Origin of the sequence: Maribacter sp. Asnod1-A12 (assembly GCF_045063735.1) — a bacterium.
In the GTDB taxonomy this organism is placed as follows: Bacteria; Bacteroidota; Bacteroidia; order Flavobacteriales; family Flavobacteriaceae; genus Maribacter.
In genome coordinates this window covers 3,714,461-3,772,131 of sequence record NZ_JBEFNZ010000006.1, presented here as the reverse complement: position 1 = coordinate 3,772,131, position 57,671 = coordinate 3,714,461, and the positions used below count along the sequence as shown (strand labels likewise).

Sequence of the window (57,671 nt, the reverse complement as noted above, 5' to 3'; positions counted from 1 at the left end):
AACTAAATATTTTAATTTGCTTGTTACTCTAATATAATATTTAGTATCCATGATTTTCTTGGGAATTCAATATTTCTTTTTGACGATATATAGACCTTGACTTTTACTTTCGTTGGTGTTTGATGGGTAAGAATATCTAATAAAAGATATGTTAGTTTTTGGTTCGAATTCTTCAGGAATGGTATAGTTATTTAAATAGGAATCTGATTGAAGAAAATAAAATGGATATTTAATAGCGTTCTCTTTAAATCGAATATATTCATTTTCTTTTTTTAGTTTGTAATATCCAATTCCTATAAAATGAGAGATTATAGGCGTGTATGTAAATGTTGAGTGTATTTTTGTTTTTTTCAATGAGATTTTTTCAATCTTGTTCTCTACATAGTTGATTTTTTTTTCAGGGTAATCAGCATTATCTAAGTCATAATTTCTACGCTTTTTATCTGCACTTGAGCCCGAATGTGACATCCATTCTGAGTAAGTATTAGACTTTATATCTTTAAGAAAAATCAGTTTATTATATTTTGCCGGATAATTTTCAAACGTTCGTTCACTGGTATTGTCACCCTTTAAAAAACGAAATTCTGATACTTTCAGTGCTACCCAACCGCTGGGGATCTTAAAATAAATGAGTTCATTATTACCATAAATGACAACAGAGGCTTTATCGTATAACTCTTTAAATAGTAATATCCATTTTTTTTCTAATTCTTCTGTTAAAAAAATTATTCTTTCGAAGTAAGGTTCTTTTTCTACTTTATTTTTTGAAAAATCGTAAACTGAACTATCTGTAAACACATAATGTGTTTTATATGGCATTTCAGCAGAAGGGTCTGATAGGTCGAACAAGATATTTCCGTCAGCACTTATTTTCTTTTGATGATAAGAATCGTCAACAATGAAATAATTATTTATTGTATCATAATATATCCATAAATAAGTTTTATCTGAAATTTTGTCAACCACGAAGTTTGTAGAACTAACCTCTTCACTTAAATACCTAAAATTATCTTTGTTCGATACAAGACTAGGTATCAAATTGATAGTGGTACATTGTTGAACAAAGAATAAAAGCCCAACTATTATAAATATCATTTTTTTACGTTTTTTCATTTTCATTTTCTGCTTCGGCTAATTATAATTTTCATTCTATACTATATTTTAAGTCTAATTAGCGTTTATAATATCACTGATCATTTTGTGATACGTTGTTTTAATTTCATCTTCCACATCTTCAAACTCCATTTTCTCTAATTTTTTACACAATCTCAAATAGGCTTGTTTCCACACTGGATCTAAAGAGATTGTAGTAAGCATGGATAATAAATATAAATGCCTTATTTCTGTATAATAGTAACGTTTAACTTCAGTATCTGAACTTTTTAATGATATATATGCTTCCGCAGCTTTAACAGCTTCTATATAGTCTTCTTCTTTTTTGGTGACAGTAGCTAGTTTATCAGAATAATGTGCGTAGTAATATGCAGAAAAAGCACTACGCACCTCAGTACTATTCTTTAATAGGTCTACAGATACCTTTATATATTTTACGCTTTTTTGATAGTTTTCTAAATTGTGAAGAAGTTCTGCAGCTTCGTAATAATAGATACTTAGTATTCTATAATTTTTAGATAGCTCGTTGTGTATACCTTCTTCAGTATTGATTTTTATAACTCGCTTAATTAAATCAATTGCTTTTAAATAAAATGTTTGGTTTTTTTTAGTTTTACCCTCTTGCGCACGGGCTTTTGCTATATTTAATAATACTAAAGCATGCTCTATTGGGTGGTTGTCATAAGTCCATATTTTTAGTGCATTTTCGCATAATTCAAGTGCTATTGTAATTAATTTTGTGGCAGATTCACTATCTGCCAGTTTTGCGAGATGAATAGCGGCGGCGGCACAGTTCTGTTGGTACATAGCATAATCCCAAGCAGACTTTTTTGCATTAAACTCATATTTAAGTTTTGTATATAGTTTTAATGCCTTTTTTGCATGTGCCAAATCATCTATAAGAGTAGACTTTAAAAAGAAGGCATTTGCATACGCATTATTCGTATGCAACCATTTTTTGTAATTTTTAGTTTTGTCAAGAATGGGTATTAATTCTTCGAAAACTACTATACCCTTATCAATGGTTGAAATTAGATAGTTTCGTTTTAATAATTCAGTATAGGTGTTTCCTAAATCATATAAAACATCGGCAAAGAACTCATTATGCTTGTCTTTATCAATTAATGATTTAATTTCTTGAAAAGCTATTATTTGTTTTTCAAAAAGAGATGCATCTGTTTTACCCTCATTGCTTTCTTGTATTAGTTTACTTTGGTAGTACTTTATATAAGCAAACTCATATGGTTGTTTAGAACTATCAATAATACTTAGAAGTAATGTTAGCCTTTCTATAAACTCTTCTTTATTTTCTTCGTAAGTGTGTTTGAACAATTCAAATTCCCAAATAAGCGATTGTCTGTATTGTGGTTTATTATATTGGTCAATGGCATTAAGATAATATGTATTTATTTCGCTAATATATTGTACCACTTCATTTTGGTTTGTTGCGGTATAGGGTAAATAGCAAAGTAATTCTAAAGTAGCTTTATTGGTTATGAAATCAATCTGCTCAATATCTTGTACATATGCTTTTAGAAGCTCATTAACCGTAGCTGAAAAATAATGGGTATTTTCTAATAATTTTGATAAGTTTAAATTGAATAAGAGCTTTCCGTAAGAATTGTCATTATAAGGGATAACATCGAATTCTGAAAAGAGGGAATAGGGTTTAGGTGTTTTTGGGAAATGATAGGTAGTGGGACTCAAAAACTCTATTATCAATACCGAATCGATGCTATTTGCAAGTTCTAAACTATCATACCTTTTCCATTTATAATTTCCTTTTGTTACCTCTTTACTAAGTTTGGCGAATATACCTGGCTCTTTGCCAAGTACAGCTATTGTTGGTTTTTTTTGGAATATTTTAAACAAAAAAAATAATTTAAAATTTAGTTTACGAATTATAGTTAATCAACAATTATTCAAATTTTTTTTAGGTATTGCCCTAAAGTTTGCAATAGATTTTATTGTGCCGGCAATTGTTTCAAATTCTTTTCATTTGAGACTTGCCGATCATTGCGGTTATCAGTCCACCAGCAATTGGTCCATAAGCCAAAATTCCATATCCTTTTAGGTAAATTAACCCCAAAAATGTCGCAATGGTAAATAATAAGCCTGCACCGGCTAAAACTAATCCTCCATAAAACAGATTTTTTCCATTTGCATTTACCTCTTTCATTTGTGCGGCCCTTGTGGATCGTTTATCCACTTGCCCTACAACAATATTTATTTCATCTGTTTTTAACCCTTGTTTTTCAAGAGTATCTCTTAATTCTGAAAATTCTAATTGTCCAGTTGCAATTTTTTCAACAAAAGTTTTGATTGTTTTAGCTCTATTGTATTCGCTCATTTGAATTTTGTAAATGTCAGCTAATATTTCTGATATAAAAAATTTGTATAACCTGTAAGGTTTCAAATTATGTGCTAAATAAAAGTATATGACTTATTATGTTTTATTGTCTAAAATGTAAAATAGCTAAGATTTAGCTACTTTAACAGATAAATACTGACTTTTCGTTTAACAGTAGAGTTGATTATACTATTAAATAGTGTTACAAAAGGTGTTTATAAGTTCATATATTTTAAAATTTAATAGACTTGTTCATTTTAAATGAACTTTATTAAAACTAATCCTGCTTCCCTTTAAAAATAGAACTTTGCCCGAGATAAACTTTATCTCACCAATTTTCTACTTTGTTTTTATAAAACCATTAAAGCTTTTATAAAAACAAAGTTTAATATTATGAAAATTGATGTCTTCAAATTCAAATTCAAAAGTCATTTTTAGTTTTAGTTGTTTATTGGGTAGTAACTAGCGGCTATTTTTATGTATAAAGAGCTTATTTTTTGGAAGTTTTTTTTATTAAGCTAAATATCAGCACTTTAGTGGCTTATTGTGTAAACACAGACCTTTTTATTTAACTCAAAGTCTGAATTATCTCTATTTTTTGTTTTTTCAAACACCTCTATCAAAGTATTTATAGTTTCTTATTTTTTGTCCAAGTAATATCTTGAATGAAGTAATCGTACCATATTTTCACCTTTTACTATTGTGTCGATTTCTAACAGCTATAAAAACTTTAGTACCTTTTTTAACGAGTTCTTTTGTAGTTCCTAAACCACTATTGGCTCCTGTTAATTAAAATAGTTTCCCTTCTTCTGAAGGAAAGTTTTGTGTGTTCCAATTTGTACTCATAATTTATTGTTTTAAATAATACTTCAAATTTATGAGGAACACCTAGTTAATTAATTATACAAATTCTTGATTGTTGTATACATATTTCACGACGGGTCAATTTTACTATTAACGGTCAAACTATGTTTGATGTAGGGCGCTTATATTTCAAATTTATGTGTAAACTGTAAACCTGCGTAATAAAAAAGTAGAAGCCAATAGAAAAGTTGAAAAGGCAAAGAAATAAAAAAGTGTTTCCAAAATATTTCTTGCTTTGACATCAATAAAATACTTCCAAACAGAGTAATTAATTGAAGAACACAAAATATTATGAATAATTCTGTTTCAAATTTCTTTAAAGTAAATGTTGAACAAATAGTTAGAATTATAAAGAGGAATAACATAATTGCTGAAGGCAATAAAATATTGACATCTAACTTAAAAGCATACTTTATAACTAATCCCATTATAATAAGGGGTAAGGTAAAATAAATAGTTTCTAGCAGGGTAGTATACATTTTAATTCTATTTTTTAAGTTTCCTTTTGAAAGTCTTAGAATTTTTGACTGTAAATATAAAAATTTGCTATTTTGAGCTATTTCTGCTAACAGTCAGGCTAAAGCTTATTGTTCAGATTTTTCTTTTTTCTTGTTCAAAGTTAATACTATAATATTTAGTGAATTAGTAAACCTGCTTGCCGGCAGGTAGGTATACACAGACCTTTCGGTTTTGCCTTAAAGTCTGCAACATGTTCAAGCATTGTTTTGTACAGGCTTATTTACCAGTCAAGCAGTAGAGCTTTGTCAGAACCTGGTTCTACTTTTAGCTCTTCTTCGCAATATTTTATGGTCTTATTTATTAATTCTCTAGTCTTCTCGAAATTCTCAATTCGTTTTCCTTTAAATGTCGGTGTTACATTTAGGTTTGATATTATTGAATTAAATGTGTGTTCAAAAAGGTCAGCGGTTTTTTTGTTATTTCGTAACACGTCATAAGAAACTCGAATAGCATCAAAAGGTCCATTCTTGTTATATACTTCTTCTCCGTTTATGACAGGAAATAACCAAATTTTGACGTCACTTCCATTCCCCATGTCGTTTTTGATGCCGAAAAAGTCATCGGTTTGTTCAAATCCCAATTCATTTAGTTTTTCAAACGCTCTACTTTTTGCAATAAAATTAGGGTTATCAAAACCAACGATTAGAAACAAGTCTCCAAAAGTCGGTTTGTCCGAATTAAACTCAAAATCAATGCTTATTCCATTAAAAGCAAGGGTTTCCAAATTTTCAGTTTTCGTCTCCATTTTATCTTTTTCTTGTCCCTCATTTTTGCAACCAAAAAATCCAAAAATCAGTATTGAAATTATTATTTGTTTCATTTTTTAGATTGCACGAAATGTTTAGTATAAAATACGTAGGGTAGGTGATTGGCACTTAGTTTCAGTTTGAAACTAAGTCAAATATAAAAATTTACTTTTATCTTATTTATTGAAAACGCCATATTTTATATTAGACGACCTAGTAAATAAGCTCAAACCTTTCAAATAAACACTTAACCTGCTCTATGTTTTTTATTCATTGTTGTGTGTAGTTTTTATGATGTGCCGTTTTGTAATTGATATAAAATTTTAAAGAAAAAACAACTGACCATTACAAGATTAAAACCGCTAGAATTATTGCTATATTTGGTAGTATTAAATAGAATAAAATTTAATAAAGATATAATAAAATACCCTCCTACGGCATTGAAAGATGTATAGTAGATCTTAACAAGAAAGTCTTAAATTAGATATATTTCTGTTTTAAATTTAGAGACAGAAGATTTAATATTTTAAAAATAAGAAATGAAAAATTTGACTTATGCAGTCCATGCGTATGCTTGGACTACCAAATGGAGCAATGATACACTCGATTTAATTGACAGAGCAAAAGGTTTAGGTTTTGATTCTATAGAAATCCCTTTAATGGATATAGACTTAGTAGATCCCATTAAAATTAAAGAAAGATTACAGCAGCAAAATTTAGAGGTTTGCACTTCTTTAGCCTGTTCAGCGGCTACTGATATTACAAGTTCCGAAGAACATATACGTAAAAAAGGTATTGCATACTTAAAAGAATGTGTGCAAGCTACTGCAGACATGGGCGGTACTGTTATGACCGGGGTTATTTATTCTGAAATAGGTAGAAAAATAAATGGTATACCAGATGAGCGTTATTGGAATTGGTCTGCTGAGTCACTGAAAATAGTATCGAAATTTGCTCAAAATTTGGGAGTTACTTTGGGACTTGAAGCCATTAATCGTTATGAAACATTTTTAATCAATACCTGTGATCAAGCCTTTAAATTAAAGGAACTAATAGATGAGCCGAATGTGAAAGTTCATTTAGATGCCTATCATATGAATATTGAAGAGGAGAACTTTTATGACCCAACCAAAAAAGCGATTCCAGAGTTATGCCATTTTCATTTGAGTGAAAGCCATCGAGGTACACCTGGAACTGGAACTGTGGATTGGGACCAAATCTATAAAGCCTTTGCCGATGGAAATTATAGCGGTTTGGTTGGCTTGGAGTCTTTTTCAGAAGTATCTGATAGTATGATTGCGGCTACATGTATGTGGCGTAAATTAACACCATCAAGTGATGTTTTGTTGCGTGATGGTTTGGCTTATTTAAAAGGATTAGAAAATAAATATTATAACAATTAATTAGCGTTGGGTATGGTGTTGGATAAATTTTCATTGAAAGGACAAGTTGGTGTTGTAACCGGAGCTGGACAAGGCTTGGGAAGGGCTTTCGCCCTAAGTTTTGCAGAAGCTGGTGCAGATGTTGTAGTAGCAGATATCAATGCAGAAAAAGCACTGGAAACCGTTACCATGATTGAAAAATTAAAAAAGCGTTCCTTTTTTGTGAAAACGGATGTTAGTGCCAAAGAAAGCGTAGAAAATTTAGTGAAATCTGTGACCGAAAAATACGGCAGACTCGACTTTTTTATGAATAATGCCGGGATTGGAAATTGGAAAGCAGCTGAAGAAGTCACGGTAGATGAATGGCGCAAGGTATTAGACATTAATTTGAACGGTGTTTTTTATGGCTGCCAAGCTGCAGCGAATTATATGAAAGAAAACGGTGGAGGTCGCATTATTAATATTGCATCAATGTCTGGTTCTATCGTTAATAGGCCACAGCCACAAGCCGCGTATAATACTTCAAAAGCCGGGGTTGTACATTTAACAAAATCATTGGCGGCAGAATGGGCACCCTACAATATCAGAGTAAATTCTATTTCTCCGGGCTATATGTTTACCCCTTTGGTACAAGACCTATTCGACGACGAAAAATACGGTGGTGCTTGGAAAAACGACACGCTTTTAAAAAGACCAGGTCAGCCAGAAGAATTATGTCCTATTGCCATTTTATTAGCATCAGAAGCCTCTAGTTTTATGACAGGTTCAGATGTTATAGTAGATGGAGGTTATTCCGTTTGGTAAATAGTATACAGCTTATCAATAAGCCTAAATCCGAAGTATATTTTTTCATTTCATAGAAAGCTAATAAAATTCAATTTTGAGTCCCAAAACATCTGTTCAATCGGTTTAAAAAGTAGATTTTATCGAATGAATTATGTTTGTGCATTTTATTAAATGTTGTTTTTATTTTTCCTTTATAAAATATTTTAATTCTATTTTCTGGTACAAAATAAGATTGTCTATAAATAAAAGTATTTTCATTAACCCAATAAAATTCTATAAAATTACAAGACTCAGCTTCTGTATTAAATTCAATTAAGTAAGTGAATTTTTCATTGATTTTTTTTAAAAAAAGTAAGAAATAAAAGTTTGACCACCAAAGCTACTCAGCAGAACCTTGGCTGTAATTAAAACGGAAATTTCTTATAATATAGAGGTTGAGAATAATAATTGAAAAAAATAGAATAGGAATCATAACAAAGCTCTAAAATAGTAGTGAGAACCGTATCACAAGATAAAACCCGTAACCTGTTTCGTTCAGGATCAAATATTTAGCAAGAGAACCGTTTTATTATAATCTTACAGATGTCGGTGACGTTTTAAAGTTTGATACGATCACTAGGATTACCAGTAAGTTATTTTAAAACAAAAAAATGGAGGCTTAAGGCAAGAAAAAAATTTAATTAACTTTAGAGAACTTGACTAAGGTTTTTTATAGTAGGTTTTGCTGTGTAGCGTTTTTTTTACGTTTCTGCTATTCCACCAACATTTATCACTGAGTTATTTTCAAGTCTAACTTCAATTCCATGTTCCGTATCTATTTTAAAATGAATTGGAATTTTAATATTATCATTCTCTAATATTCGTATATAATTAATATCCCTGATATATTCAAAAAGTTTCTCTTTAGTTGATATACCTAGGGGTTTCTTTCCTGATTTTTTCTCGTTTTCAAAATAATGTGCGTAATATTTAATATAGTAATCAAAAGTGCTTACTTGTATTTTTTGAACAACGTCTTCTAAATTTTCAATGAATTTCAAGTAGGTTTTTTCATAGGCGTCCAGGTTCTTATTCGAGGGCAACTCAATTTCCTCTCCATCTTCGTCAAATTCCTCTCCCAAAAATATTGTGACATTAGCATTGTCAAAATAAGGTGACGAAAATTGTATTCCTGAAGAAAAACCAGCCCAATCTTGTTCAACTTTACCCCAGTATTTATGTTCATTCATAGGTTTAATTTAAATGCTACACAACGTTCTAGTATAGTTTTGTACACATTGTTACCCACTGGCTTTATTCTAATTTCTCACAATGAAAATCGAATACTTTGAAAAATAAGATAATTAAATGAGGTTTACTTTCTTTAATCTCAATTCTGAAAATATTGTCACAATCCTCAAGGTCAAAATTCCATTTTGAAAACGGAAAAAGTTTGTCGATATATGGTTTTAACTCCTTAATTTCTATTTCAGTATTTACAGAGGTTTTAAATACATAAATCATTCTTTCAAGGTATATTTTTCAATTATAGCCTCTAAGTCAGTCATTACTCCACCATTGTAAACCTCTTTGAAGCCTTTTTCTTTTAAAATGTTTTTCACTTTTGCACTACGTAATCCGTGTGAGCAATATGTAATATAGGTTTTAGTTGAATCTAATTCACTATAGCTTTCTCTAATTGTTCCTAAAGGAATATTTACAGAACCTTCAATATGACCTTTACTATATTCGCTATCTGTTCGCACATCAAGTATTATAGCGCCTTTTGTAACTTTTTTCCCTAAATCATTGTCTATTGTGTGGTATCGATAAATTTTATTAAAAACAACGAATAGAATCATGATTGTAAATATAATTTTGATTATTATGTAAACTGTTTTCATAGTTTGCTTAAAATCTTATAGTCAATATAAAAAGTTCCAAATGGTATGATACAGGCGATTAATACTTTCCATGTTGTTGTTTTGAATTTCCAATTATATTCTGTGCCTACACTTATGGTGTTAAATATGAATAGTAAGAATAATAAACCGTGAATAGGACCTAAAATTGAAGATATCTTAGTTATTCCATAAATGTATTTGAGAGGCATTGACACAAAAACTAGAATTATCAAGGAAAATCCTTCTAAGAATGCTAGTATACGTAATCTGCTTAAACTTGAATTAAAAAATTGTTTCATTTAATATGTTCTTAAAAGTGGTCTATTAGCTAATGGCGAAAACGGCCAAGGAATCGCTATAAAAATTATTATTAATCCAATTGAAAAATAAGTTAACATAGTTCTAAATTTTTCCTTATCTGTTTTCTTTCGTTTAGCTTTTGCTGACCCTATGGTAATTATAATTATTGCTGAAACCATAATGATAAAATGAAACAGTCCAAAAAATGTCAAATTCCAATTATTTATTAAGTTTTTAAAATCGGAAAAGTAATATTTGATAATAGGACTTTTTATGTATACAAGCATACCAATAGTGAGCTGAGTATGCGCTATTGTGGCTGTCCAATGACGTACTTTATTATCAATATCAGTGAAGGTCGATTGAGTGTTAAGCCCTTTGTAAGCTCTAAAGATTGCATAGCACAATGATAGTAATACAAGCCATCTGAGTATTGAATGTAATATGAGAATAGTGGCATACATAACCTTTAATTTTGTCCATGCAAAGGTCTGTATTATTACGAGTTTTGAGTATAAATATTTATTCCGTTATCAGGACTTTTCAATCAATATTCTAAATTCTTTAGGTGAAACACCTTCACGTTTCTTAAAAAAACGTGTAAAATATGATACATCTAAATACCCCATTTCATAGGATATTTCGCTAATTGATAAATTGGACTGATAGAGAAGATATTTAATTTCAATTAGTTTAATCTCGTCAATAATTTCAGTTGCAGATTTTGAAGTAGTCGCTCTTACTGATTTGTTTAAGTGGTTAGGACTTATGTTCATCAACTTGGCAAAGTCAGCTACTTTTAGATTATCTTTTGCCTTTTTATTTGCTAATATTTTAAATTGAGTAGTAATGCGATAAGACGCATTCTGCCTATTTAAATTTTTCAATCTATACAAGATTTTCAATTCTGTTAATAAGGTATAAAGGTAAGCGTGAACAATATCAGTATTAGGTTTTTTATCACTTTTAAATTCAGTAACTAACCTTTGAAAAACATTAAGAATTGCGTTCTTTGAATCTTGATTAATTTGAATAATTGGATAATTACCATTGTTTAAAAAATGAAAATCTGACACCAAAGAACGATTACCAAATTCTCTAATTAGTATCTCAGGGTAAAAATGACAAGTATATCCTTTAACATTTTTAGAAATATCTTCTGTTGAAAATACTGCACCTGCTTGTATTACTAAAATATTGTTGGGTGTAATTGTGTATTCTTTAAATCCTATTTTAGTTCTATATGAGCCTTCTGTAACAAAAATAAGCGTGTGACTTTCTTCCCTTGAAGGAAGTATTGGTTTAAAAACTCTTTCAATTAATTCTTCAATTTTTAGACAAAAAAAATCTTCAATATTGTTTTCGAAAAGCTTATTAAGTTCAGGACTAGCGTTGAAGTATTCTTTTCGGAAACCCTCAGAGTTATATGTTTTTATTTCAGATTTCACACTTTCTATTTAATGAGATGTTTCTTTAGCTTGTGGGTAACGTATCTGTATATGAGCAGTGCGGTATTAAGGAAACATTGAGTTTCCGTCTACGCACGAAGCTAAAGCTTTTCATAGGAGGTTGTGTTGGCAACAGTATTTTTGCACACAGTTTAGAGCATATTTTTCAAATCCTGTTTTCCAACAATCGCCATTATGTCAACAATATCATTATTTATTTTGTAGTAAATACTGTCCGAACCGCAAACGCATCTTCGATACCCTGCTTTTATGTATTCTATAGATTCAAATGAATACGGTCTTTTAGCGATAATGTCAAAATATTCGAAAAAGGTTTCGAAATATTTGTCCGCTTGTTGCATTCCGAATTTTTTAACTCCGTAACGATGAATTCGTATTAAGTCGTTCTTGGCTTCGTTGCTTAATCTATATTTAGTCATTAAGCTCAGACTTAGATTGCGCTAAAATTTGCTCTTTACTATCATTGGTAAATCCACTATTTTCAGACTTTTCTAATTTAGCTCTAATCCAGTCGATTTCGATTTGTTGGTTTCTTGCCTGACGAATTAAGTCATTAACAAGTTCGCTTTTACTTGAATATTCCTGATTATCAACTTGTGTCTTTAACCATTCATCATTTGGTCGCGTAAACGATATACTTTGTCTTGCCATGAGAAATCTATTTTGATGCTAATTTACATCAAATTCGAACCAAATCCAAATTTTTGTAAGATGTTTGCCAACGGTCTCGTATAACCGTCAGTTACGGGTTAATATGCGTTAATTTTTGGTTTAGAACTGGCGTTAGCAATTCCGAGTGGATTCGGACGTAGTCGAATCTGCCGTAATTGCGGTTATACATCTTAAGTTTGATTCTCAGTAAATTGTTTATATAACTAGAAAGAACAAAAGAGAGAATTAAGGTTACTTTATACGGTGAAGCTTCAGACTTCGACAACATTGATAATCCTCTCTCTTTTACTACTCAGATCACGTTCAGTTCTGTGAGACTTTAGATCTCGTTTTCAAGTTGTTGTGAGCAGAAGTAGCCGGTTCTTTCATAAAACATTTCTTATGAATAAATATAAAGAAACTTTTGGAGTTGACATCAGTAAAGATGTCTTTGATGTACATGGTAGTAACATAGGTCACGACCAGTATAAGAACGATGAAATTGGATTTAAGAAATTCCTTAAGGAATTACCCAAAGGTTCATTGGTCGTTATGGAAGCTACCGGTTACTATCATTATAGACTTGCGCAGTTTCTTTACAAAAAGGGAGTAGTAGTTTCAGTAGTAAACCCATTATCTGTAAAACGTTTCATTCAAATGAAACTTGCCAAGGTAAAAACGGACAAGAGCGATGCCAAGGCTATATGTGAGTATGCCCTGATCAACGAGGTTCCTATTTACAATGCCTTGACGGATACCCAGAGTGAATGTCTACAGTTGTTCCGATTATTGGATACCTATTTAAAGCAACGAACGGCAACCAAGAACAAGATACATGGAGAAGCTGTTTTAGGTATACCCTCAAAGTTTGTTTATCGTTCCTTGTTACGTAACAGGAAACAGCTCAATAAAGAGGTAGCTGCAATCGAATCAAAGATTCTATCATTGGTAAAAGAGGACCAACAGGAGCAATTGACCTTGTTGACATCGATACCCGGTATAGGTCAAAAGACCGCATTGTTCCTAATAGTGGTCACCGATGGTTTCAACAAGTTCGAAACGGCATCACAGCTTTGTAGTTATGTAGGTATAACCCCCAACGATACGAGAGTCGGGGAGCAGTGTAAGAGGTCGTGCGCGAATAAGTAAGGTCGGCAATAGAAAGCTTCGTAATCTACTGTTTCTATGTTCTTTCAATGCCTGTAAACACAACAAGGCGTGCAAAGAGGTATATGAGCGAATCGTGAACAAGGGTAAGAGCAAGAAATTGGCACTGATAGCCGTTGCCAACAAACTATTAAAGCAGTCTTTTGCTATCGCAAAATCCGGCAGGCCATATGATGAAACCTACGTTTCTGTATTGCCTAGATAAATAGTAGGTAAATTGAATAAAAAAAGCTCACGAATCTGTTTTTTGAATCTATGAGCCTAGAATAATATTGTCTCAGATTAAAGAAGAAATTGTTTGTTTTTTACCTCAGTTCTTTGTTAGGCAACGTATTTTATTCAGTTCCTCTAAATTTCTCATATCTCGCTTTCATTTCCTGTTCTATTCCAGTGCTATTTCCAAATCCACGTATTTTTTTCAATGTTTCAATCCATTGTGGATGTAAGCCACCATTACAAACAATATTTGGTATTTCATTTTCAAATATCAAAACTCCTCGTTGGTAAATATGTACTATGAAAACCTCAATTGGAAAATTTTCAATTGCATTTTTTCTCCAAACATAATTATAACCCATAATTCGCTCGCTTGGAAATCCATATTCTTCAGTCAGAGTGATAAATTCTTCAAGTATTTCATTCGCTCCTTTGATTAGCTCTTGTAAAGTCAGTTCAGTTTCTCGTGTTCTCCATACGTGATATTTACTATTGAATTCTCTGTCTTTTTCAAGCAAGGATAACAATTTGTCCTTTAAAACAGGGTTTAAACTGTCTTTGTAGTATGTTGAGTGATTTTCAAATTCAGAACTGAATTTTTTATACCACTTCTCTTTTTTGTATTTTTGGAAATATCGCAAAGGTATTCCTCCTTTAGCCAGGTTTTCTGCAATTGTTCCTGCCCAATAATCGTCTTTTGACTTAATTGCTGATATCAGGGCGTAGCTTAAATCGTGTCCGTGTGGAAAGTCCGTTTTTGAAAAAGCAAGTTTAAATTTTTGGTTCGCTTCTTTAAAATCTTGCTTTGAATAATCTTTTTTGGCGGAATCAACAATTCGATAATATTCTGCATATTCACATTCTTGAGCCGACATAAATATTGTCATTAGAAAAAATGTAATTAAAAGTAGAATGTGTTTTTTCATATGTTGCCTAACGGTTTAGCTATGAACAGTACGGGAGCAAACTAGCGTTGGCTTTCCGCCACGCACATAGCGAAATCTTTTGGTTTAGTTTTTTCTTTTTTTTGTGTCAAAGCGAAATCCCAAAGATTTCGCGACATTCTAAAAATACACAAACCTTTCGATTAAGCCCGAAGCCCGTATTATTTATAGGTTGTGTTGGCAATAGTACTTTATTTAAACAAGTTCTTAAATCCACTCCAATAGCTAATCCTTGAATCAACCTTCAATTTTTTATCCCGTTCTTTCTTTTCTGACAAGTCATTTTGTTCCGCCTCTTTTGGATTAATACTTTTTCCATCAATCAAGTTTTCCATAACAAATGAAAAATCCACCACTCCAACTTGCCTTGTATAATTAATTAGTTCAGTAATCTTTCCGCTTTGCTCAATGATTTTATGAAAGGACATGAATTCATTTGAAGAATTGAATTCTAGATAAGGTTCTCCGGCATCATTTTTAAGAAAAACAAAAGTTGAAGAATTTCCACCTCTCATTCCGTCAGTCCAGAATTGGATATGCGTTATTTTTTCAAAATCTATCTTTTTCGGAAGAGATATTTCTCCATCGTTAGCTAGTCTAAAAGCTTTTTTGAAAACGCTTAATTGTTCTTTTGTTAAGTTCATTCAGTATTATTGCCAACGGTTTAGCTATGAACAGTACGGGAGCAAACTAGCGTTTGCTTTCCGCCACGCACATAGCGAAATCTTTTTGTTTTGTTTTTTCTTTTCCTTGTTTAAAGCAAAATCCCAAAGATTTTGCGGACATCATAAAAATACGCAAACCCTGCGATTAAGCCCGAAGCCCGTATTGTTTATAGGTTTTGTTGTGCTTAGTTTTCTGCGATGTTTTCCGTTATAAGGTTTTTTATCTCTTTTAAGTTTGCATAATGGGCATTTGTAAGAATTACATAACCAGAACCATTGGTTAAGTTTAAATAGAAAAAAGAGGAATATCCTACATTGGCACCACCATGACTTATCCCTTTCACTTTTTTATTTTCATCTAACTGAAGACCTACTCCTAATCCAGACCTAATTAACTTACCATTTGATAATTTTGCGGGTGATTTCAATAAAGCGATGGATTCTTTGGTTAAAATTGAAGATTTGTCATCGTTTAAACCTGCTAGTACTTCAAGTAGTAATTGGGAGTAATCAAAAGAATTAGTCCATAATGCTGCGGCAGCTTCTTGGGGATAAACTCTATATCCAAACTTAATAGGTTTCCCGTTTTTATAACCATATGCGATGTCATCTTCTTTATTTGGGTTTAAACCAAAATAGCTATTCTTCATATTTAAAGGTTGCAATAACTCTTTTTGCATAACAGTTCTGAATAACTCTCCCTTAGTGTCTTTTATTACTTTCTGTAAGTAACAATAGCCCCCGCCAGAATAATTAAATTCACTATTTACTTTATTCTTAATTTTGATTTCAGATTCCCACAAAAATGTATGTTTTCCATCAATTACATTTTCAATGGTTGGTATAATTTTTCTATTAGGTTTATAACCAAGAAATCCGTGCGTATTCATACCACCTGTATGACTGAGTAGTTGTGAAATTGTTGGAATCGTATTTGGCTCTGAGTTATAACCATCTAACTTATTAGTTTTTAGGTAGACATTCACGTCATTGTCGAGGTCAAATATTTGATTTTGAGTATTAATAAGAAATAATAATCCAGTTGGAAATTTACTTAGTGATGCTGCTTGGAAAATTGTCTTTTCGTTGACCTTATTAGAGGCATTACTAATTCCGAATCCTTTGCTATAGACAACTTTGCTGTTTTTTAAAATACTCAAGCTTGCACCAGGTATCTTATTCTCTTTCATTAAACTGTCTAATTTTTGCTCTTCTGACCTACTCAATTGACAATAGGCTGAAGTATAAATTGCTAGAAATATGATGAGAATGAATGTTCTGATTTTCATTTTTTTAAATTAAGCACAACAATTGGATAAACGTACCTAGGTACGTTTATTTCTTATTTATCATGAATTTAATTATTTACTTTACAGAAAAGATTAATTACTTCATCAAATTAATTTCAGCAATACTTTTAATTCTATTGCGCTCTAAGAAAGCATCAATGGTTTCAAAGTGTTCTATAACACGTTGCTCTTTAAACTCAAATACTTTTTGAGATAGACCCTGTAAAAAATCCCTATCGTGCGAAACTAATATTAGTGTACCATCATAGGTTGCTAATGCCTCTTTCAAAACATCTTTAGATTTAAGGTCCAAGTGATTTGTAGGTTCATCTAATATTAAAAGGTTGACAGGTTCTAATAATAATTTTACCATAGCCAATCGGGTTTTTTCTCCACCTGAAAGCATGCTTACTTTTTTATCAATATCATCACCAGTAAACATAAAGCGACCTAAAATATTTTTAATCTGATTGCGGATATCACCAAAGGCAACTTCATCTACGGTTTGAAATATAGTAAGTTCGGGGTCAAGTAATGAAGCTTGATTTTGAGCAAAATAACCCACCTTTACATTATGACCTAATTGACAGGTGCCCTCTATGGTAATTTGGCTTAAAATGGCTTTGATCATAGTAGATTTACCTTCTCCATTTCTACCAACAAAAGAAACTTTTTCGCCTCTAGCAATAGACATATTTGCATCTTTAAAAACTATATATTGATCATAAGATTTAGAGACATCTTTTACGGTAACAGGATAATCACCTGATCTTGGAGCGGGAGGAAACCGTAATTTTAACGAAGATGTATCTATCTCATCTATTTCAATAATCTCTAATTTTTCTAACATGCGCTCTCGCGACGTTACTTGATTTGTTTTAGAATAGGTGCCTTTAAATCGCTCTATAAAAGCCATATTATCGGCAATGAATTTTTGTTGTTCTTGGTATGCTTTTATTTGATGAGATCTTCGATCTTCACGCAATTGCAAATAGTGAGAGTAGTTCGCTTTATAATCATAAATGCGACCCATTGTTACTTCAATAGTACGATTGGTTATATTATCAATGAAAGCTCTATCGTGAGAGATAACCATAACAGCTTTGGCTTTATTCAACAAGAAATCTTCAAGCCAAATTACCGATTCGATATCGATATGATTGGTAGGTTCATCTAAAAGAATGAGATCTGGTTTTTGTAGTAAAATTTTAGCTAATTCTATACGCATACGCCAACCACCGCTAAATTCATTGGTTTGCCTTGTAAAATCTTCTTGTTTAAAGCCTAGACCTTTTAATGCTTTTTCTACCTCTGCATCATAACTAACTTCGTCTAGGGCATAATATTTTTCCCCAAGATCAGAAACTTTCTCAATGATACCCATATAGGCATCACTCTCATAGTCTGTTCTGGTCTCTAATTCTTTATTTAGCTTATCCATTTCATCACGCATAGAAAATACGTGCTTAAATGCCTTGGCAGCTTCTTCAAATACGGTACAATTATCTTCTGTAAGTAAATGTTGTGGTAAATAGGCGATAACTGCATCTTTCGGTACTCTAACATGACCACGGGTACCTTTTTGCTCTCCAGCAATAATTTTCATCATGGTAGATTTACCAGCACCGTTTTTACCCATTAGGGCTATCTTATCTGTTGGGTTTATGACAAATGATACGTCACTGAATAGGGTGGTGCCACTGAATTCTACGGCTAGGTTATCTACTGAAATCATGCTTTATATTTAAAAATGCAAAACTAGCAATAAGATATGGTGCTTATTGCTAACTACGTAAAAAAGTTATTGCTTTCTATCAGTATGACTTCGTGTTAAGTGCTTTTTTTATTACTTAGCCAGTTATATACCAAGAGAACAACAGCCAATAAAAGTAATAAGTGAACAAGTGCGCCTAAAACTTTGAATACGACAAAACCTAATACCCAGCTTATGACCAACACTACTATTAAAATGTAGATTATATTTTTCATGCTTCATTATCTGCATTCCAGTTCATAATTTCATCGTGAATCTCTTGTTTAGATTTTTGCCTTCTTTTGGCAATATTACTTATCAATGCTTCTAAACTATCATGTTCATTATTCGTGTCGATATCTTCAGTCTCGGGAAAATTAGCTAAATATTCATCTTGTACTGCCAACCACTGTTTTTCTAAATGCAGATCATATTTAGCCGTAGCAACTCCGCCATTATTCACAGTCGTACTTGTTTTATCACTTAAGCTGTCATTTTCTTGCAAACCACTATTTTGCGGTACTTTGTTTTCAAGACCACCCGTAGTTCTGGTTTTATGTGTGCTTTTATCTTCTGTAATCATTTTTATAGTTTTAATTATTACTTATGATAACAAGGTAATAAGATCAGCATTCTGGCAGTTGCTCTAATATAAGTTTAATTGACCTGATAAAATTACTATAATGGTATTTAGAAGAAGTACAGAGGTATACCACTAAAGCACAGCATTTTTTTTCTTTAGCTTAAGCATTTTTGCAGCAGATGTGTAACCACCTTCTGTGCCGTCTACAAAATGTGAATGGGAGGTTCGCATATCTAACACATAGCATGACATTACCGAAGCATGTGTTACATGTATACCGTATTTAAGTTTATTATCGGCCTCTAGTGTATCTAAAAAATTGATAAATCGATCTATTTTGTTTTGTTCTGCAGTAAAAACAGTATTGATCATACCATCGAGCATAAAGGTATGCGAAAGTTGACCTATTTGTTTAAGATATTCTTTACCGCTAGAGGTCAGATTAAGGTAAAATCTACCAAAATTTGTTTGAATCCAATTTTTAAAAAAATACGCCCAGTTGGTAGAAATGAGACTAACTTTCATTTCTTCCCATGCTTTTTTAGGACTTGGGTCTAATTTTAGCACCGTATTTTTTATTGGTTGTCTATTTTCAAATGTTCCAAATTCCATATCCATTTGAGCGAGTACTTTTTTATAAATCTCTTTTTGTAAATCTTCATTATTAACATCTAACAACAAACACACGACTTTTGTTTGACTTTGGTCAGGGTTTATTTCGTCCCATCGACATTCCATACCTTCAAGGTTCAGCAATTTTTCATCAAATAAAGAATTGGTAGTTTCCTTAAAATTAGATTTAATTATGTCTTCGGCTACTTTTAGACCATTACCAAGTACAATGGGTATGGTTAATTGATTTGTTAATTGGTGCTTGGCAATTTTTAACTGTACATTTTTTTCGATCAGGTCTTTTACAGGTATTTGACCAACACGTAAAATTAAATCAACTCTTCTTTTTATGTGAACGCTATAATTGTCTAATACACTTATAACTTTGTCAAGTATAATCGATGGAACAATAAAGGTAGCCCCATCGCCGCCAAAGAAATATGGAATCTCATTATTTCTTTTTACTTTTTTAGTTGTGTTTAAAACTGAGATAATTGCACCGGTAGCAGTTAGGTTTACTTGATGGTGATTACCATTAGCAACTGCATTTGTTGAATTTAAAATGTCTACTACAACAATATGCCAAGTATTAGGAACTTCGGTAAAACCAGCTTCATGGCTTAATAAATCTATGAGCGATCCTTTAAAAGGAGTTAGATTTTTATAGAACTTTGTTTTTTCCATTAAGTGATTAAACTGTTTCTGTTTTTATAATTCTATTCTTCTGGTGGCGTGCCAGCGCCAACAGTTGCTTCTTTAAACCATACCTCTGTATAACAACCTTTTTTATATTGTTTGTTAATATCGCCATCATACGTTTCAGAGCCGGTATGCCATACCATATTCTCTTCTGGGTCTTTGCCATTTGTTTGGTTATATGCCCCTTGTTTAAAGTTTTGAAGCTCACCTGCATAAGCATTCTCACGTTCTGAACCATCACGGCCAATTGATGCATATAATGTTTTGATCTGTTCTGGAAGTTCTTTTGATTTACCAAAATCTGTCTTTATAAGACTTTTAGTGAATGTTTTGGTTTCATGACCTTCACTTTTAAATGTAAGATACATAATACCCTTGTATACATTTATTTCATAGCTAAATTCTTCCCCTAAGGTAATTCCATCTTTTGGCTCTTCAGGATAGCTGGTTGGTGTATCGCCAATGACAGACATATCATAACCCCACACTGCAGTTGAATAATCCCACCTTTTTGAATTGTCGCCTTCAGTATTAATTTCATAATTCCAATACACAGAACCTTTGGTATGTCCCGGAAATTTTTTGTAAAAGATTTTTAAAGGTTCGTTTTCATGACCTTCGGTTCCGTGAATTTGACCAACTACGACGGCATAAGATGCGGCGACCCTTGCATCGCCAGAAGTTGAGACGTGCATTACTTTCAATGTTCCCGTTAATTTACCGCCTGTATCGGGTAACCATTCTTTTTTTTGCCCTAATTCTGTTCTAGTATTACTCGATGTTCTAGAGGTAACACCAGAATTGGGAGACTTGTAAACTACCCAATCAGTAGTGCCATCATTTTCAACATAAAAGAAATTATCATGTTTTACGTCTACGAGGTCATTATAACTTTTACCATCTCCACATAAAATTTTAAATTCATCCATAAATGGAATAATATCGCTAGGATAGACCACCTTTTCTTCTACAATGGTTGATTCTTTTTTAGGCTTGTCTTTACAACTGTTTAAGCTTATCGCAAAACATAATGTCAATAACGCCGGAGTAATAAATTTTGTAATCTTTGTAATCATGATTGTCTTTTTATTCTTGAAAAATTCGTTTTAAAGATACATAGACCAAATGTTAATTCTTTTAGGTATTCATATTATAATTGAAATATATTGTGAAATAATGAATTTTGGAGAACGGATTAAAAATCTTTTTCTATAAAGTTAGTGGATAACAGATCTATTAAACTTAGATGATTTCTTATTTTAGCATACTCAAACCACGCCCAGATCAACCTATATGACTTCAATATACATGAACCTAAGACGATTAGGTTTTTATGCTTTTTTTATACTGTCACTTTTTGCATGTACCAAAGCAGATACAATACGCCCTAGCATAGAAAATAGCTTAATAACCATTGATAGTTTAATTCAAAAACAACCTGAACAATCTATCTTAAAACTAGATAGTTTATTGCAAAATACTACGCAATTAACAACCTTGGAAAGAGCCATGTTGTTATTCAATAAAGGGGAAGCTTTATACCTTAACGATAAATATCAAGAAGCTTTTAATACTCAAACAAAAAGCCTTGATTTATTTGTTGAACTAAATGACACCTATAATGAAAGCAGAAGTTTAATAACTCTTAGTGGAGCATCGCTGCATATGGGAGACGTTGAAACATCTCAAGTGTATGCTTTAAAAGCATTGAGTTTGGCACAATTGATTGGTGATAAACGAATGGAGGGCAAAGCTTATAATCAACTTTTTAAGCTTCATTTTCAATTAAAGGATTATGAAAAGGCTTTAAATTATGCACAAGCTACCGACAGTCTATTTTCTAAAGAAACAGATACCACTTCTATTATCGCTATTAAGGGCAACAAAGCCAGTGTGTATCTTAAGTTAAAAGATTATAATAAAGCTTTGACCAGTTTTTCTGAAGCCATGACCTTAAGTCAAACTCAGAGAGATCCAAAGACTATGGTCAGTATTTTAAATAATATTGGCTATACCTATATAGAAGCAGGTGAATATGAAAGTGCTGAAAAATTCTTACGAGGTTCTGCTACTTTAAATAAAAACATTGAAGCTATCAATGCAGCACCATATAAAGGTTTGGGGAATTTATTTTTATTGAAAACCGAAAATGATTCGGCAGAAGTAAATTATAAAAAAGCCTTAGAAATATATATCGCTAACCATAATATAAAAGAGGAAATAGAAGTTAGGGATAAACTAATAGCCATATCTATTATGTCTGGTGATTATACTACAGCATTAGATCACCAAATTCTGAGAGATAGTTTACAGTTGACCGTTAGCAATCTAGAAAAAGATAGGCTTTTGAACTTTGCTAATGTAAATTATGAGGTGAAACAGAAAGAGACCGAAATAAGTCATCAAAAAGAAATCAATAATAGAAATCAGCTGCTTTTAGCCAGTGCTATTATGTTATTTGTTTTCATCTTGATCGCTACTGGTTTTTATATGTACAATACAAAATTAAAAGCAGCCAATAAGGCTTCTAAATTAGAGCAGAGTCTTTTGCGTGTGCAAATGAATCCGCATTTTATATTTAACACCTTAGCGGCTATTCAGAATATTACCTTAGAAGGTAACCCTATAAAATCATCTAATTATATTGCTAGGTTCTCTAAGTTGATAAGACAAAATTTTGACTATGTCAGAAAAGAATCTATATCTCTTGATAAAGAAATTTCTATGATAAAAAACTACATAGAAACCCAACAGTTGCGCTTTAATAGTGTGTTTTCTTATACTATAGAAATTGAAGATTCTTTAGATGTAAATTCTATAAATGTACCACCAATGTTACTACAGCCATTTGTTGAAAATGCTATAGAATATGGGTTGAAAGAGAAGAAAGATGGTGGCGAACTTTTATTGAAAATAGAAAAGGACCCTAAGGGCTTATTGTTTGTAATTATTGATAATGGTTTAGGTAGATCAGCAAAAGCAAAGAAAGAAAAGTTAACGGAAGAGCTACATGCTACAACTATATTTTTAGAGCGTTTGAAAATGAGAAAGAAGGGTGAGGAAAAATCTTTTATGATAGAAGATTTATTCGATGAACATAGTAAACCTACAGGTACAAAAGTATTTTTTAAATTGAAACTTTCATGATAAAGGCAGTTATAATAGAGGATGAGTTTAATGCACTTAATACTTTAGATAAGCTCATTACATACACCCAAAAAGATATAGAGGTTATCGCTAAAATAGATAATGTTGACGAAGCTATTTCATTTTTAAAGGTTAATAATCCTGATCTTGTTTTCTTGGATATTGAGCTTATTGGTGGTAACGCTTTTCAAATATTAGAATCTTTAAAAAGTATTGCTTTCAAAATTATTTTTACCACGGCTTATGACGAGTTCGCAATTAAGGCTATAAAATTCGATACTATAGATTATTTATTAAAACCTATAGATTCTGAAGAGTTGTCTTCGTGTATAGATAGATTTAGGGTTGGCTTTAAAAAAGAGCAGGTTTATAAAAATGCGGTAGAGAAAGTTTCTGAACTAGATGAAAAAGAGATTCAAAAAACCTTATTGATTAAAACTGCCGATGCTCAATATTTTCTACAAATAGCAGATATAGTCAGGTGCCAGTCAGATGGTGCCTATACTACTTTTCATACTACGGATAAAAAGATTATGAGTGCACGTAATCTTAAGTATTATGAAAATATCTTAAGCGAGCACACTTTTGTTCGTGTACACCAATCTCATTTGGTAAACATAAAGTATATAAAAACGGTAAACGTAAATAATACTGTTCGCTTAACTAATGATGAAACCATACCTGTTGCCACACGTAAAAAATCGTACTTAAAACAGATTTTAGATACGCTTTAGACGCAAATATAAAACAGAGATATGCACTTATAAAACGGATATATAGTCTGCTAATTCATGTTATAGTTTTGAGGTAAATAAACAAATAACCCTTAAAAATATACATCATGGGATTAAAAGAAAACCGTTTTACAAAGACCTTTCAAGAAGAACAATTTCCACAATTAAAGGCTCAAATTATTGAAGCCGCAGCATTTGATGTTCCTTTAAACATTGAATGGGAGACTCTATTCGAAGATCGCTTTATGCATCTTTACAATGACTCTTATCCAAAAATTTATTTCATTCCTCTAATTGAAGCTTTAAAATCAATTACTGCTGATGATATGGGTAAAGAAGCTTTAGCAGAAAGCTTAAAAGAAATTCGTATTACCAATACCAAAGATCACCATAACCCTAAGAACGGATTCACTTTTTCTGACGGAATATTAACTATTGACCATAGTCCGATTATAAATGCTGATCATGTAGATGAGCGTACTACTGTACTGTCAGAATTATTAGAAAATAATTTATAGAGAACCATTAAATCGAAAGTGTAATTGGTTAAAGATAGAGTTATGTTCAAATTTATTATTTGCGTTGTTGTACTTGTAATTTTATTGTTTGTCTTGAGCTTTAAATTATCTGATGTAAAAGCAAAAAGAGACTTTGTAGATCACTTACATGAGTTTCATAACGACAAGTATGAAATTTTGACTTTTAAAAGAAACTTTAATGCTGCTAACATGAACCCTCATTTATACCGGGTAGAATTAGAGCTTAAAGAAAATATCAATATTGTAATAACTTTTGAATGGGATGCCAAAAATAAGGATGTTCATTTTCCTTATCATACAAATAATGATAGGGGTATTGAATCTTTAACAAGGTATCAGCAGCAAGCAATAATTTTAGAGAAAGAATTACATGAGTTGTTGCAAGATGATGTTCTGAGCATTGATATAGATGTCTTTAACCATACACTAGAGTTAGGCTTAGAAGCTGAACCTACACTAGAGGACTTTGAATATTTTTCAAATAAAATATGCGGTCTTTTAAAACAATACCCAGATACATGGGATCTTGACGGACATATAAATTTTAGTGTAAAAGAAGAGAATAAAGGTTTTTATGAATTAATTATAAAACCTAATACAAATGATGATAACGATCATTCATTTAATTACAAGCACAATGCTATACTCGTCAATAATTATGGTTCTGCAAAAGCAGCCCATATTGTTCAGGTTGTTGAAAAGGAATTTTCCAAACCAGAATCACCAGTATACCTTAATCATATATGGGTTCATCAAAAATGTTTAAACACATTTTATATTGCTTTTGAAAAGCATGAGCCACGAAAAGATCCTTTTGAAAACAACCAATTAACAGAAGGCGTAGGTATGGGGTTGGTAAAAATGACCTATCCAGATTTAGCACTTGATACTTATAAATATTACGATTACAAAACCATCTCTGAAGAGAATACTTATCTCTATTTAATAAAACAACTACCAGAAGAGTATCAATATCTAGAAGTAGAATCATAACCAAATTTTATCATGGAAAAATCATATTACAAAGCGTTTGTAGCTCAAACGCCAGAGGAAATACTTATGTCTGTTTTAAAAAAAGAAGAAGATATTCTTATAGGTATTTCATTAGATAACGGAACTTATTTAGAGGGTATTATTCTGAATATTTCTAAAGACGACAATCATCTAAAATCGGTATGTATACTGTCGCAAGATGAGCAAGTATCCTTTTTTAATGTGCACCGTATTGCGGTTGTAATTATAAAACAGCCAAAGAAAATGATCGTAGAATTATCTAAGGGCGCCATTAGCAGACCTCTTTCTTCTACAGAAGAAAAGCTTACCGTTTTACAACTTAAACGATGGCTGCAGAATGAACAAATTCAATTGGGAAACCACATTCAAGAATTCAATATAGAAGGTATTTCTGTAGATGAGCTAAACAATAGATTAAATGTTCAAGATGTGTTTAAGGCATTAAATAATGCGATAAACCAAATTACCAAAGATGCTTTAGGTAAAGAAGCCTGGCAAGGTGTCCATAGTATAGCCTTAAGGCAAGGTGATACGGTACAACTTCAAATCACTGATAACGTATTAACCATCTCAATAGCTATTAACAAAGCTTTGCCTAATAAGCTATCTGAGGTTATAGAAGAAAAGCTTCTTCAAGTATTATAAACAAACAAATCATTTATCAATAATTAAAATTAAACCATTATGGGACTTAAAGAAAAAAGAATAATTAAGGCATTTGAGAACGATTTATACCCAGCATTAGAAGCTGATATCTATGCAGCTGCAGGACATAATGTAGCCATAGAAATTCAATGGGATACATTACAAGAAGATCGCTTTTCTCACCTGTATAATGATACATTTCCAAAAATATATTTTCTGCCATTAATTGAAGCCTTTAAAGCAATTTGTGTAGATGATATGGGTATTGATTTATTAAAAGCTGGATTAAAAAAAGTAACCATCATCAATGAAAATGATCATCATAATGAAGAGCGCGCTATAACTTTTGAAGATGGTGTGCTAAAAATTGATCATAGTCCGGTAATAAACGCAGATAAAGTAGAAGATAGAACAGCGCGTATTATCTCTTTGTTAGAAGATAAATTGGAAGATTTTGCTGAAAACGGAAATTCAAGTACTAGTACAGCATCTGCCGAGAGTACAGAAAATGAAACCACTGCAAGTACTCAAGATAAAACAATCGACATTAATGAAATGTACAACCGATCTTTTGTAACATCTATAGAGAAACAAGAAATTTTTAACGAAATGGTCGCAGGGTTGGACTGGAGCTGCGATATGGCTGAAGGTAAACTGACTTTCGGAGAAGATAAAGTCTTTGATATTCAAATATTTGGTACGTATTCAGAGAATGAAAAAAGTTGGATGTGGGCATGGGCAAATACCCAAAGCGGAATATCTGAAACATTTTTACAGACCTCGTTAGCAGTAAAAGCATTTGGTAAAGCATTGAATATAAGTGATTTTACTACACCTAAGTTTGCAGTAGAAAGTGATCCCGGTGCCTTTTTTGCAACCATTGCAACCGCATCTATAGGAGAAAGTTGCTACGTACCCCTAGCTTTTAAAGGTGTAATAGTTTATGTAACCATTAAATCTGAAGAAGCAGATAGTAAAGCTAATAATACAGCTGACTCAATTTGTTCTCATATTTCAAAAGTAACATCAGAATATAATTTTCCTCATAAGTTTAGCCTGTACTTTTATCTAACAGCCAAAGGCTATGATGTAGAGTTACCAGGTAATAATCTTGTAGCTAAAAAAGGTGAAGATCAAATTTTAGGAATATTTGATTTAAAAGGAAAATTAATGAAAATTTCTAATACAAATCTATTAACTCAAGCATAAGCAAACTATGTCATATACATCACAAACATTAGCAGATTTAGAAAAGGAACATCAAGCGGCTATCAATACTGCGCAAGAAAGAATGTTGACCGAATTGAACGAAGCTCAAACATCTGGTAATTTAGAAAAAATACAAGAAGCGAGTGTAGTTTTTCAAAATGTAACTACAGAATTGGCAACAGAATATACTGCCAAAATTGAAGAAATCAATGCATTGAACCATAAAGCAATTGTAGCTGAAGAACCAGAAATTTACACTAATAAAAGAGCGGATATAGATTTAAATTTATTGGTTTATGATGGTGATAGAGATTATGTTATCGCTTTTCAACAAGATGAATTAATACAAAAAACTTTAGAAAAAGTAAATACCAATAGCGGTAAGTTTAAATCTAGAAAACACTTATTAAAATCTAGTTTAAGACTAACAAAAACTTTGGCGCCGATGCTTCATGAAATTGGTGAGCATTGCAAGAATATTTTAAAGCTTAAAGCTGACATTGAGTTTTTTGTATATCAAAGCGATATGTTCAATGCATCTTGTTATCCGCCAGATGAGAATAAATTATATATCATTTTATCATCAGGTATTTTAGAGCGTTTTTCTAAAAAGGAGTTGACCTTCGTTGTTGGTCATGAAATAGGGCATGTGCTATTTGAGCATTTTGATTATCCGGTAAGACAAATTCTAGATACTGGTGAAAATGATTTGGCACCAATACATGCAATGAAACTTTATGCATGGAACAGAAATGCAGAAATCAGTGCGGATAGAGCCGGACTCCTATGTTGTCAAGATTTTGAAGCTGTAGGTCGTACCTTCTTTAAACTATCTTCTGGTGTAACTACAGACTCTTTAGACTTTCAATTGAATTCGTATATAGAGCAGTTTGTAGATTTAGAAGAGGTTTTAAATGATGCCAACCACGATCCATCAGATTGGTATAGCAGTCACCCATTTAGCCCATTACGAATTAAAGCATTAGAGCTTTTTAATAAGAGTGAAACATATGCGGCTTTTAATACATCTATAACGGGTGAAATTACAGAAGAAGCTATGGAAGTTGAAATTAAACGAATAATGTCGTTAATGGAGCCAGAAAACTTAGAGGAAGAAGGTGAGCATTCAGAGAAAATTCAGCGATTAATGTTCTTAGGCGGTTATTTAATATCTAATGCAGATGGGGTAGTAGACGATTCAGAAATACAGGCTTTAAGTAGTATTGTAGCTCCTAAAATATTTGCAAATTGTATGATGACCATTAAAGGTTTAACTGAAGATGAAATGATCAGTGAGGTACAACAACTTACTCATGATTTACATATTGTTCTTTCGGTTATGCAAAAACTAAATATTCTTAGAGATTTATCTATTATCTCTTATGCAGATGGGCACATAGATGATAGTGAAGTTAATGTACTGTATAACCTCGCAAGGCTTTTATATATAAATACCGACTTCATTGATCGTGTTATTAGCGATGCACAGGGCATAGACTAAACACAATAGTTTATTGTTATTACATCTTATAAAAATAAAAAAGGCAGCAATATAAATTGCTGCCTTTTTATTGATAATTTACCTTTTAACTAAAAGAGACTCTTTAAAAACCTAGAGCTTCTAGTACTTCAATTTTAGATAATTCTTTACTTAATATGCTATCTACAAAAATGCCAGATTTATACGTACCATTTCTAAAGTAAATGATGCCGTAGCCACTCCATATGCCATCTTTATACTCACCTACATATTTTATAACATTTTTATAATTTTCATTACTAAAAGGCTTGTAATTAGACCACTTAGTAATACCAAAACCATTTTTCTCTTGGTTTTCATATGTGCCTATAAAACTATAATCGAGACTTTGTGACAAGGTCATTCCGTTAGGGTTCGTATTTTTCCAATTACTAAAAATAAAGCTGTTGTCTTTTGGCTTATGTTGAATGCCATAACCGTTATAATCTTTGTTGAAACCTTGTCCAGAATACCAACCACCTTCATCTAACTCCCAATGCACAATACTGTAATCTTTATTGTTTTCTTGGCTATTAGATGGTCCGAATAGCCAATACCATGAGTTTGTAAATTTGTTAACTAATTGCTCATTTCTATAATAAGCTTCTGCTTCTTTTTGCTGCTTTTTAGTTTGCCCAATTAATGATTGTGTTATAGTAAGTAGTACTACAAAACTTAAGAGTTGAATTTTCATTTTTATGATATTGATAGATAGGTGCGGAGTGGTGAGTATTGTGCTTTTACTATAATTTATTATTCAGAACTATTTTTATGACATACGCTCAGCCAACAGTTCTAATAAAAAGGTTTCTCTCTCAATAGACATTCCTTTTTTAGCACTTTCAAGCATTGTTTTTTTGTTGTGAGCAATGGCTTCGTAAATGTTTACCCATTTTGCGGTCATGCCATTTTTAATTTCGTAATGTTCCATTTTAGATGCGCCAAGCTCTGTATTAATTTCGCAGGTATAACAGTAAGAAATCATGTGTTGAATATCAAAATCTGGTTTGTGCCATGGTCTATATTCTTCATATATGCCAAAGGGTTTAATATTTCTAACCTCTAACGCTCCGGTTTCTTCACTCAGTTCACGAATCATACCTTCTATTTTATCTTCGCCGTCATCTAAACCACCACCGGGTAAGCTATAGTCTTCATATCTTTCTGTAAAGAGTAATAAAATAGAATTTCCTTGTATAGCAATACTCCTTGTTGCAAGTCTGGTAAAAATTGATTTGTGCTCTAAAGAAGAAATGTCTGGGTGATAATAGATTTTTAAATTTTGCATTTGGGAAGTATAGACTTTAAGCTTAAATTCTAATATGTTATAAGCTATTCTTAAGCGTCAAAAATACAGAAACCTTTGGTCATAATATATGAACGAACATGTAGATAATTTTTATGGCTACTTAAATTCTTAATCGAGTTAATTCACTACTAAATACCTAGGTATTTTTGTATCACAACCGATATATATGGTCATCAATCTATTACTGATATTAAAGTACTATTAAGACGCTTTAATTGTAATTATAAATTATGTGTGTTGTCTATTATACTTGACAAACATCTACAGTATATAAAAGTAAGAGACTGATTATAATATCATCAATCAGACAAACAAAAACAACTTCATGCGTTCACAATTCATATTCTTGATTTTTCTTTTTGGACATTATTTTATTTACTCTCAAAATGTAAATGAGTTAAAATCCAATTTAGAAAAAGAGGTTTCCCATTCCTTTTACATCACATCCAATGTGGGCAACGTTTCTTTTCAAGAAGCCAAAAAGGTTTTAGAACAAATTAATCTGGATTCTAAAAATGAAACCAATGCTACATTATTGCTTTTAGGTAATGTAATTAACCAAGAAGGTTTTCCTGGAAAAGAAGAAAACCAAGACATGGAAAAGGCATATTTAAAACCCTTAATGACCCTTTGGGACCAATTTGAGGGTAATGTTATTTTAACACCTGGCAGAAATGAATGGCTAACAGGTGCACCACAAAGTATAGATGACCTTGAATCCTTTTTGCAGGATAACAGCAAAGCCAAATTTTGGCCAAATGACGGTTGCCCTATTGAGAAGGAAACTATAAATGATGAAGTTGTATTAGAAATGGTAGATTCTCAGTGGTTTTTAGAAAATTGGGATAATCACCCGTACATCAATCAGAAGTGTGAAATAAAGACTAGAGATCAGTTTTTGGCAGAATTTAAAGATGATTTAAAGGATAGTCAAGGTAAAACAGTAATCGTTGCTATGTACCAACCGGTCATGAGTAATTCTAAAATTTCTGCAATAGACAAGATGGGAGGTTTTACTCCACAATCATATCAAAATAAAGAAAACAGAAATTTACGTGGTAGAATGGAAACTATTGCCAGTCAATTCAATGATGTTATTTTTGTTTCTGGTAAAGACAGAAACTTACAGTATCTAGAAGACGATGGTATCCCTCAAATTATTAGTGGGGCAGTGGGTGAAACTGAAAAAGCTAGAGCCCCTAAAGAAGAACATTTTAAATCTGAAAAAAATGGTTATGCAAAACTGACCGTTTATAAAGATGGCAGTTCTGAGGTAGATTTAATAGAGATTGAAAATGGTGTTTCAGCCTTAGCTTTTAATCAAAATATAAAAAGAGAACGTCTTTCTTTAGATGATATTTCTTATCCTGAAAAACTAAATACAAATACCGCAAAAGCATCTATTTACTCTAAAGAAGAAACTAATAAAAGCGGATTTTATAAATGGTTTTGGGGCAATCATTTTAGAAGTCTTTATAGTAAAGAAATTGAAGCTCCGGTCTTGTATTTAGATGAATTGCCCAATAATGTAAAACCAATTTCTGAGGGTGGAGGAACCCAATCAAGATCGCTTAGACTTATAGATGATAATGAAAATGAATATACCTTACGTGCATTACGTAAGAGTGCATTGCGTTTTTTGCAAACTAATGCCATTAACAATCACTATGTTGAGGATTACCTTGACGGTACCGTTGCCGAGCGATACTTGATGGATTTCTATACCACTGCACACCCGTATGCCCAATTTGCAATGAACGATTTATCCGAAACTTTAAATGTGCTGCATGCGAACCCTAAAATTTACTATGTACCTAAACAAAAAGGATTGGGTATTTATAATGAAGATTACGGCAATGCGCTTTTTATGTTAGAAGAGCACGCAGGTGACGAAAACAAAAACTTTGAAACTTTTGGTAAACCTGACGATATTATAAGCACTACAGATCTACGATTAGAATTGATGGAAACTAAAGATTCTTATGTAGATGAACCTAGTTTTATTAGGGCTCGTTTATTTGATATGCTAGTAGGAAACTGGGATCGTCATCAAGATCAATGGCGTTGGGCTCAATTTAAAACAGAAGACGGTAAAAAGAGATACGAAGCTATTCCAAGAGATTGGGATCAAGCTTTTCCTAAATATGACGGAACCATTATAGGGTTATTAAAGTTTACTTTTCCATTGCTTCGTAAAATGGAAAGTTATGATGCTGATGTAAAGAATGTAAAGTGGTTTAACCTATCTGGTTATCCATTAGATAAGACCTTTATAAAAACTGCTAATTGGAACGATTGGAAAAAGCAAGTAGATTTTATTCAAGAAAACTTATCTGATGAAGCTATAGCATCGGCATTTAATACTTTGCCAGAAGCTGCTCAAGACCAAAGTATAGATGAGATAAAAAAGAATCTACAATCTCGCCGAGATGGTTTACAGACCATAGCAAAGTCTTATTACGATTACCTTAATAATTTTGAGGTGATTTTAGGTACTGAAGATGAAGATGAGGTGGTAATAACCAGAAAATCTAATGGTGAAACCAATATTTCAATTTCTCATGATTCTGTAATTTTCAACAATACCTATAACGCAAAACAAACGGAAGAAATTTGGATATACGGTTTGGATGGTAAAGATACTTTTACTGTTGAAGGTGAAGGAGATGATTTTATAGATATAAAAATTATAGGTGGCAAGAAAAACGATACCTATGATTTTAAAACCACCAGAAAGGTAAAGTTGTATGATTTTAAAAGTAAGAACAATACTATCATCAATCCAAAGTCTAAAAAATGGCTTACGGATTCTTATGACATTAATACATATGACTATCAGAAAAGAAAATATACAGACAACGTAGTTTTTCCTAGTATAGGATTTGATGGAGATACCGGCTTTAGAATAGGCTTAAAAGACCGTTTTACAACCTATGGTCTGGCTAATAATCCATTTAAATCACAGCATACCATTGGTGCTGAATATTTTTTTGCTACTAATGGTTATGCTATAGACTATAATGCAGAGTTTGCACATGTTTTCTATGATTGGAACTTAGGTTTTGATGCAAGGTATGCTAGTCCTAATTTTACAATGAATTATTTTGGAGAAGGTAACGAGTCGCAATACAATTCTGATTTAGACAGAGATTTTAATAGGGTACGTATAAGACAATGGAATGTATCTCCTTATTTAATTCACAAAAATATGGGTAGTAGTTTCTATATAAAATCATCTTTAGAATCTTTTGATGTATCTAATGATGATGAGCGTCTAGTTGGTCAGGTGTTTACAGAAAATAATGACGTATATGATCAACAATTGTATTTGTCTGGTGAAATAGGGTATGGTTATAAAAATCAAAATGATCCTGCATTTCCGAACCGTGCTATGGCGGCAGATATTGCTACTGGTTATAAAACCAATATAAATGGTTATGATAATAGCTTTGCCTATATAAAACCTTCCGTTTCATTAACATACCCATTGCACCCAAGTGGTATAGCCGTCATTGCAACTAAAATAGCGGGAGAAGCAATACTAGGTGATAATTATGAATTTTATCATGGTGCTGTATTAGGTGGTAATACCAGCTTACGAGCTTATAGAAATGAAAGGTTCAACGGTAAATCTTCATTTTACCAAAGCACCGACCTTAGAGTAGGCGTCACAAGGTTTAGAACCAATTTTATACCCATACAGTTGGGTGTAAGTGCCGGATTTGATTATGGGCGTATTTGGTCAGATAATGATAATTCTTCTAAATGGCACAACGATTACGGTGGGTCTGTTTGGATTTCAGGGTTTAGTGCATTAACGGGAAACTTAGGTTTTTACCATGGTGGAGATGGAAATCGCTTTGTGTTTAGTTTAGGTTTTAATTTTTAGATAAAAGAATTTTATTTAAAGAAGAACAACATAAATTTTTTTTAAAATTGAGATTAGCTTATGACAATTTTAAAATCAAAATAATTTTGAGCAAATTGGCAGCAAATTTTTCTGCGTAGTCATCTATATTGGATATACGTTCACAATTTTTAAGGTTTTCATTGTATTTTTTTACCCTTTCAAGTTGATTTTCATCTAAATATTTTAATGTGCTACTATTTGCTGCTAATAAAGTATATGCATCTTTTGCTTTTCCTTTAGAAAAATAGTCTGATTGAAATGTTTGCAAGTGTTTTAAAAGTTCATCTTTTTCTTTGTTGTCCATATTAGTGGCTTATATTTTTTAAATATGGGGGGACATTTCTAATAAAAATTTGTAAAGTGTTTAAACTAAATTCTATTATTCAATAACAATAAATTCTGAGCGCCTGTTAATTTGATGTTTAATATCGTAACATTTTATCTTTGTATTACAGTCATTAAGTAATTGCGATTCTCCAAAACCAATTCCGTTTATCTTGCCATTGGCAACACCATGAGATATTAAATAAGCGATAGTAGCCTTAGCTCTTCTTTGCGATAATTTCATGTTGTAATTGTCACTTGCAGATGCATCTGTATGGGACCTAACCTCTACATTAATGTTTGGATATTTAGACATGAATTCTATAACCTTATTTAAAGTATTTATGGCATCTGGTCTGATGTCAGATTTATCTAAATCAAAATGAATAGGGGCTAGGTTCAAATACGAAATAAGGTCTGTGCCAAAATCAGGATTTTCGATAATTTGATTCAATTGTATTTCTATACCAGTAATTTTTTGAGTATTGGCAATTGAAAATAATTTTTCTCCACTTTCATACTTTTCTTTAGAAGCTTTCAATTTATAATCCGACTTTTTACAAGAACCATTTACGCTAAACTCTCCATCGGCACCAGCTGTTGTTTTCGTAATTATAGTATTGTCATCGCCAAAAAGTAGCACTTGTGAACCTGCTAGTGGCAAGCCGTTTTCCTTGTCTACAACAATTCCTTCAATAACAGAACTGCAATCTAGAACAATGGGTTCGTTCTCATTAAAACTATAAATATCATCACTACCAATACCACCATCTCTACTGGAAGTAAAAAAGCCTTTTTTTGTATTTTCATCTATAATAAATGAAAAGTCATCTTGAAGACTATTTACGGGTTCACCTACATTTACAATATAAATAGCATTTAAGTCATCTACTTTAGTAGCGTAAATATCAAGTCCGCCTAGGCCTGGGTGACCATCAGAAGCAAAGTAAAGTACATTTTTCGAGGTTATAAAAGGAAAAGTTTCTCTACTTTCTGTATTGATTTCATTTCCTAAGTTTTTCGGAATTCCAAAACTACCATCCTCATTTATATCCACTACAAATATATCTGACTGTCCATAAGTACCTGGCATATCACTAGCAAAGTAAAGTTTTTTTTCATCTGCACTTAAAGAAGGGTGAGCAACAGAATAATTGTCGCCGTTAAAAGGTAATTCTACAATATCTTTCCATTCATTATTTTTTAAGGTAGCACGATAAATTTTTAATCTACTTAATCCATTTCTATCTCTGGCAAATTTGCCGTTTTTAGAATTGTTGCGTGTAAAATATACTGTTTCCCCATTTTTACTAAAGGCAGTTGAGCTTTCATGGGTTTTTTTATTTAGTTTTTTAGATAATCTTTCAGCTGTAGAAAAATTACCTTTTTCATTTGCATTAGCACTATATAAATTGGTAAAAGGTTTATTGTTCCATTCGTGAACACTTCTTAAAATTCTACCTGTATCTCTAGCGGTTGAAAAAATTAATTGCTCTCCGAAAAATGATGGGGCAAAATCAGCCGATGCAGAGTTGATCACTAAATTCTTGATAACATATCTTTTTGAATTAGCAGAGATTTTTTCTAAGTATTGTTTGTTTTTAGTAAAATTAAATGCTCTTATGTCATCACTGTTCTTCTCGCTGAATTTGTTCATCCATTTGTCAGAAGATACGTAGTCTCCATTTGATTTTAGAGTTTGGGCGTATTTATAATAATATTCTGAATCTATATCTATATCAGGTAATTCAAAAAGTTTTTTGTACCAATATGCAGATGCGTTATAATCAGCTTTTTGGTAATAGGCATCTCCCAGATTCTTGTAAATCTCTTCTGTTGAATAACCTTCTTTAACTAATTTTTCATAAGATTCAATTGCTTGAGCGAAAGAATAATTATTAAATTTTTTATTCGCTTTTTCTGTTTTATTATCCTGGGCATTTAGAACGCAACCAAATGATAATGAAAGAATGAATAGGTATTTTATAAAGTTTGTTTTGGTGTTCATTTTAGTTGGTTTAAAAGAATCTTGGTGCGAGAACATTTTTATATCGTGTTAAAAATTCGAACCTTAAAAAGATTTCGAACGATCCATCATTGAAAGACGTACTACCTAGCTCGGTAATTTCACGATCATATGCTAGACCTAACATTAATTTTTTATTTAATTGAAATCCGACTAAAGCACTTAACGCTGCATCCCATCTATAGGCTGCACCTAAAGAAACCTTGTCATGCAACAAAAAGGTAGCAGATAAATCTGCCTGTAATGGCGCACCTTCTACGGCTTTGAAAAGTAGGGCAGGTTTTAATTTTAAGTCAGGATTGATTTCAAAAATGTAACCAGTTATAAAATACCAGTTCATTCGTTCTTGCGCTAGAAATGAATTGCTATTTCCCGACGAATCAAAATGTTCTGTCTGTAGAAAGTTAGGTACAGACAGTCCTGCATAGAATTTTTCGTTATGATAATAAATACCTGCCCCAAAATTTGGAGAAAACTTTTGATCAATATTCATTTGACCAATTGCAGCATTAGATGGGTCATAATTTCTAAGTTGATTAAAGTCTATATTTAATAAATGTCCACCAGCTTTTAATCCAAAAGAAAGCTTTCCGTTTTCAGAAGTAGGTATGGTATATGAGAATACAGCATCAAAATAGGTATCTTGATTAGTTCCGTTTCCAATTTCATCATTTACCACTGATAGTCCTAAGCCTACTCGATTAGAAACTGGTGTATGTACATTAAGTGTTTGTGTGGTGGGTGCACCATCTAACCCTACCCATTGAGATCGGTGTAATGCCGCAATGCTCAGTACCCCTCTTGACCCGGCATAAGCAGGGTTGATAGCAACTGTATTGTACATGTACTGCGTGTACTGTGCATCTTGTTGACCACTTACTGTCCATATGGATATGATTAGTAGAAATGTAACTATTAATATATTTTTCATATTTTTTTATTGTTGGTGGTATGGTGTATTTATCTGTTTATGTACAAATAACCGTTCATTGATGTAGCTCTTTGGTCATTTGAATAATCAATGATATAGAAATACACTCCTACTGGTAGCTCATCATTCTTTTTAATGGTAAATCTACCGTTAGAAATCCCTTTAAAGGCATTGGCACTATTGTCATAGCCAGTGGTTTCATAAACTAGTATTCCCCATCGGTTGTAAACACGAACTGTATTGTTAGGGAACGATTCAATATTATTAATGGTAAATACCCCTCCATTTGTATTCGGGTTAATCAAGTCACTTTCTATACTAATATCACATACAGCATCAACTGGTGGCGTTCCTCCATTAGAGCTACAACCATCAAGTGGGTTTGTACCATCGTTAACTTCTTGACCATCATTGATACCGTCTCCATCAGAATCGTCGTTTTCTGGGTCGGTACCAAAAGCACTTTCTTCAGAAACAGACAACCCATCCAGATCACAATCGCTGGTTGATAGAGGTGTACCTCCGATTGAATCACAATCATTTAAAGGATCGGTTCCATCACTAATTTCTTGGCCATCATTTATACCGTCACCATCTGAATCAGGATTATTCGGGTCGGTTCCAAGATTTACTTCTTGACCATCGGTAACACCATCATTATCTGTATCAGAATTATTTGGATCGGTACCTAAAGTATCTTCTTCTAGGGTAGTTAATTCATCATTATCACAATCACTCGTGGCTAGAGGCGTACCTCCAATAGAATCACAGTCGTCTAATGGATTAGTATTATCAGTAGTTACTTCTTGTCCATCATTGATTCCATCTCCGTCGGTATCGGGATTATTAGGGTCGGTTCCTAGAGAAATCTCATCATTATTGTTGAGTCCATCGTCGTCAAGATCATCATCTGTATTAGCAAGACTATAATTTTTAGTTTCCGTAGCTTCACTGTTATTCCCAGCAGTATCGGTTGTCGTTACACTACCATCTACCGTAGTATCTGCATCTGCTGCCAGTTTGCTTCCTGGCACATCAATACTATAATCTCCAGCTGCATCTACAGTTCCTGTATAATCGGTACCGTCTACGGTTAAGGTAACGGTATCTCCGTCATTGAAATCTCCACTTACTGTTCCCGTTACGGCAACATCGGCACCAGCTTCTGCTGCGTTCAATATGTTATCTGCTGTGATGTCATCTATATCCAAGACTGGTATTGGTAATGTGGCATCTACTGAATATAATTGTGTATCCGTTGCTGTTCCTGAATTCCCTGCAGTATCCGTAGTGGTTACACTACCGTCTACAGTGGTATCTGCATCGGCAGCTAATTTACTTCCTGGTACATCGATACTATAATCTCCAGCTGCATCTACAGTTCCTGTATAATCTGTACCATCTACTGTTAAGGTAACGGTATCTCCGTCATTGAAATCTCCACTTACTGTTCCCGTTACAGCAACATCTGCACCAGCTTCTGCTGCGTTTAGGATGTTATCTGCTGTGATATCGTCTATTTCTAGAACTGGCACTGGCAATGTAGCATCGTATTGAATATCACGCGTAGCCTGAGTTGCAGGATTCCCTCCAAAGTCGCTTACATCTGCAGTGATAGTTTCCGTAGGGTCTAAAGCTTGTATATCTACTACAGGCACATCTAGCGTCCAGGTATTTCCTGAAACAGTAGCTGTATAGTTTTCTCCATTTAAGGTAACCGTTACTATTTGTCCATCTTCCACATTAGTCGTTGTACCGGAAATAGTTACCGGACTATCGTCTTCCGTTGCGTTGATGATATCATCCACAGCAACTGTATTGATTACGATTGCAGGAGCAGTAGTATTTACAGAGTACAATTGTGTATCGGTTGCTGTTCCTGAATTCCCTGCAGTATCCGTAGTGGTTACACTTCCGTCAACTGTGGTATCTGCATCGGCAGCCAGTTTGCTTCCTGGAACATCAATACTGTATGCACCCAGTGCATCAACAGTTCCTATATAATTTGTACCATCTACTATTAAGGTCACCGTATCGCCATCATTGAAATCTCCACTTACAGTTCCCGTTACGGCAACATCGGCACCAGCTTCTGCTGCGTTCAATATGTTATCTGCTGTGATGTCGTCTATTTCTAGAACTGGTGCTGGCAATGTAGCATCGTATTGAATATCACGAGTTGCCTGTGTTGCAGGATTACCTCCAAGGTCGCTTACATCTGCAGTAATAGTTTCCGTAGGGTCTAAAGCTTGCGCTTCCAACGCTGTTATATCGAAAGTCCAAACACCAGCAGTTACGACAGGAGAATAGGTAGTTCCGTTTAAGGTTACGGTTGCAATTTGTCCATCTTCTACATTGGTAGTAGTACCAGAAATAGTGACTGGACTATCGTCTTCCGTTGCGTTGATAATATCATCACCAGCAACTGTATTGATTACGATTGCAGGAGCAGTAGTATTTACAGAGTACAATTGTGTATCGGTTGCTGTTCCTGAATTTCCTGCAGTATCCGTAGTGGTTACACTTCCGTCAACTGTGGTATCTGCATCGGCAGCTAATTTACTTCCTGGCACATCAATACTATAATCGCCAGCTGCATCGATAGTACCTGTATAATCTGTTCCGTCTACGGTTAAGGTAACGGTATCTCCGTCATTGAAATCTCCACTTACTGTTCCTGTTACGGCAACATCGGCACCAGCTTCCGCTGCGTTCAATATGTTATCTGCTGTGATATCGTCTATTTCTAGAACAGGAACTGGCAATGTAGCATCGTATTGAATATCACGAGTAGCCTGTGTTGCAGGATTACCTGCATCATTGGACACATCTGCAATAATCGTTTCAGTAGCATCTAAAGCTTGCGCTTCCAACGCTGTTATATCGAAAGTCCAAACACCAGCAGTTACGACAGGAGAATAGGTTGTTCCGTTTAAGACTACGGTTGCAATTTGTCCATCTTCTACATTAGTTGTTGTACCCGAAATAGTTACCGGACTATCGTCTTCCGTTGCGTTGATGATATCATCCACAGCAACTGTATTGATTACGATTGCAGGAGCGGTAGTATTCACAGAGTACACTTGTGTATCCGTAGCACTTGCTGAGTTACCAGCGGTATCGGTTGTGGTTACACTGCCATCTACAGTTGTATCTGCATCGGCAGCTAATTTACTACCTGGTACATCGATACTGTATGCTCCTAAAGCATCAACAGTTCCCGTATAATCGGTACCATCTACGGTCAAGGTAACGGTATCTCCGTCATTGAAATCTCCATTTACCGTTCCCGTTACGGCAACATCGGTACCAGCTTCCGCTGCGTTCAGGATGTTATCCGCTGTGATATCGTCTATTTCTAAGATTGGTACTGGCAATGTAGTATCTACTGAATATAATTGTGTATCCGTAGCACTTGCTGAGTTACCAGCGGTGTCTGTAGTAGTAACACTACCATCAACAGTTGTATCTGTATCGGCAGCCAGTTTGCTACCTGGGACATCGATACTGTATGCTCCTAAAGCATATCTAATGAATACAGTTGTGTATCCGTAGCACTTGCTGAGTTTCCAGCGGTATCGGTTGTGGTTACACTACCATCTACCGTAGTATCTGCATCGGCAGCTAATTTGCTTCCTGGTACATCGATACTGTATGCTCCTAAAGCGTCTACAGTTCCGGTATAATCTGTACCGTCTACTGTTAAAGTAACGGTATCTCCATCATTGAAATCTCCACTTACTGTTCCCGTTACGGCAACATCGGCACCAGCTTCTGCTGCGTTTAGGATATTGTCTGCGGTGATATCGTCTATTTCTAAGATTGGAACTGGCAATGTGGTATCTAATGAATACAGTTGTGTATCCGTAGCACTTGCTGAGTTACCAGCGGTATCGGTAGTGGTTACACTACCATCTACTGTGGTGTCTGCATCGGCAGCTAATTTGCTACCCGGTACATCAATACTGTAGGCACCTAATGCGTCTACAGTACCTGTATAATCGGTACCATCAACCGTTAAGGTAACGGTATCTCCGTCATTGAAATCACCCGAAACTGTTCCCGTTACGGCAACATCGGCACCAGCTTCTGCTGCGTTCAATATATTATCTGCTGTGATATCGTCGATATCCAAAATTGGAACTGGCAATGCAGCATCATATTGAATATCACGAGTTGCCTGAGTTGCAGGATTACCTCCAAGGTCACTTACATCTGCAGTAATAGTTTCCGTAGGGTCTAAAGCTTGCGCTTCCAACGCTGTTATATCGAAAGTCCAAACACCAGCAGTTACGACTGGAGAATAGGTTGTTCCGTTTAAGACTACGATCGCTATTTGTCCATCTTCGACATTAGTTGTTGTACCCGAAATAGTCACCGGACTATCATCTTCTGTAGCATTGATTATATCATCGCCAGCAACTGTATTGATTACGATTGCAGGAGCAGTAGTATTCACAGAGTACACTTGCGTATCCGTAGCACTTGCTGAGTTACCTGCAGTATCCGTAGTGGTTACACTACCATCTACTGTGGTGTCTGCATCGGCAGCTAATTTGCTACCCGGTATATCGATACTGTATGCTCCTAATGCGTCTACAGTTCCTGTATAATCGGTACCATCAACCGTTAAGGTAACGGTATCTCCGTCATTGAAATCTCCACTTACTGTTCCCGTTACGGCAACATCGGCACCGGCTTCCGCTGCGTTCAATATGTTATCTGCTGTGATGTCATCTATTTCTAGAACTGGCACTGGCAATGTAGCATCGTATTGAATATCACGAGTTGCCTGTGTTGCAGGATTACCTGCATCATTGGACACATCTGCAGTAATCGTTTCAGTAGCATCTAAAGCTTGCGCTTCCAACGCTGTTATATCGAAAGTCCAAACACCAGCAGTTACGACTGGAGAATAGGTCGTTCCGTTTAAAACTACGGTTGCAATTTGTCCATCTTCTACATCGGTTGTTGTACCAGAAATAGTCACAGGACTATCATCTTCCGTTGCATTGATGATATCATCCACAGCCACTACATTGATTGCAATAGTTGGAGTCGTTACATCATGCTGGATATCTCTCGTTGCTTGTGTTGCAGGATTGCCTGCATCATTAGACACATCAGCAGTTATCGTTTCAGTAGCATCTAAAGCTTGCGCTTCGGGAGCAGTTATATCGAAAGTCCACGTATTCCCTGTTACCACTGGAGAATATGTCGTTCCGTTTAAGACTACGGTTGCTATTTGTCCATCTTCGACATCGGTTGTTGTACCACTTATTGTCACTGGACTATCATCTTCCGTTGCATTAATAATATCATCGACAGCAACTACATTAATTGTAATTACTGGAGTCGTTACATCATGCTGAATATCACGAGTTGCTTGTACCGCTGGATTCCCTGCAGCATTAGACACATCCGCTGTAATTGTTTCGGTAGCGTCTAAAGCTTGCGCTTCGGTAGCGGTTATATCGAAAGTCCATGCATTACCTGTTACTACAGGAGAATAGGTAGTTCCGTTTAAGACTACGGTTGCTATTTGTCCATCCTCTACATCGGTAGTGGTACCAGAAATAGTCACCGGACTATCGTCTTCCGTTGCATTAATAATATCATCTACCGCCACTACATTAATAGCGATAGTTGGAGTCGTTACATCATGCTGAATATCACGAGTAGCCTGAGTTGCTGGATTCCCTGCAGCATTGGATACATCAGCAGTTATCGTTTCATTCGCATCTAAAGCTTGTGCTTCTAACGCTGTTATATCGAAAGTCCATGCATTCCCTGTTACTACAGGAGAATAGGTAGTTCCGTTTAAGACTACGGTTGCAATTTGTCCATCTTCCACATTGGTAGTAGTACCAGAAATAGTGACTGGACTATCATCTTCCGTTGCATTGATTATATCATCGACAGCAACTACATTAATTGCGATAGTTGGAGTTGGAACTACGGTAACATTTACAGTAGCGGTATCCGTATCATTATTTGCATCTGTTATTGTATAGGTAAAAGAATCTGCTCCGCTATAACTAGCAGCAGGTGTATACAATACCGTATCATCTGTTGGATCTAATGGCGTACTATTATCATCTATTGAAACCGTACCTCCATTTGTAGTTGTTGTACTTGGAAGTGTAATTGCTCCGGAATTAGGACCGTCACCACCAAAGGTATCAGGGCCGTTACCATTATTAGCTAATACGTCAATACTATTATTACTTGTATCCTGAGCGATTGAAACCTCATCATCTTGAGCAGTTGGCAGACTATTCACAGCCACATTAACGGTTACCGTAGCGGTATCGCAATTTGTTAGGTTGTCAATATCCGTATCACAAATTTGGTAGTTAACAGTGTAAGAACCTGTGCCTGTATTATTCGCCACATCTACAGAACCATCTCCATTAACCGTTAAAGGACCATTGGTAACAGGGGTGATGGTTACACTAGCTGGGTTAAGTGCTGCACCGTTAAACTCATCATTATCAAATACGTTCAATACATCTGTAACTCCTGTAAAACCTTCAATGGCTGTAATCCCCGCTACATCATTTATTGCATCTACATTATTTATAACTGTTAAGGTAGCTTCAGCTTCTTCCGAACAGGTATTATTGGTGCTGCTAACTAGTACCTTGTAGATATTACCATCCATAATTAAGGTAACATCTGAAATTGTTAAACTAGCATTTGTAGCTCCAGATATGTTTGAAAAAGTAGATCCTGAATTTGTACTCACTTGCCATTGGTAGGTTAAACCAGCATCTGCATTAACATCATAAGTTGGTGTTCCAGAAGTATATGAAGAGGCATCTAGGGCAGAAGCTACTACTGTAAAAGTAGCATCATCTCCAACTCGTTCCTCTTGGTCTGTAGGAGCAGTATCAATACTTGTTTCTGCAGCGGTTGTAATACCGGTAGTAGTACCTGTATACGCAGTAGTTGCACCAGTAACACGACCATCTGTATCGTACCCAGAACCATCTACTTCTCCATCATTATTAGCATCTAAATGACCTGCTTCTAAAGTATCTGTACAACCATCGTTATCAGAATCTGTATCTAAATGGTTGGCAATACCATCGTCATCAGTATCACATGAGTAATTGTTTGCACTTGCGATTAATGTTGTTGAAACATTCCAATCATCATTATCGGCTGTCATAGAATAACAAATATCTATTGATGTGGCTCCTGACCATGGTACTGTTACCGTAAGTGTGGTAAATGAACCACTCGTAGTTGAGATTGGAAAAGTAGCTAACGATGCCGTAGCTCCATTTAATGTAGTTACAGTTGCATCTGAACTTATATTATCGTTAGGGTTTCTAAAAGTAGCATATTCAGTGCCGTTGATTGTAAAATCTAAGTCGGCATAACGTCCATTTATAATGTTGTCACTATTGCCATTTGTTCGAATGGATAGTTCAAATGTAAGTTTTGTGGCATTTGAAACCGATGAGACATCGTTTACCGTATAACATAATGTCGCATTGTTTGCTCCGTTAGATTGATTCTGAGCACTTGACCCATCGCCAACAGCCGACCAACCTGACCCTTTTGTCCAATTGTTATAATCAGCATCTACAACTGGTAGTGCACATTCATTTGTATCTAAAATACCATCATTATCATCATCTTCATCACAATAATCGCCAACTAAATCTCCATCACTATCCACATAAGATGGGTGGGAAGGATCGCATGGACTACATTCATCTGCCTGTTGGGTATTGTCAAGTGAAGTACCAATACCTTGAGAAGTTCCTGAAGGAATACCATCACCATCTACCGCAGCGGTTAATCTTAAATTTGAATCTATATCTGCATAGGTATAGGTACCATTGCCTTCTAAGGCATCTGGGCAACCATCATTATCTGAATCAGTATCTAAATGATTTGCGATACCATCATTATCTGTATCTGTTGCTGGACACAATCTAAAAATAACTACACTGGCATTATCTGTTGTGAAGAACTCTACAAAAGAGGCATAGCCATCAGATTCCCATATTTCGGTACCGGCATCATTACTTGCAGAAGAGGCATCTCTTTCCACATAATATTCATTGCCTTGATTGATAGAAGTAAAGCCTGTATTAAGAGTTCCTGTAAAACTGAACTTTTCTCCGTTTGAACGTATACCTTCTTTACTACCCACAGAAGTGAGTCCAGAACCATGGTCTATTCTTAATCTTGATGGTATTGTACCTGATATAGCAATCGATGAAGCTGGGTTTGAACCTGAAGTGTTCCAAGAACTACCTGTGGCATTCACGTAGGCATCTGTAAGCGTTAGTATTACAGCCCCAGTGCTTAACCCAAATAGATTACTTACATCATGTACCGCACTAGCAATTACCTCGTTACCTGTATACCCTAAATCACTGGGTCTTACAACGGTATAACCTGTACAGGTATCTTCTTCAGTATCTAAAATACCATCATTATCATCGTCTTCATCACAAAAATCTCCTACTAAATCTCCATCACTATCTACATAAGATGGGTGAGAAGGGTCACATTCACTACATTCATCTGCCTGTTGGGCATTGTCTAGTGAAGTACCAACACCTTGAGAAGTTCCTGAAGGAATACCATCACCATCTACGGCAGCTGTTAATCGTAATTCAGAATCTAAATCTGCATAGGTATAATTGCCATCGCCTTCTAAAGCATCGGGACAACCGTCATTATCACTATCTGAATCAAAACAATCTCCTATACCATCCCCATCTGAATCAATTTGAGGGACGACATATAAATCGTATCGAGAAGTAACTCCTGTAGGTGTGTCATTTGTTGTTGTAAACGTAATACTAGAAGTTGTACTTAGAGAATTCCATGTAAAGAAATTAGGTGAATTAGATGTATCTCCAGTAGATGTGGTTCTTTGAACCCTGTATTCATTTGGAACAGAATTATCTTCTATAAACTGAGCTTCTAAAGGAGCTGTTTGTTCGTAAACTGTTCCATCGGAAATAATACCATCATAAGCCATTTCCGTTGGTATATTCGGACCATGTAACGCTCTAAAATACAAGGCTCTTGTTCCTGAAAAAGTAAAGTTAGGATAAGCACCATTGTTTCCAGGATCTGTAACGTCTGTAGCCCAATAAGTTTGTGCTGAATTTTCTGAAATGTTGCTTACATCTAAAATTATATTACCTACGGGTAACCCGAACTCTGCACTAATATCAATATCAGATTCAGAATAATTTAAGACTCTTCCGGATCCACTAGCTGCTGAAAAAGCAGAACTGTATGTTTTTAAAACATCTGGAGTAATATTTACAAAACCAGACTCATCTATACATTCTACGGTATCTAAAATACCATCATTATCATCATCTTCATCACAATAATCGCCCACTAAATCTCCATCACTATCTGCGTAAGATGGGTGGGAAGGATCGCATGGACTACATTCATCTGCCTGTTGGGTATTGTCTAGTGAAGTACCAGCACCTTGAGAGGTTCCTGAAGGAATACCATTACCATCCACGGTAGCTGTTAGTCGTAATTCTGAATCTAAATCTGAATAGGTATACGTTCCATCGCCTTCTAAAGCATCTGGGCAACCGTCGTTATCAGCGTCTGTATCTAAATGGTCAGCTGTTCCGTCACCATCTGTATCAATAGAAGTAAAAGTAGCACTTGTTTCTTCTAAAATTAAATTATCCATTAAAACAGCTTCAGATACTCCTGAAGTTGGAGTGAAAAATAATCTGTCAATATCACTACTTGGTGTGAATGTGAAAGTTATAGTTGTCCATCCGTTACTATATTCATCAACAGGACCGTAAAGGCCTACATATTCAATACCAGGGTTACCATCATCTAAAGCTCCAACAGTTGTACCATCTTGATAAAGATTATTAGCATCAATGTAATCTAAATCAGAATAATTATAAATTCCATCACTATCGTCATCACCTTCTATTGCTGTATTACCAACATTAATTGTGTAAAACTCTATTGATGCAGAAGTAGCTGAAAAGTTAGAATCAAATGTACTAGCAGCCATGTCAAATGTAAATATATACTCAACACCGGCAAGTAGTGGAGCTGCTAAATTATGTACTACAACTTCTCTTGTGTTTGCAGAAGAAGTATCATATGATTCAGAAGCACCATCGCCTGAATGGAAACCAATATAATAATCACCATCAGAAGCAGAAAAACCACTTATGGTTGTATTGTCATATAAATCAGCGGTACCCCAAACTAAATCCCAATCATCAACAGCCACTCCAACATTTCCTGTTCCTGGCCCTAAAAAAGAGCCACCTCGAGAGTTACCTATCGTAGGATCGTTACTTTCAAAACTAGGGTTTGCTAGATAGTTTGTTACCGTTTCAGAATACCCTTCATCTGTATCTAAAATACCATCATTATCGTCGTCGTCATCACAATTATCAAAATAGCCATCGTTGTCAGTATCTATAGAACCACAAGGGTCAATTATACCATCATCTCTATAATCTACTTGGGGATCACCAGAGTTTTGCGTGTTAGGTAAAAGCGTTGGATCATCGATAGTACCATTAGGGTCTGAATAATCTGCTGTAGCATCGGTATTATCATCTAAACCATCATTATCTGCATCGGCATTTGCTAATGTTAAACCGGCTTCGGTAGTATCGTCAGCACCTTCGTTATCGCTATCTAGATCTAAGTAATCTGGCGTATCTGCGCCATCTGTATTTTCAGGAGTAATACCACCTAAATAAGCAGAGTTTACCCCTTTATTTGTTTCATATGTTGCTACGTCATCTGCAATTGGTGCAGTATAACCAGTTGTTGTCTGTGCTTCTATATTATCTGGCAGTCCGTCACCATCACTATCCAAATCTAAATAATCGGCAATTCCGTCTGGGGTAGCTTCCGAGTCTAAAATGGTATAATTAACCGTGCCAGCATCCTCATTTCCACCGCCTTGTACAGCATCTGGAACACCATCTGTGCCAACATTCCCTGTGACTTCTCCATTGGTATGTGCAGCATTATGACCTGCTTCTACAGCATCATAAATACCATCGTTATCAGAGTCTAAATCAAAATAATTTGGTACACCATCTAAATCGGTATCGCAAGCCAAAGCGTGCTCAAAACCAACATCATCAAATCGTGTAAGACCTGTGCCGTTCTGGTTATTGTAAATATAAAATCTAAAGTAATAGGTTGTTCCTGCTGTCAAATAATCGTTAGAGGCTATACTATAAGGTAGATAACCATTTGCAATCATGTCATCTATATGTAAATCTTGCACTTTAATTGTTGGACTGCTAAAACTGGCATTGGTATCCATTTCAAGAGTCATATCAAAGTCGCCATAATCTTTTTCAGGACCACTGTTGCTAGAATAAAAACCTATAGCAATATTTTGTGTCCATAAATCTACAGCTGGTGTATATGCAACTTGTACATAATGGTTTGCTGATTTAGCAGCTGCAAAGGTACTTTGGTTGGCATTATCAAATACATAGGTATACTGACTACCAGTTTCATTTAATGATCCAAAAGAAATATTTGCCGCCGAAGTGAAATTTGGACTACTAATTAACGTACGACTGTCATAGGTTGCATAATCAGAATCTCCCGGATCCGTAGTTCCTACAGTTGAAGCATTTGGAGTTTCAGAATCGTTGTGTTCCCATTCAACCCTTGTTTGTGTACATAAGGATAGTTCTTCAGCATCTAAAATACCATCGTTATCATCATCTAGATCGTCTACATCAAGAACTAAATCTCCGTCATTGTCAGGACCAGCAGGACCTCCACAAGCAACAGAATTATCACCATCTGTAACCGCACTGGTCGTACCCGTATACCCGTCGCTACCATCTACGCTACCGTAAGTTGTATAGCCTGTGCCATCAACTTCACCATCTTCATCAGCATCTGTAAAACCAGCTTCTTTAGCATCGGTACATGCATCGCCGTCGGAGTCTTGATTTAGAAAATCAGGTGTTCCGGGAGTAGTTTCTGGTGGTGTTAATGCAGTGCCAGAACAGTCTGTTGTTGAAGAAAAGTCAACTTCAATTCCATAAATCGCTACATCTTCCCAGTAGGTTGTTACCTGTATATATTGTGTATCTGCATTAGTTGTATACGTATATTCAGTTATTGTATTTCCAGTAACTGTATATTCATTATCCAATATGGTTCCTACAGTATTACCACTAGCATCTGTTTGATGTATTTGTCCACTTTGACTACCGCCCGATGCATGTGCCATGAATAAGGTAAATGAAGTGCCAGAAGGTATTAATGTGCCTAAGTCTAATACTAGTTTAGAAGTATTTACACCAGAAACAGCCGCACCCGTATCTGATAAGCCAGTTACACCAGTTGCATTAGCAGGGTTTGTGAATGTATTTTGTACAACATTTGCACCAACAGCATTTAGTGGCCCAGCAGAAGCTACTCCACAACTACCATCATAAATATCTACTAAACCATCACTGTCTAAATCATCTAAATTATCTGCAACCCCGTTATTGTCGGCATCAGTACCGCCAGCTTCAATAATATCATATATACCATCATTATCGGAATCTAAATCTTCTGAATTTGGTATGCCATCACCGTCAAAATCACAGGCAACAGTACCTCCAGATAAAGTAATAGGTATTAATGAAATATCATCTAAGGCTAAATCGTTACCACAACCGCCTGTGTTATTATTAATGAGAACAACTTCTATATTAGTAGAAGTACCTGTATTAAATTCAAAATTATAATTTTGCCATTCGCCGGTTCTGGGAATATCTCCTGTATCAAAAGATGCAATTACTGCACTAGCATTGTCTAAATCTCTAATTTCATATTTTACGTTTGGTAGAATGTAACCACCTGTTTCTCCGTTACAGAAAGTTTCATTAGCCTCGCTATTGGCATTTACCAACCAAGCAGTGAATTTATATGTTGAATCCGGTAAAAGTGTTACTGTTCTGTTATAAAAATCGCCAGAAGTATAGCTGGCATTAACAACCATCATATAGCCAGAACCCGTAGTATGATCGCCTAAATTTGGCTGCCAGCTACCTTCTGGTTGATTTACCAGATTGGCAATCGTGTAATCTCCATCATCCAAAGCGTCCGGAAAATTTGCGAATTCTGTTATGTCATCTCTATAATTATACGTTGTATATCCTGAAGTTAATTCCCCACCAGGATACGAGCCTGTACCAAAATCTTCAGAAAAAACAGCACATGACAGATTTTCTATATCATCTGGTATTCCATCATTGTCATCATCAATATCTTCGGCATTAGATAAGCCGTCTCCATCAATGTTCTCAGGAGTAGCAGATAAAGTCCAAGGAGAAAACTCATTGACACCAGCAATTGTTACTGTATTGTTCGAGAGGCTAGAACTACTAGTCCCTTTTTTCTGCCAAGCGTTAGAAGCTGTATCGTACCTATATGTAAAAAGATTGTTTTCGCCATTTGCAGGCAAATCATCATCTGCATAGGTAAGGGTTAAATTTGCAGTACCAGAACCTGATTTGTCTAACTGCCAAAATCTATTTAATGAGTTGTTTACTAAGCTATTGCTAGACTCGTCTAAGATATTTGTTACATTTTCTGGTTGCGAAGGAAAAGGAGTCATATCCAAACCTGTTGGGTAAGTTGAAACGGTTATTTCTCCTAAATCGCCACTGGCTCTTTCTATAGTTAAAGGTATTTGCACCCCAGATACGGTACCAAAAGGCACTGTATATTCACCACCTGTAGGTGAAGTCTGCCATAAAACCTTACTTTGGTTAAGAACGTCTTCACTAACAATATAACCTTCATCTGAAATAATCGCTCCAATTAGAGAGTTTGTGATTTGTAAAGTATTTGAATTTAAATCTAATTCAACGTTCTTTAAATCAAGTATACCTAGATTGTTACCTGAAATTGACCCACCTACAATAGTATTGACTTCAAGAGTTACTTCATCAACATCAAGAGTTAAATTATAAAATACAGTTGTAGTTGAGCCACCGATGGTTGTAACCGTCGCTGTTTTTGTTAAGTTGACGGTTCCTTCCGAATTAGAAGAAAATACCTGCCCGGTTGAATTGTTGTTCAGCCAATCGCCATCCACACTTATGAATGCACTGTTGGTTATAGAACCTTCGTTTGAAACAAGGAAGTCACCATCATCTACACGAATTGAAGCCCCGTCACCTATGGAAACAGTTGCACCTATTAGGTTAAACCCATCTTGGGCTAACAGGAAGGTTATATTAAAAAATAGAAATAAAATAGTATAATGAACAGTTTTCATATTGTAATGATGGGAGGTTAAAATTGTATTACGAAACTAAACTCGTATTGAGGATTACCTCATTTCTGCCATAACTAAACCAAAGCCAACTTGTAGTGTAACTGCACTTTCATTTGACATGCCGACCAGTCTAAGTTGAACATCTTGTTGTGCAGCAGTATCTATTTCTACCCATGGCGTAGTTACGAGTCCGTTAACAGAAATTGATACACCTGGACCAAAGCTGGTTCCATTTAAATAATTCCATGTACTTCCTCCGTTTGTAGAGTATTGTAATGCAATATCAAGAGTATTTGGACCAGTAATCGTGAGCCCAAACACATTAGCTACCACTCTCATTTCTCTAACTTCTGTTAGATCTAATTGAAATCTATATATTTCCAAACCTAATAGCTCAGTAGGAGTAAGGTTGTTTATACCGGCCCATAAAGATGGTGTAAGACCAGATAATATGGAAGCTGTAGCTGTAGCTGAGCGATTATATAATTCATATGGTCCACCTTGTACGAACATTACCATGTTGTTTACATCGGTATTATAGATCATTAAGCCATCTGGTGGACTTACCAATGCTAAAATTTCTGTTTCTGTCATTCTTGGTATTAGCAAACCACCAGTTGTAGATTGTATGTCTAACGCTGCGGAAGGGTCTGGAGTTAATGTATTAATGCCTACCGATTGAGAATTTATGTTGGTTGCAAAAAATAATATAATACAAGCACTGCATAAACAGTGTAGTATATTTTTTGAGTAAAGGTGATTTTTTAAATAAGTATTCATGATTTTATTAATTTTTAGTTTGGTGGTCAATGATTATTATTGTAATACTAAAGGTTTTATAATGTAGGAAAAATACTGTTATAATATTTATGGTAAATGTATTATTTAACTATTAGGTAGAAACAAAATGTTGTAGTAATGTACCTTTTTGTTGGGAAGTAAGAAAAAACTGATGTGAATGTTATTATTTTGGTAGTAAAAATCCTACTATCTTGTTACCTAATCATTATATAGATGTAATTAATTACATTTATATATTATGGAATAGGGGCAATATTTAACAAGTATTTATTTTTGAAATGTAGGAATTTACCATATTATACCATAAGTATTGACAGTAATTAATACTAAAAATGTATTGGAAATTGATAGTTTTAGATTTGAAAAACTGAAGATATTATTGTCTGTTTTTAATAAGTTTTATAAATTAAGTGAGTATATCACACTTATATTTTTATATTGCTTAACAATTTTATATTAGGCTTTGATGCTGATATCGTAAAATCTAATTTTCATGATAAGATTTCAAAATATCTACCATATCATTTTTGTTTTAATACTCTGTATTTCATGCAAAAAAAATGGGGAAAATGAAGAAGTAAAACCTAACATACTATTAATTGTTGTAGATGATTTGGGTTATGCAGATTTTTCTCCCTTTAAGAATCACGATAATTCAATAGAGACACCACATATTACAGAACTTGGTGAATCTGGTAAGGTGTTTACTCAAGCATATGTAACGGCCCCGGTATGTAGCCCCTCAAGAGCAGGTATACTTACAGGTAAGAATCAGTTTAGGTGGGACAAACCGGCAAGTTGGGGACCAGGTTTACCAGATAGTGTAAAAACCATTGCAGAATACCTAAAAGATGCAGGATATCGTACTGCCAGAATTGGAAAAAATGATTTAGGACGTAATTTTCATAAAAATAATGTTCGAGAATATCCTTTAAATCATGGGTATGATGAGTTTTTAGGTTTCTCTGCTCATGCTCATGATTACTGGTTAGTTTCTAATGAAATAAGAAATCGTACTCCTGATCCATATGGAACAAGTGCATTACTTGGTCCTTTAATGCATAATATGGGGGAGAAGAGTTTTGATGAAGGATACTTAACGGATATACTTACCGATGCTTCGATAGAATTTATAGAGCAAGAAAATGACAAACCCTTTTTTTTAACCCTCTCTTATAATGCTGTTCACCATCTCATTCACGAGGTACCTAAAAAGTATCTAGATAAATATAAAGTGAAAGAAATCCCTAATTATGACCCAGACAGTTTACTGACTTTTGGTAATCATGAAGCTGGTACATACGCTGCTTATTACGATAAATACTCGCGTGTGGGTACAATTCAACACGACGATCTTAGAAAATATTACTTAGCTAACTTAGCATGTCTGGATGATAATATTGGTAGAGTTTTAGAAGCGTTAAAGTCTAAAGAACTTCAAGAAAATACTTTGATTCTTTTTATTTCTGATAATGGGGGGTCGCCTTTGACAGGAGCTAATAATATGCCACTTACAGGAGGTAAATATTCATTATGGGAAGGGGGTATCAGAGTACCTATGGTTTTAAGTTGGCCTGGCAGGATTAAAGAGAATTCTATTGAAAACCGTTACGTATCGGCAACTGATATTTTACCCACTTTGGTCAATGCTGTAGGGCTCAATTTAAGTGATCCTGAACTTGATGGTATAGATTTGTTAAAACCACAAAAAGATAGATTACTGGTCTGGAAATGGCAAAAAACTTGGGCTGTACGTAAGGGTGATTGGAAGTTGACAAATGCTAAAGAAAATCATTGGAAAAGTGAACCCTCGGCTCAATACGTTAAACCAATTGTAGATAATATGAATTTAAAACTATTCAATGTAGAAACTGATCCTGGTGAACGTAAAGATTTGTCGAAGAATTACCCTGAAATAGTTGCTGAACTAGAGTATGCATTTAATAGCTGGTGTAAAGAAAACATTAAATAATAGCTTATTAATGCCTGTCTATGTTAACAAACCCCAATTTTATTGAAATTATTCTACCTTGCTTTTAACTTTAAATAAATAGGTTTGCCTAGAATTAATTTAAAAATAAAGTTTCCTTTCTTACCAGATTACTTTTGTCATTATTTAAGTGTGATGATTTTAATTTTGGCTCCTTTATTCTTATGCTCACAAGAGACTTCTCCTATAATTAAATTTTCATCAATAGATTACGGCGCCGAAAATCAAAATTGGGATATTACCCAAGATTCTCGAAACTTTATATATGTAGCCAATAATGCAGGTCTTCTAGAGTTTAACGGGTCTCGTTGGGAGCTACATAAATCGCCCAATAATACTGTTATTCGTTGTGTTGTTTCTGCTAACGATAGAATTTACACCGGTAGCTTTATGCAATTCGGTTTTTGGGAAAAAGATGATACAGGGCAATTAATATATCAATCCTTATCAGACTCCATAAAATCAGATTTATTTGAAGATGAAATTATATGGAATATTGAAAAATTTGAAAAGTATATTGTTTTTCAATCTTATGATCACGTTTATTTTTATAATACCGATAGTAATGAAGTAAAATTTACAACGGACAAAAAGAATAATTATAGGTTATTTAAAGTCAATAATGAATTATATATTCAAAAATATGATGGTCGTATTTTACATCTAGAAAACGGAAATGAAAAACTTATAGCTAAAATACCCGAAGAGCTTAATGTTAAGTTTCTACTAAGTATGTTTTTTGTTGATAATCAATTAGTGGTATTGACTCGTACTAAAGGTTTATATAAAATTGAAAATCAAACTTTAGTTAGATGGAAAATACCTGCAGATACATTATTAGAAAAATCTAGAGTATTTAGTGGTATTCAATTAGAAGATAAAAGCTTTATGCTTGGCTCTATATCAAAGGGTATTATAACGTTATCAAAAGAGGGCAAGGTAACTAATATTGTAAACCAATCTAAAGGGTTAAGTAACAATACGGTTTTAGATTTATTTGAAGACAAAGATGGTAATGTATGGACAGGTTTAGATAACGGTCTAGATTGTTTAAATATGAGGTCTTACATTAAAGAGTATAATGACCGTGACGGTACCGTTGGTACAATCTATGCATCTACAATTCATGATCAAAAATTATATGTTGGTACCAATCAAGGTTTGTTTTATAAGAATTTGAATACCGATGAATCTTTGAAATTTATCAAAGGTACAGAAGGTCAAGTTTGGTCGGTTTATACAGATGATAAAGAACTTCTGTGTGGTCATAATTCCGGTGTATTTGTGGTGACTGGTAATAAAGCAAAACTAATAACTGACATTGCCGGGGTTTGGAATTTTAAACCCATTCCAAATCAAAAAGGTAAACTACTTTTTGGGCATTATTCTGGTATTGCAGTTTTAGGAAAAGATGGAAATGATTGGAAATTAGATGCTAAAATAAAAGGTTTTGAAATTTCTTCACGGTTTTTAGAAATAACTGATGACGGAAGTATTTGGGTAAATCACGAAAATAAGGGTGTTTATAAAATGTTGTTGAATAGAGATTTAACTGTATTTGATAATGTGGAGTTACTTCATAACGTACCAAAAGGCAAAAGTTCTGCCCTAACAAAAACTAACAATAGCCTATTATACAGTAATGATGAGGGTATTTTTAAGTTACATGCAGACGCGACTACATTTATTCGTGATACTACATATAGTAGGTTAATTCCTGAAGGGGAATATCATTCTGGTAGGTTGGTTTTTGATAAGAAGCAGCGCCTTTGGAGTTTTAATCAAAACGATATAAGTTATTCTCAAAAAGGACCATTGAATGATATGGTCGATATAAAGATTATACCTATAGATAAAAACCATAGAAAGACTACCATAAGTTTTGAAAACATTAGTAATCTTTCTAAAAACCAATATATTCTTGGTAAAACAAATGGATATTTATTAATCGATTTAGATAAAGTTACCGATAGGTCTCACCAAATTTTCTTGGATAAAGTTAAAATTAGAACTGAAGATAATTCATATTCGAATATATCAAAAGAGCACGAAGGGCAGTTTAAATTCAATGAATCTTCATTGAGTTTTAGTTACAATGTTCCTAATTATGATAAGTATACTAATGTTACTTATCAATATCAATTAGTTGGTTTTGCCGATGTTTGGAGCGATTGGAGCGAAGAATCAACAATATCCTTCGAAAAATTACCATATGGCGATTATGTTTTTAAGGCCAAATCTAAAATTGGTAAGCAAACATCAACGAATACGGTAGAATATAGATTCAATATTGCAAAACCTTTTTACCTCTCTAATCTTGCACTTTTAGGTTATTTATTATGTTCAATTGCCTTAGGTGTACTAATACACAAATCATATAAGCGATATTATCATAGGCAAAATGAAAAACTTATACTAGAGAATAAACGTCAATTACAGATTCAAGAAATTGAAAGTAAGGAAGAGATGATGCATCTTAAAAACGAAAAGCTAAATCAAGATATAGAAAGTAAAAACAGAGAACTGGCTATTTCAACGATGAGTGTGATAAAGCGTAATGAAGTTTTACGAAAAGTGAAAAAAGAGCTTAAAAAGGAAAATAAACTTATTGATGATAACCATCCTGTAATTAAACTCATAGACAAGAACTTGAATAGTTCAAAAGATAAGAAGATGTTTATGGATGCTTTCAATAATGCGGATAAAGAATTCTTGACCAGAGCAAAAGAGATACACCCTGAACTTTCTGCAAATGATTTAAAATTTTGTGCATACCTAAGGCTTAACCTTTCTTCAAAAGAAATAGCTCCTTTATTGAATATATCTGTTAAAAGTGTAGAGGTTAGAAGATCGCGATTAAGAAAGAAACTGAACCTAAATAGAGATACTAATCTAATTGACTATATTATTACAATTTGATACTGGAGAACACCACTACATTACCACTACATAGCTATTAATTGGTTCTTATTTAAAGCACATTATATATTTTTCATAATACAATGTTAAATTCTAAACCCTTTGTTTTATTGGGGTATTCGTAATATTTGTTAGTTTCAAAAATGAAATGTATGTTTTTGTAGTGTCTATTTTTTGAATTTCGTAAACAAAACTTACTAATTTTAAATTGATTAAAAAATAAACTAAAAATGCGATGCTATAATAGCCTTCGCAAACAAAACAACTCATTTGAATAAACCAACAATTTATGATTTCAAATTTCTTGAATTTTAAAAAATGTGTTTTCTCCTTTTTGATGGTACTTAGTACGGTCTCTATGGGTTTAGCA

40 protein-coding genes and 1 pseudogene (1 of these 41 cut by a window edge) are annotated in these 57,671 nt (G+C 34.0%); 14 read left to right on the top strand and 27 right to left on the bottom strand.

Translation table 11 applies throughout. The annotated features are described in order from the left end of the window. Positions 1-66: 66 nt before the first annotated feature. The 4 genes from ACJJVP_RS16250 to ACJJVP_RS16235 form a co-directional block, all read right to left on the bottom strand. A complete protein-coding gene (locus ACJJVP_RS16250) occupies positions 67-1,095 on the bottom strand; it encodes a hypothetical protein (RefSeq protein WP_405415284.1) in 1,029 nt (342 codons plus the stop codon). Between the two features lie 72 nt (positions 1,096-1,167). Then, on the bottom strand, positions 1,168-2,985 hold the full coding sequence (locus ACJJVP_RS16245; protein ID WP_405415282.1) for a hypothetical protein: 1,818 nt from the start codon (positions 2,983-2,985) through the stop codon (positions 1,168-1,170). Positions 2,986-3,097: 112 nt separating this feature from the next. Continuing rightward, positions 3,098-3,463, bottom strand: a complete 366-nt coding sequence (locus ACJJVP_RS16240) for a hypothetical protein (RefSeq protein ID WP_405415281.1) — start codon at positions 3,461-3,463, stop codon at positions 3,098-3,100. A 1,603-nt stretch (positions 3,464-5,066) separates the two neighbouring features. Then, complete coding sequence (locus ACJJVP_RS16235; protein ID WP_405415278.1) at positions 5,067-5,666, bottom strand: hypothetical protein; 600 nt, start codon at positions 5,664-5,666, stop codon at positions 5,067-5,069. 465 nt (positions 5,667-6,131) lie between these two features. Here ACJJVP_RS16235 and ACJJVP_RS16230 point away from each other — a divergent pair, with 465 nt between their 5' ends. Then, the gene (locus ACJJVP_RS16230) at positions 6,132-6,995 is read left to right on the top strand and encodes a sugar phosphate isomerase/epimerase family protein (RefSeq protein ID WP_405415277.1); all 864 of its coding nucleotides are present in this window, start codon (positions 6,132-6,134) and stop codon (positions 6,993-6,995) included. Positions 6,996-7,007: 12 nt separating this feature from the next. Continuing rightward, a complete protein-coding gene (locus ACJJVP_RS16225) occupies positions 7,008-7,778 on the top strand; it encodes an SDR family NAD(P)-dependent oxidoreductase (RefSeq protein ID WP_405415274.1) in 771 nt (256 codons plus the stop codon). A gap of 722 nt (positions 7,779-8,500) precedes the next feature. Here ACJJVP_RS16225 and ACJJVP_RS16220 read toward each other — a convergent pair. The 7 genes from ACJJVP_RS16220 to ACJJVP_RS16190 form a co-directional block, all read right to left on the bottom strand. Further along, positions 8,501-8,989, bottom strand: coding sequence for a DUF6985 domain-containing protein (locus ACJJVP_RS16220; protein WP_405415272.1), 489 nt, complete (start codon positions 8,987-8,989; stop codon positions 8,501-8,503). 64 nt (positions 8,990-9,053) lie between these two features. Then, a complete protein-coding gene (locus tag ACJJVP_RS16215; protein ID WP_405415270.1) occupies positions 9,054-9,263 on the bottom strand; it encodes a hypothetical protein in 210 nt (69 codons plus the stop codon). Then, positions 9,260-9,601 (bottom strand): rhodanese-like domain-containing protein, encoded by a 342-nt coding sequence (locus ACJJVP_RS16210; protein WP_405415267.1) that lies wholly within the window; start codon positions 9,599-9,601, stop codon positions 9,260-9,262. The genes ACJJVP_RS16215 and ACJJVP_RS16210 overlap by 4 nt, the downstream gene beginning before the upstream one ends. 38 nt (positions 9,602-9,639) lie before the next feature. Beyond that, a complete protein-coding gene (locus ACJJVP_RS16205) occupies positions 9,640-9,942 on the bottom strand; it encodes a DUF3817 domain-containing protein (RefSeq protein WP_405415266.1) in 303 nt (100 codons plus the stop codon). Between the two features lie 534 nt (positions 9,943-10,476). Next, entirely contained in the window at positions 10,477-11,391 is a 915-nt protein-coding gene (locus ACJJVP_RS16200) for a helix-turn-helix domain-containing protein (RefSeq protein WP_405415263.1), read from the bottom strand. Positions 11,392-11,543: 152 nt separating this feature from the next. After that, complete coding sequence (locus ACJJVP_RS16195; protein ID WP_405415260.1) at positions 11,544-11,831, bottom strand: type II toxin-antitoxin system RelE/ParE family toxin; 288 nt, start codon at positions 11,829-11,831, stop codon at positions 11,544-11,546. Then, positions 11,824-12,063 carry a type II toxin-antitoxin system ParD family antitoxin gene (locus ACJJVP_RS16190; protein ID WP_036152076.1) on the bottom strand — a complete coding sequence of 80 codons (240 nt, stop codon included), beginning with the start codon at positions 12,061-12,063 and terminating at the stop codon, positions 11,824-11,826. The genes ACJJVP_RS16195 and ACJJVP_RS16190 overlap by 8 nt, the downstream gene beginning before the upstream one ends. Positions 12,064-12,465: 402 nt before the next feature. Between ACJJVP_RS16190 and ACJJVP_RS16185 the strand changes: the two are divergent. After that, a pseudogene (locus tag ACJJVP_RS16185) lies at positions 12,466-13,435 on the top strand (IS110 family transposase). Between the two features lie 130 nt (positions 13,436-13,565). Here ACJJVP_RS16185 and ACJJVP_RS16180 read toward each other — a convergent pair. The 8 genes from ACJJVP_RS16180 to ACJJVP_RS16145 all read right to left on the bottom strand — a co-directional run bounded on the left by ACJJVP_RS16180 (position 13,566) and on the right by ACJJVP_RS16145 (position 21,067). Next, a complete protein-coding gene (locus ACJJVP_RS16180; RefSeq protein ID WP_405415257.1) occupies positions 13,566-14,372 on the bottom strand; it encodes a hypothetical protein in 807 nt (268 codons plus the stop codon). A gap of 209 nt (positions 14,373-14,581) precedes the next feature. After that, positions 14,582-15,034 (bottom strand): hypothetical protein, encoded by a 453-nt coding sequence (locus tag ACJJVP_RS16175; protein ID WP_405415255.1) that lies wholly within the window; start codon positions 15,032-15,034, stop codon positions 14,582-14,584. A gap of 206 nt (positions 15,035-15,240) precedes the next feature. Continuing rightward, positions 15,241-16,344: a serine hydrolase domain-containing protein gene (locus ACJJVP_RS16170; RefSeq protein ID WP_405415253.1), complete on the bottom strand. Its 1,104-nt coding sequence runs from the start codon at positions 16,342-16,344 to the stop codon at positions 15,241-15,243. Between the two features lie 97 nt (positions 16,345-16,441). After that, the gene (locus ACJJVP_RS16165) at positions 16,442-18,079 is read right to left on the bottom strand and encodes an ABC-F family ATP-binding cassette domain-containing protein (RefSeq protein WP_405415250.1); all 1,638 of its coding nucleotides are present in this window, start codon (positions 18,077-18,079) and stop codon (positions 16,442-16,444) included. Positions 18,080-18,174: 95 nt separating this feature from the next. After that, positions 18,175-18,333 carry a lmo0937 family membrane protein gene (locus tag ACJJVP_RS16160; protein WP_405415247.1) on the bottom strand — a complete coding sequence of 53 codons (159 nt, stop codon included), beginning with the start codon at positions 18,331-18,333 and terminating at the stop codon, positions 18,175-18,177. Continuing rightward, positions 18,330-18,680, bottom strand: a complete 351-nt coding sequence (locus ACJJVP_RS16155) for a hypothetical protein (protein ID WP_405415244.1) — start codon at positions 18,678-18,680, stop codon at positions 18,330-18,332. The genes ACJJVP_RS16160 and ACJJVP_RS16155 overlap by 4 nt, the downstream gene beginning before the upstream one ends. A 132-nt stretch (positions 18,681-18,812) precedes the next feature. After that, positions 18,813-19,976 carry a DUF3095 family protein gene (locus ACJJVP_RS16150; RefSeq protein ID WP_405415242.1) on the bottom strand — a complete coding sequence of 388 codons (1,164 nt, stop codon included), beginning with the start codon at positions 19,974-19,976 and terminating at the stop codon, positions 18,813-18,815. Positions 19,977-20,008: 32 nt separating this feature from the next. Next, positions 20,009-21,067 carry a polysaccharide lyase family 7 protein gene (locus tag ACJJVP_RS16145; protein WP_405415240.1) on the bottom strand — a complete coding sequence of 353 codons (1,059 nt, stop codon included), beginning with the start codon at positions 21,065-21,067 and terminating at the stop codon, positions 20,009-20,011. Positions 21,068-21,284: 217 nt separating this feature from the next. Here ACJJVP_RS16145 and ACJJVP_RS16140 point away from each other — a divergent pair, with 217 nt between their 5' ends. From ACJJVP_RS16140 to ACJJVP_RS16110, 7 genes are all read left to right on the top strand, one after another. Continuing rightward, positions 21,285-23,138: a tetratricopeptide repeat protein gene (locus ACJJVP_RS16140; RefSeq protein WP_405415237.1), complete on the top strand. Its 1,854-nt coding sequence runs from the start codon at positions 21,285-21,287 to the stop codon at positions 23,136-23,138. Next, positions 23,135-23,872 (top strand): LytR/AlgR family response regulator transcription factor, encoded by a 738-nt coding sequence (locus ACJJVP_RS16135; protein ID WP_405415235.1) that lies wholly within the window; start codon positions 23,135-23,137, stop codon positions 23,870-23,872. Before ACJJVP_RS16140 ends, ACJJVP_RS16135 begins: the two co-directional genes overlap by 4 nt. 107 nt (positions 23,873-23,979) lie before the next feature. Next, a complete protein-coding gene (locus tag ACJJVP_RS16130; protein WP_405415232.1) occupies positions 23,980-24,390 on the top strand; it encodes a hypothetical protein in 411 nt (136 codons plus the stop codon). A gap of 42 nt (positions 24,391-24,432) precedes the next feature. Beyond that, on the top strand, positions 24,433-25,404 hold the full coding sequence (locus tag ACJJVP_RS16125) for a hypothetical protein (RefSeq protein ID WP_405415231.1): 972 nt from the start codon (positions 24,433-24,435) through the stop codon (positions 25,402-25,404). A 12-nt stretch (positions 25,405-25,416) separates the two neighbouring features. Continuing rightward, positions 25,417-26,070 carry a hypothetical protein gene (locus ACJJVP_RS16120; RefSeq protein ID WP_405415228.1) on the top strand — a complete coding sequence of 218 codons (654 nt, stop codon included), beginning with the start codon at positions 25,417-25,419 and terminating at the stop codon, positions 26,068-26,070. A 39-nt stretch (positions 26,071-26,109) separates the two neighbouring features. After that, positions 26,110-27,279 carry a DUF6882 domain-containing protein gene (locus ACJJVP_RS16115; RefSeq protein ID WP_405415226.1) on the top strand — a complete coding sequence of 390 codons (1,170 nt, stop codon included), beginning with the start codon at positions 26,110-26,112 and terminating at the stop codon, positions 27,277-27,279. Between the two features lie 7 nt (positions 27,280-27,286). After that, complete coding sequence (locus ACJJVP_RS16110; protein ID WP_405415225.1) at positions 27,287-28,780, top strand: M48 family metalloprotease; 1,494 nt, start codon at positions 27,287-27,289, stop codon at positions 28,778-28,780. A 103-nt stretch (positions 28,781-28,883) separates the two neighbouring features. On the opposite strand, the gene ACJJVP_RS16105 is transcribed toward ACJJVP_RS16110, so the two are convergent. Further along, complete coding sequence (locus tag ACJJVP_RS16105) at positions 28,884-29,492, bottom strand: hypothetical protein (protein WP_405415222.1); 609 nt, start codon at positions 29,490-29,492, stop codon at positions 28,884-28,886. 75 nt (positions 29,493-29,567) lie between these two features. Further along, a complete protein-coding gene (locus tag ACJJVP_RS16100) occupies positions 29,568-30,086 on the bottom strand; it encodes an NUDIX hydrolase (protein ID WP_405415220.1) in 519 nt (172 codons plus the stop codon). A gap of 346 nt (positions 30,087-30,432) precedes the next feature. On the opposite strand from ACJJVP_RS16100, the gene ACJJVP_RS16095 reads away from it, so the two are divergent. Further along, a complete protein-coding gene (locus ACJJVP_RS16095) occupies positions 30,433-33,996 on the top strand; it encodes a metallophosphatase (RefSeq protein ID WP_405415218.1) in 3,564 nt (1,187 codons plus the stop codon). Between the two features lie 58 nt (positions 33,997-34,054). On the opposite strand, the gene ACJJVP_RS16090 is transcribed toward ACJJVP_RS16095, so the two are convergent. The 6 genes from ACJJVP_RS16090 to ACJJVP_RS16065 form a co-directional block, all read right to left on the bottom strand. Next, complete coding sequence (locus ACJJVP_RS16090) at positions 34,055-34,321, bottom strand: hypothetical protein (RefSeq protein ID WP_405415215.1); 267 nt, start codon at positions 34,319-34,321, stop codon at positions 34,055-34,057. Between the two features lie 75 nt (positions 34,322-34,396). Further along, positions 34,397-36,349 (bottom strand): OmpA family protein, encoded by a 1,953-nt coding sequence (locus ACJJVP_RS16085; protein WP_405415213.1) that lies wholly within the window; start codon positions 36,347-36,349, stop codon positions 34,397-34,399. Between the two features lie 10 nt (positions 36,350-36,359). Further along, on the bottom strand, positions 36,360-37,298 hold the full coding sequence (locus ACJJVP_RS16080) for a type IX secretion system membrane protein PorP/SprF (RefSeq protein ID WP_405415210.1): 939 nt from the start codon (positions 37,296-37,298) through the stop codon (positions 36,360-36,362). 29 nt (positions 37,299-37,327) lie between these two features. Continuing rightward, positions 37,328-40,783, bottom strand: coding sequence for an Ig-like domain-containing protein (locus ACJJVP_RS16075; protein WP_405416220.1), 3,456 nt, complete (start codon positions 40,781-40,783; stop codon positions 37,328-37,330). A gap of 32 nt (positions 40,784-40,815) precedes the next feature. Next, on the bottom strand, positions 40,816-51,591 hold the full coding sequence (locus tag ACJJVP_RS16070) for a beta strand repeat-containing protein (RefSeq protein WP_405415208.1): 10,776 nt from the start codon (positions 51,589-51,591) through the stop codon (positions 40,816-40,818). Between the two features lie 54 nt (positions 51,592-51,645). Next, positions 51,646-52,371 carry a hypothetical protein gene (locus ACJJVP_RS16065; protein WP_405415206.1) on the bottom strand — a complete coding sequence of 242 codons (726 nt, stop codon included), beginning with the start codon at positions 52,369-52,371 and terminating at the stop codon, positions 51,646-51,648. A gap of 514 nt (positions 52,372-52,885) precedes the next feature. Between ACJJVP_RS16065 and ACJJVP_RS16060 the strand changes: the two genes are divergently transcribed. The 3 genes from ACJJVP_RS16060 to ACJJVP_RS16050 form a co-directional block, all read left to right on the top strand. Further along, entirely contained in the window at positions 52,886-54,364 is a 1,479-nt protein-coding gene (locus ACJJVP_RS16060; protein ID WP_405415203.1) for a sulfatase, read from the top strand. Between the two features lie 153 nt (positions 54,365-54,517). Beyond that, on the top strand, positions 54,518-57,301 hold the full coding sequence (locus ACJJVP_RS16055) for a triple tyrosine motif-containing protein (protein ID WP_405415201.1): 2,784 nt from the start codon (positions 54,518-54,520) through the stop codon (positions 57,299-57,301). A gap of 289 nt (positions 57,302-57,590) precedes the next feature. Further along, a protein-coding gene (locus ACJJVP_RS16050; RefSeq protein ID WP_405415199.1) for a SusC/RagA family TonB-linked outer membrane protein crosses the window boundary here: on the top strand, positions 57,591-57,671 show its 5' portion. The gene runs 2,994 nt beyond the window's last position; 81 of the gene's 3,075 nt are visible here — the first part of the coding sequence; it begins with the start codon at positions 57,591-57,593; the stop codon falls past the right edge of the window.

Coding starts and splice junctions, on each gene's coding strand:
- ACJJVP_RS16120 (WP_405415228.1), top strand. CDS start 25,417: ATGGAAAAATCATATTACAAAGCGTTTGTAGCTCAAACGCCAGAGGAA.
- ACJJVP_RS16230 (WP_405415277.1), top strand. CDS start 6,132: ATGAAAAATTTGACTTATGCAGTCCATGCGTATGCTTGGACTACCAAA.
- ACJJVP_RS16135 (WP_405415235.1), top strand. CDS start 23,135: ATGATAAAGGCAGTTATAATAGAGGATGAGTTTAATGCACTTAATACT.
- ACJJVP_RS16090 (WP_405415215.1), bottom strand. CDS start 34,321: ATGGACAACAAAGAAAAAGATGAACTTTTAAAACACTTGCAAACATTT.
- ACJJVP_RS16210 (WP_405415267.1), bottom strand. CDS start 9,601: ATGATTCTATTCGTTGTTTTTAATAAAATTTATCGATACCACACAATA.
- ACJJVP_RS16080 (WP_405415210.1), bottom strand. CDS start 37,298: ATGAAAAATATATTAATAGTTACATTTCTACTAATCATATCCATATGG.
- ACJJVP_RS16100 (WP_405415220.1), bottom strand. CDS start 30,086: ATGCAAAATTTAAAAATCTATTATCACCCAGACATTTCTTCTTTAGAG.
- ACJJVP_RS16190 (WP_036152076.1), bottom strand. CDS start 12,063: ATGGCAAGACAAAGTATATCGTTTACGCGACCAAATGATGAATGGTTA.
- ACJJVP_RS16180 (WP_405415257.1), bottom strand. CDS start 14,372: ATGAAAAAACACATTCTACTTTTAATTACATTTTTTCTAATGACAATA.
- ACJJVP_RS16125 (WP_405415231.1), top strand. CDS start 24,433: ATGTTCAAATTTATTATTTGCGTTGTTGTACTTGTAATTTTATTGTTT.
- ACJJVP_RS16070 (WP_405415208.1), bottom strand. CDS start 51,591: ATGAAAACTGTTCATTATACTATTTTATTTCTATTTTTTAATATAACC.
- ACJJVP_RS16060 (WP_405415203.1), top strand. CDS start 52,886: ATGATAAGATTTCAAAATATCTACCATATCATTTTTGTTTTAATACTC.
- ACJJVP_RS16205 (WP_405415266.1), bottom strand. CDS start 9,942: ATGAAACAATTTTTTAATTCAAGTTTAAGCAGATTACGTATACTAGCA.
- ACJJVP_RS16145 (WP_405415240.1), bottom strand. CDS start 21,067: ATGATTACAAAGATTACAAAATTTATTACTCCGGCGTTATTGACATTA.
- ACJJVP_RS16195 (WP_405415260.1), bottom strand. CDS start 11,831: ATGACTAAATATAGATTAAGCAACGAAGCCAAGAACGACTTAATACGA.
- ACJJVP_RS16085 (WP_405415213.1), bottom strand. CDS start 36,349: ATGAACACCAAAACAAACTTTATAAAATACCTATTCATTCTTTCATTA.
- ACJJVP_RS16170 (WP_405415253.1), bottom strand. CDS start 16,344: ATGAAAATCAGAACATTCATTCTCATCATATTTCTAGCAATTTATACT.
- ACJJVP_RS16240 (WP_405415281.1), bottom strand. CDS start 3,463: ATGAGCGAATACAATAGAGCTAAAACAATCAAAACTTTTGTTGAAAAA.
- ACJJVP_RS16115 (WP_405415226.1), top strand. CDS start 26,110: ATGGGACTTAAAGAAAAAAGAATAATTAAGGCATTTGAGAACGATTTA.
- ACJJVP_RS16055 (WP_405415201.1), top strand. CDS start 54,518: ATGATTTTAATTTTGGCTCCTTTATTCTTATGCTCACAAGAGACTTCT.
- ACJJVP_RS16105 (WP_405415222.1), bottom strand. CDS start 29,492: ATGAAAATTCAACTCTTAAGTTTTGTAGTACTACTTACTATAACACAA.
- ACJJVP_RS16160 (WP_405415247.1), bottom strand. CDS start 18,333: ATGAAAAATATAATCTACATTTTAATAGTAGTGTTGGTCATAAGCTGG.
- ACJJVP_RS16225 (WP_405415274.1), top strand. CDS start 7,008: ATGGTGTTGGATAAATTTTCATTGAAAGGACAAGTTGGTGTTGTAACC.
- ACJJVP_RS16215 (WP_405415270.1), bottom strand. CDS start 9,263: ATGATTTATGTATTTAAAACCTCTGTAAATACTGAAATAGAAATTAAG.
- ACJJVP_RS16175 (WP_405415255.1), bottom strand. CDS start 15,034: ATGAACTTAACAAAAGAACAATTAAGCGTTTTCAAAAAAGCTTTTAGA.
- ACJJVP_RS16150 (WP_405415242.1), bottom strand. CDS start 19,976: ATGGAAAAAACAAAGTTCTATAAAAATCTAACTCCTTTTAAAGGATCG.
- ACJJVP_RS16140 (WP_405415237.1), top strand. CDS start 21,285: ATGACTTCAATATACATGAACCTAAGACGATTAGGTTTTTATGCTTTT.
- ACJJVP_RS16165 (WP_405415250.1), bottom strand. CDS start 18,079: ATGATTTCAGTAGATAACCTAGCCGTAGAATTCAGTGGCACCACCCTA.
- ACJJVP_RS16130 (WP_405415232.1), top strand. CDS start 23,980: ATGGGATTAAAAGAAAACCGTTTTACAAAGACCTTTCAAGAAGAACAA.
- ACJJVP_RS16220 (WP_405415272.1), bottom strand. CDS start 8,989: ATGAATGAACATAAATACTGGGGTAAAGTTGAACAAGATTGGGCTGGT.
- ACJJVP_RS16095 (WP_405415218.1), top strand. CDS start 30,433: ATGCGTTCACAATTCATATTCTTGATTTTTCTTTTTGGACATTATTTT.
- ACJJVP_RS16155 (WP_405415244.1), bottom strand. CDS start 18,680: ATGATTACAGAAGATAAAAGCACACATAAAACCAGAACTACGGGTGGT.
- ACJJVP_RS16235 (WP_405415278.1), bottom strand. CDS start 5,666: ATGAAACAAATAATAATTTCAATACTGATTTTTGGATTTTTTGGTTGC.
- ACJJVP_RS16065 (WP_405415206.1), bottom strand. CDS start 52,371: ATGAATACTTATTTAAAAAATCACCTTTACTCAAAAAATATACTACAC.
- ACJJVP_RS16110 (WP_405415225.1), top strand. CDS start 27,287: ATGTCATATACATCACAAACATTAGCAGATTTAGAAAAGGAACATCAA.
- ACJJVP_RS16250 (WP_405415284.1), bottom strand. CDS start 1,095: ATGATATTTATAATAGTTGGGCTTTTATTCTTTGTTCAACAATGTACC.